We start from the raw sequence: 57418 nt of genomic DNA, 5'->3' as shown, positions 1-57418 counted from the left end.
GAAGGAGATGTTTCATGCAGTGTTGTTCGACGAGTTGCGCTACCAGATGCCTTCTATGCCATTGATGGTTTGCTCGAAACAATGCTTACAGTCCTTGATGAGTTTGGGGCTTTCCCAGCGGTAATTAGTGCTGAATTAGAGCGATATTTACCATTCTTAGCCACGACGAAGATTCTTATGGCTGCAGTTAAGTGCGGCGTTGGTCGTGAAGTTGCACATGAAGTTATAAAAGAACATGCAGTTAAGGCTGCCCTTGGAATGCGAGAAGGAAAGAAGAACACACTTCTAGAAGATCTGGCATCCGATGATCGCCTACCACTTGATCGTCAAGCACTTGATGCCTTAATTAGTGATCCCATCGAATTTACTGGCGAAGCTCGCCAACAAGTAGCTCGAGTTGTTAGTCGCATTGGTGCGATTACATCCGCGCACCCTGCCGCAGCGCAGTACAAGCCCGGCTCTATTCGGTGAGCGGCTTTGGCCTAGCTGGCCCACCGCCAGCGCCTGAAATAACTGGGTGGAAACATCTGCGCACCGGAAAAGTTCGCGACTTGTATACAAATGATAAAAAAGAAATCTTGTTAGTTGCATCAGATCGAGTTTCAGCTTATGACTGGGTCATGCCAACTGCAATTCCTGGGAAAGGCGCAGTCCTTACCCAACTATCACTGTTTTGGTTTGAACTATTAGAAGACATTATTGGCAACCACATAATCTCAACAGAAGTTCCTGATGAAGTTGAAGATCGAGCGATCATCGTGCAGCCACTAAACATGTTTGAGATTGAGTGTGTTGCTCGTGGATACTTAACCGGTAGTGGATGGAGTGAGTATCAGAACACTAAATCTGTGTGTGGAAATACTCTGCCAGATAGACTACTTGATGGAACACAACTACCAAATAGCATTTTCACTCCAGCGACTAAAGCTGAAATAGGCGATCACGACATAAACATTGATTTTGACGGTGCTGTATCAATTGTTGGGGCAAATGCTGCTGCCGAACTTCGTGATCTAACAATTAAGTTATATGAAACGGCAGCAGAGTTTGCCGCTAGTCGCGGAATCATCGTGGCGGATACTAAGTTTGAATTCGGTCGCAATGAAAAGGGCCAAATTCTTCTTGGCGATGAGGCGCTAACCCCTGATTCTTCTAGGTTTTGGGAGGCTTCAACCTGGAAGCCAGGCGGGGTTCAACCTTCCTATGACAAGCAATTTCTACGTGACTACCTAGTTTCTAGTGGATGGGATAGAAATAGCCCACCCCCTGAACTACCTAATGAGATCGTAGAGAAGACAGCGCAACGTTACGAAGAAGCATTTTTCCGTATTACCGGTAGCAAGTTCTAAAAGGGAGAAACATAAATGGCAAAAATCGTGGTTGATGTGATGTTAAAGCCTGAGATCCTTGATCCTCAGGGAAATGCGGTTGCATCTGCACTGCCACGGCTCGGATTCACATTTGCTACATCTGTTCGTCAAGGAAAGCGATTCGAAATCGAAGTCGAAGGCGAGCCATCGGTAACCCAACTGGCTGAAGTAGAAAAAGCAGCTGAAGTCTTATTGTCTAATCCTGTGATTGAAAACTTTGTCGTGAGAGTTGAAAAGTAATGCGCGTTGGAGTCATTACTTTTCCAGGAACTCTAGATGACCGTGATGCTGCCCGCGCAGTTGTAGTTGGTGGAGCAGAGGCAGTATCGCTATGGCACGGGGATGCGGATCTAAAAAACGTGGATGCCGTTGTTTTACCTGGTGGTTTTTCGTATGGAGACTATTTGCGCTGTGGCGCAATTTCTCGTTTTGCACCAGTTATGCAACTAGTCATTGAAGCCGCTAATAACGGAATGCCAGTTCTTGGTATTTGTAACGGTTTCCAGGTGCTGTGTGAATCGCATTTGTTACCAGGTGCTCTGACTCGTAACTCTGATCTGCATTTCTTGTGTCGTGATCAAGAGATTGAAATTGTTAATAATCAAACACCCTGGACTAATTCTTTTAAACAAGGTGAGAAAATTGTAATTCCACTTAAAAATGGCGAGGGTTCATTTCAGTGCGATGATCAAACTCTTGCGATGCTTGAGGGTGAAGGTCGCGTAATAGCGCGTTATGTAGGGGAAAATCCCAATGGGTCACGTAATTTAATAGCTGGAATTGCTAACGCAAAAGGCAATGTTGTGGGTCTTATGCCTCATCCAGAGCATGCAATCAACGAGCTAACAGGGCCATCCGCGCAAGGTCTTGGATTCTTTACATCTATCTTGAATGCGATGGTGAAGTAGTGGCGCTAGATACTGTTGCTATTGCAGAGGTAACTCCTGGCAATCCACAACCCTTTGCAGAGCTTGGCCTGAAGCCAGATGAATATGCTCGCATCAAGGAAATTCTCGGTCGTCGCCCAACTTCATCCGAACTGGCGATGTATTCGGTGATGTGGTCTGAGCACTGTTCCTATAAATCTTCTAAAGTTCACTTGAAGCAGTTTGGTGAAAAAGCACCAAAGTCTGATGCTTTGTTAGTTGGTATCGGTGAAAATGCAGGAGTTGTTGATGTTGGCCAGGGATATGCCGTAACTTTTAAAATTGAATCGCATAATCACCCTTCATTTATTGAGCCTTACCAAGGTGCCGCAACTGGTGTTGGCGGAATTGTTCGCGATATTTTAACTATGGGTGCTCGGCCAATTGCAGTGATGGATCCATTGCGATTTGGTCCTGCAGATGCACCAGATACTCGCCGTGTGTTGCCAGGAGTCATTGCTGGTGTTGGTGGATATGGAAACTGTTTAGGACTTCCAAATATTGGAGGCGAAGTAACTTTTGATGAAACATATGCAGGCAATCCACTTGTCAATGCCTTGTGTGTTGGCGTGATGAAGCACAGTGACATCAAGTTAGCTAAAGCTGCAGGTGCTGGCAATTTAGTTGTGTTGTATGGGGCAAAAACAGGTGGCGATGGAATTGGTGGAGTTTCAGTCCTTGCTTCAGAAACTTTTGGTGCTGGTGGATTAACAAAGCGTCCAAGTGTTCAGGTGGGGGATCCCTTTGTTGAAAAGGTTTTAATTGAATGTTCTTTAGAAATCTTTGCTGAGGATCTAGTTGTTGGTATCCAAGACCTTGGTGGAGCAGGCTTATCCTGTGCCACAAGTGAGCTGGCATCAGGTGGTTCTGGTGGCATGAAGGTGCAATTAGACAAGGTTCCGCTGCGCGATCCATCGCTATCTCCTGAGGAGATCTTGATGTCTGAATCACAAGAGCGCATGTGTGCAATCGTTGAGCCAAGCAAGATTGATCGATTCTTAGAGATCTGTAAGAAATGGGATGTGACAGTCACAGTTATTGGTGAAGTAACAGATGGAAAACATCTTGAAATCACCTGGAACGGAGAATTGATTGTTGACGTTCCACCACGCACAGTTGCCCATGATGGCCCTGTCTATAACCGTCCTTTGGCACAACCTGCCTATATTGATCAAGTAAATGGACAAAGAATTGATGTACCCATTCCTGAAACAGCAGCTGAAGTAAAAGCAGCAGTTCTAAAATTAGCAGCTGCTCCTAACCTTGCAGATAAATCATGGGTCACATCTCAATATGACAAATATGTTCAAGGCAACACAATTCAATCTCAACCTGATGATTCTGGAATGGTTCGGATTGATGAAACAACACATCTGGGTGTTGCAATCTCAACAGATGCAAATGCCAACTGGTCATACTTAAATCCATATCAAGGTGCAAAATTAGCGTTAGCTGAAGCGGCGCGGAATATTGCTACAGCTGGTGCTCGACCACTTGCTGTAACGAACTGCCTTAACTTTGGCTCGCCTGAAGATCCAGGAGTGATGTGGCAGTTTGCGGAATCAGTTCGCGGATTGGCAGATGCATGTTTAGAAATGGGACTTCCAGTAACAGGAGGAAACGTATCCTTCTATAACCAGACCGGCTCTGTTGCAATCTTGCCCACACCTGTTATCGGCGTACTGGGTGTTATTCAAGATGTTCGCACGCGAACACCTATGAGTTTCACAAAGGCCGGTTTGGATCTCTATCTAGTTGGAGAAACACATGAAGATCTGGCTGGCAGCGAATGGGCCTTCTTGCACAATCAGCGAGTTGGCCAATCCCCAGATGCTGATTTACAGCGTGAAATGCGCCTTATTGAGCTACTTCTTGAAGGTAACGCCTTCTTTGCTGCTGCCCATGATTTAAGCCAAGGTGGCCTATCTGCAGGTTTAACAGAAATGGTTTTACGTCATAAAGTTGGCGTAACAATTTCACTTGAAAACGTAGGGGTTAGCTTGATCAGCGAAACTCCTGGCCGCGTACTTGTTGCTATCGATCCATCCCAAAATGCACGACTTGAAGGATTGGCTGTTAAGCATTCAATTGCAATTACAAAGCTAGGAATTACAGGCGGAGATTCATTAACAATTAATGATGCGGCAATTTCCTTGTCTGAACTTTCAACAGCCCACACATCAACATTTCCGAAGTTGTTTGGATAGCAGATATGCGCGACCAAAAGATACTTGAAGAAGTTAAGAGCACTCTTGCGCTTTTAACTGCGAAAGCTCCTGGTCGTGCAATTGAAGTTCGCGTGCCGCCTTATGCGGCTGTTCAATGTGGTGAAGGTCCAACCCATACTCGGGGAACGCCACCTAACACAATTGAGATGAGTGCAGATACTTGGTTAGCGCTAGCTGCCGGAAGATTAAGTTGGGCTGATGCTATGGAAAGTGGTGTAGTTACAGCATCTGGCGTCCGGGCTGATTTAACCGAGTACCTACCGTTAGGATTAGATGTATGAGACGTCCTGATGGTTTGCTCAATCACAATGTGTTAGGAGAAGACAAAGGTCCTCAAGATGCGTGTGGTGTTTTTGGAGTATGGGCACCTGGTGAAGAAGTTGCAAAATTAACTTTCTATGGCCTTTATGCGCTGCAACATCGCGGAACCGAGTCTGCAGGAATAGCTACAAGTGATGGTGAAAGAATCCTTATCTTTAAGGATATGGGTCTTGTGTCACAGGTGTTTACAGAAGGTGATCTTGCAACATTAAAGGGAAACCTAGCCATTGGTCATTGTAGATATAGCACAACTGGATCAAGTACTTGGGTGAATGCTCAACCTACATTGCGCCCAACTAAGTACGGAACACTGGCTTTAGCCCATAACGGCAACCTAACTAATACCGGTGATTTAGCCGAGTTAGTGCAAAAACTTGAAAGTTCTGCAACCAGTATGAGTGGTGTTACGACTGACACTGAAATAATGACAGCGCTAATCGCATTACAGGATGAGAAAAATGTTGAAGCAAGCGCATTAGCTGTTTTGCCACAATTAGAAGGTGCATTTTCACTTGTGTTCATGGATGAACACACCCTGTATGCCGCTCGAGATCGACATGGTGTGAGGCCACTTGTGCTGGGCAAACTGGATAGAGGTTGGGTTGTAGCTTCTGAAAGCGCTGGACTAGACATTGTCGGTGCTGCCTTTGTTCGAGAAATCGAACCAGGTGAATTTCTTTCAATTGATAGCAATGGCGTTCGATCACAACGCTGGGCAGAGGCGCAACCCAAGGGATGTTTGTTTGAGTATGTCTATCTTGCCCGTCCTGATACAACTATTGCTGGAAGCGGAATCCATAAAACCCGTGTTGCAATAGGTGCGCAGCTTGCGAAAGAAGCGCCAGCAGAGGCAGACCTTATTATTCCAGTACCAGAATCTGGGACTCCAGCCGCCATCGGATATGCAAAAGAATCTGGAATTCCATTTGGTCTGGGGCTTGTAAAGAATTCTTATGTGGGGCGAACATTTATTCAACCGTCGCAAACTATTCGTCAATTGGGTATTCGCTTAAAGTTAAACCCTTTGCGCGAAATCATTGAAGGCAAGCGCATTGTTGTTGTTGATGACTCTATCGTGCGGGGAAACACCCAGCGTGCAATTGTTCGAATGTTGCGGGAGGCGGGAGCAAGGGAGATTCATGTACGAATTTCCTCACCTCCTGTAAAATGGCCTTGTTACTACGGAATCGATTTTGCAACACGTGCCGAATTGATTGCCAATGGGCTAGAGGTGGAAGAAATTCGCCGATCAATTGGGGCTGATTCCTTAGGCTATGTCTCACTTGAAGGTCTAATTTCAGCGACTCAGGTGCCTTCTGATCGACTATGTTCGGCCTGCTTTACGGGTCAATATCCAATTCGCATTCCTGAAGATATGTCCGAAGGAAAGTTACATTTAGAAATTACGGAAGTGCACGGTAACTAATGGCTACGTATAAAGATTCAGGTGTCGATATCGATGCGGGAGATCGTGCGGTCGAATTGATGAAGGCTTCTATTGCTAAAGCAACTCGGCCAGAAGTTATGGGTGGAATTGGTGGTTTTGCCGGTTTATTTGATGCCAGCAAATTAAAGGATATGAAGCAACCATTACTTGCCACTTCTACAGATGGCGTAGGGACAAAAACAGAGATTGCTCGTGCACTTGGTAAGTACGACACCATTGGTGAAGATCTAGTGGCAATGGTTGTTGATGATTTAGTTGTGTGTGGTGCAGAACCACTTTTTATGACTGATTACATTGCAGTTGGAAAAGTGATTCCAGAAAATATCGCAGATATTGTTGCTGGAATTGCTCGAGGCTGCGCAAAAGCAAATACTGCATTAATTGGTGGAGAAACTGCAGAGCATCCTGGATTGCTTGACGAAGATGAGTTTGATATTGCTGGTGCAGCCACTGGCGTTGTTGATGCAGATCGTCAGTTAGGTGCTCATCGTGTTAAAGCTGGTGATGTGATTATTGGAATGCCCTCTAGTGGTTTTCATGCAAATGGATACTCCCTTATTCGTCATATCATCAAGACTGTCGGACTAAGCCTGTCTGCAAATGTGAGCGAGTATGGAATTACATCGGGTGAAGTATTTTTGAAACCTACCGAGATTTATACACTTGATTGTTTAGCGTTGATTAAATCAATGCCAGAGCACTTGCATGCTTTTTCACACATTACAGGTGGCGGTATTGCAGAAAATACTGCTCGAGTTATCCCAGATCACTTAACTGCGACTTATGATCGATCAACATGGTCGTTGCCTGTTGAAATGGAGTTCATGGCAAAAATGGGTGGAGTTCCTCAGGGCGATATGGAGCGCACATGGAACTGCGGCATTGGGATGAGCGCGATCGTTGACGCCTCTGTTGCCGACCTGACGCTGCGATCTTTGGCAGCTCGGGGGATGAAGGCGTGGGTGGCTGGGGTTGTTTCTGAGCGTAAAGGGGCTGATCCACGCTCAACTTTGGAAGGTTCCTACCAACCGCGATAACCTACGCTCCTGACGCACAGCAATTAGTGAAGGAGGTCGCCCATGGGTCGCGGCCGCGCAAAAGCAAAGCAAACCAAAGTTGCACGTGATTTGAAATATAACGCGCAAGATATGGATCTAGATCGTCTTGCCAAAGAACTTCACGGCGAGGTCGATAACACTTCACGCAAGGATGACGATGATCCTTTTGCTGAAGGTAACTACATTCCACGTGCGTGAGAGCAACACCGTACCTAGCTTCACTTCGTATCTACGAACCACTTTCTGCCTTTGATCCTGCTGATCGTTTGCGTTGGCAAAATCTAGAAAGAGATGAAAAAAGTTTTAATCGTGAAGAAGAGTTAGCGCTACATCGCGTAGTCCAACCTGAGCCACCTGCTGGACGTCCAGATGGCGTACACATTTTAGATCGTGATGGAACTCGTTACGTATCGCCCTGGGCAACTGCTACTCGTTGTTGGGCAGCACTTGATAATTTCAAAGAATCTTTGCCAAGCACAGTTGTTCCATACTTTGTTTCATCTGCAATGGAAGAGGTAATCACTGCAGGTGTAGATTTACTTGACGATAAAGTTCCGCATATTCTTAACGAGACATGGATAATTCCACCTCGCTGGTTTATTTTGTTTTCACCTGAAGAACGCTCTCGCGGCAACAATCAATTTGGTAAATTTTGTATTGCCCAGACCACGATCGCTAATGCAAAACAACGTTGCGCCGCCGCCCATGATGCAGTGTTGGCAGCATTTGGTGATGGACCAGTTGAGGAAGAGCTTGAGAATCTCTTGGCGTGGTTAGAAATGTTCCATCCGCAATCACTAGTAGAACTTGATTACGGCGGTTTAGCTAACTACATGGATAAAGCCTTACGTGATTCAGGTGAAGATGGTTTAGATGCCGATACATCGATTGAAGATGTAACAAGTTCAGTTGCAGGGCTTGCTTCAGCTGATGGAATGGCGGCTGGGATCGGATATCAACGTTTAATGTCCCGTTGGCGTTTAGTTCAGGCCTTTGAACAGGCCTCATAAATTCACTTTCTGGGTATTGCTTCGCTCATAAATAATGGGAATACTTCACCCTAATACATACCAAATCGGACATAGCGCAATCTAAAGGGGTCACAATGAGCAACCGCATTCCTGATGCAGAAGTTCTCATGACACCCAAAGAGGTCGCTCAGAGATTTCATGTGAACCCAAAGACGGTTACCCGTTGGGCTAAGGCTGGCAAACTCACAGCAATCCGCACATTAGGTGGGCATCGTCGTTATCGTGAATCAGAAGTCCTAGAACGTTTGCGCGAATATAAAGAGTCAGGTTCTTAGTTAATTAAGCGGTAGACTCAACGCATGGCCGATAAAAATGATGACATGAAGGCAAGAATGCTTGCTGCCCTTGAAGCAAAAAAGAACAAGCCAGGTGCACCAGGTACTCAAACTCATTCTGAGTCAGGATCAAAGATCCGCGGAGGACAGCGCAGTGGCGGTGCCCCTCAAGTTCAGCGCAAGGCAGGACCATCAGGTTCAGGATCTGCTGGCTAAGTTTTTACAAACCCTTCACCCATCAACCCTCTTTTTATTTTCAGAGTTGATGAGTGAAGTTCAGTAACTTATTGTGTAATTACCAGAGTAGATCTTGGTGCGACAACTACCGAATCACCACTTAGTTTGCGCAAGACGGATGTTCCCGCGCGGTCTCCTTCAACATGGACCGACCAGCTTCCAGTTTTAGGTAATGAAATGGTTTGCGCAGTTGTGTTTGCATTGTGAATTACAACCAAGGTTCCCGCAGAGTCTTTCACCGCTGCACCATTGAGTGAATATGCAATTGTGCCTTCTGGAGAAGTTAAGAACTTTAGATTCTTTCTTACCAGTTCAGTGGTAGCCATTCGGAATGCTGGATGCGCCTTACGTAATGCGATCAGTCCCTTGAAATACTTAACCGTTGTCGCATTAGTCCCCTGAGTACTCCACTTCAATGAGTTTACGAGGTCACTTGACTTGTAACTATTTGGATCCCCACCCTTTGATCGCAAGAATTCTTGGCCGGCCTGCATAAATGGCATTCCTTGAGACAAGAAGGGGATTGAAGAGGCGAGTCGGCTCAGTTGTGCAACATCGGCAGGCGTTGCATCCTTAACGCTGGCAGTGATTTTGTCCACCAGAGTCATATTGTCATGTGATTCCACATAGTTCACTGACTGACCTGGAGCTGTAGTGGTCCACTTAGTCATGATGTCGGTGGAGTAATCAGTGTTGCCCACAATGCCAGCCATCACGTTCATTTTTGCAGTGAACTTTCCAGTCGCAAAACCATTGTCTGCCGCATCAAAAACAGATCCCTTAATGCCATCTCGAATCTGGTCGTTGAAATGTGCAACTCCTGGCAGTTGAGCAATGTTGAGTTGGTTTGCCTTCTTTTCTGGAGGCAGGGTGCCCATATTCCAACCTTCTCCAATTACGAGAATTGTTGGATCTATTTTCTTCAGCATAGTTGTAATCTCGTTAATGGTTTGAATATCCATTAACCCCATTAAGTCAAAACGGAAACCATCCATGTTGTATTCAGTAGCCCAGAACTTAACTGAATCCACAATGAACTTACGAACCATTGGTCGCTCCGAAGCAACATCGTTGCCGCAGCCACTACCACTAGTTAAGTTTCCATTGTCATCTCTACGGAAGAAATATCCTGGAACAATTAAGTTTTGACTAAATGTATTTGCGTTTGAAACGTGGTTATAAACCACGTCCATATTCACTCGAAGTCCAGCTTTGTGTAAGCTCATGATTGCACTCTTGAGTTCAGTGATACGAGCAGTTGGCTTCGTTGGATCAGAGCTGTATGAACCTTCAGGCACGTTGTAATTCTGAGGGTCATAACCCCAGTTAAATGTTGGCAAATTTTCATTAACTGTAGCGAAGTCAAAAATTGGTAGTAACTCAACGTGAGTAACCCCTAGATCCTTAATCGCCGCTACGCCGGTTTTTTGCCCATTATTGCTGGTATTCAAATCTGTAAGAGCTAAGAACTTGCCCTTATTTTTCGCTGGAATACCACTTGAGGGATCCATTGAAAGGTCTCGCACATGGAGTTCATAGATCACAGCATCAGTTGGTCGACCACTAAATTTTGGCTTTGAAGAATTCCAACCCTTCGGATCTGTTGCATCCAGATTTACGATCACTCCACGTGTTCCATTGACGGTTGTAGCTCGAACATATGGATCCACCGCTTCGTTTACTGTGTTATTTACACTGACGCGATAATTAAAGACGGTCCCATTTTGATCGCCCTTAAGTGTGGCAACCCATGTTCCCTTGGTGTCATATGTCATCTTGATTAATGTGCCAGATGATGAAGGGGAATCGGATTCTTTGTATGTCACAACACTAACTGCTTTAGCCGTTGGTGCCCAAACACGTAACTTTGTTGAAGCCTTTGTGTATGTGACACCTAAGTCATTGCCTGTGTAAGTGTATTTAGCCGCAAATTCTGGGGAGTCATATAGCTTTGTCAGTTCTATTGCAGGGTTCTTCGGAATCGGAGTTGTAGGAATTGAGTAATGAATTGTTGGGTCTCCTTGTCGTAACCAAATTTCAACATTTCCACTATCTGGAATATTGGTAATAAAGCGATCATCACCCATATCTTTTGAATCCCAAGCACCTTTTCTAACTATGATGCCAATGTTTTCAAACTTATCCATGCCTTCGATTTTTACTGTTGCAATCTTTCCAAAATCATCTGCTGAAGTAAAAGTAACTCCATTTGAGTTAACGTCAACATCTGCACCAGATGTGAGGTTCTTCCAAATCCATAAATTCCAGTCTTGATAGTCACCACCGGGCCGCTGGTAGTGAACAGTTAAATTCACTGTTGCGGGTAGGGCAGATGCGATTGCTGGTAGACCGCAGGTAAAAACAGCGATCAAAGCCACCAGCACTTGAATTCTTCTGGATATGTTGTGAGTTCTCATGGGCAAAACTTACCCAAAGAATGAGTAAAAATAAATGGTTATGTAAGTCCGCGCCGCTTGAGAAGAGGCTCGATCTTTGAATCTCTGCCACGGAAATTACGAAACATCTGCATGGAATCAATGGATCCACCGCGCCCAAGAAGGGTGTTCTTAAAGTGATCGCCATTGGCGCGCAGTAGGCCACCATTTTCCTTAAACCAATCAACGGTGTCAGCATCCAAGACTTCTGACCATATATAACCGTAATACCCCGATGAATACCCTCCAGCAAAGATATGACTGAAGTAAGTAGAGCGGTATCGTGTTGGAACGGGTGCGAAATCCAAACCATAATCTTTAATAGCCTGGGCCTCAAAAGCTTCAACATCTGTAACTTTTGCAGCCTCTTCAGTATTAAGTGAATGCCAGGCAAGATCCAAAATTGCTGCAGCTAAATAACTAGTGGTGGCATGGCCCTCATTGAATGTGCTTGCAGCTTTCAGACTATCAATCCACTCTTGCGGAAGCTTTTCGCCTGTTTCATGGTGCCGTGCATAGTTTTGAACTACCTCAGGCCACAAGATCCACATCTCATTTACTTGAGATGGGAATTCGACGAAGTCACGTTGAACTGAAGTACCTGAAACACGTGGGTATTTAACTTGCGACAACAAACCGTGAAGTGCATGTCCAAACTCGTGAAACAAAGTTGTAGTTTCATCAAATGTTAGAAGCGTAGGCTTGCCTGCCGGAGGCTTTGGAACGTTGAGATTGTTTACAACAACAGGCAGCTGCCCAAAAAGGAAATTTTGATCGACAAGGTTATTCATCCAAGCCCCACCACGCTTTGAGTCACGTGTATAGAAATCACCAATAAACAAACCAACCTTTGAACCATCTTCATTGTTGACTTCAAATGCACGGGCCTCTGAATGGTAGGTAACTAGATCAGGACGCTCCTTAAAAGTAATTCCAAACAACTTGTTAGCAGCAAAGAAAACACCATCATGTAAAACACGCTCTAGCTCGAAATATGGGCGCATCTTTGTTGTATCGATGTTGTACTTTTCAAGACGAACTTGTTCTGTGTAAAAACCCCAGTCCCAACTCTCAATATCTATGCCCGCAGATTTCTTTAGATCCTCGGCTTCTGCCTTTGCGTTGCGGACGGCGGCAGGTGCAATTTTTCGTAGCATTGCATGCACATTGTCAGGATGTTCAGCAGTTTGGACAGCAATTACATGCTCAGCATGAGTTTCCTTGCCAAAAAGTTTTGCGCGCTCTGCGCGAAGTTTTACCATCTGAAGCAGGACAGGCTTATTGTCATTTTCATTTGGACGGTTAGCTTTTTTCTTTGAGTCTTCCATGATCTTCTTGCGCAGTTCACGATTAGTTAATGAATCAAGAACCGGATTGCCCGTGAAGTTGACCATTCCGATGAGCCATTTACCATCATGCCCGCGATCCTTTGCAGCAGCTGCTGCAGATGCGATCTGATTTTCAGAAAGTCCAGCTAGCTCTTCCACTGTGTCCACAAGAACCGCTAAATCATTGGTATCAGCCAGCACATTCTTTGAGAATTGAGTTTCAAGAGAAGAGAGTTCTTCGTTTAACTCTTTTAGGCGCGTGCGTTGATCCTCTGTCAGGTGCGCACCTTCATGAATCAAATCTTTGTAATAACGCTCAAGCAACCAAGAGTCTTCGCTACTGAGTCCCAGAGACTCCCTAGAGTCATAGAGATCCTTGATTCGCTTAAAGAGCACAGGATTTAAACTGATTGCATCTTGATGGGCTGCAAATTTCGGTGCAATCTCTTCTTCAATCGCATCTAGCGCTTCATTGGTATCACTCGATGACTTGTTGTAGAAAACGCGCAACATTCGTCCTAAATACTGACCACTCTTTTCGAGAGCAACAATAGTATTTTCAAATGTTGCAGCACCTGGAGTATCAAGAATCGCCTGCACTTCAGCTAGCTGCTCCGCACATCCTTCATAGAAGGCAGGCAGATAGTGCTCCTCTTCAATCAGAGCAAATGGAGGCAGCTCATATTCAAGGGTGCTTCTTCGGGCAAATGGATTCGCGTTTGTCATAACGCGAATACTACCTATTTCGTGTTATTTAGAAAGAGTGAATTAGTGAGGACGACGACGTCGTTGGCTTGAGTTTGGACGAGGGCGCTTTCCACCACTTCGTACAGACTTTTCAACGATTGGCACAATGTAAGGAATACCTGACGGCTCCTGAGCACCCGTAATCTTCATTAATTCAGTGCTAAGTGGTGTAACTCCAACAAACTTAGGGGTTACGCCGGCACGTTGTGTAAGTCCGCCGATTGATTTCTGCTGACGCGTTGTCGCAAGAGTTACAACAGTTCCGGCCTCACCTGCACGTGCTGTACGACCAGCACGGTGTAAGTAATCCTTGTGATCTGTTGGTGCATCAACATGCACAACAAGAGAAATTCCATCTACGTGGATACCGCGTGCTGCAACATCTGTTGCAACTAGCGCAGCATTTGGAGTCTCCTTGAAGAGAGCCAAAGTGCGCGTGCGAACTGCTTGTGACTTTCCGCCGTGCAATGCACCAACTGGAACACCTGCGTGAGCAAGTTTGTCAGCCAAACGATCTGCACCACGTTGAGTCTTAACGAACAAAATAGTCTTTCCATTACGAGCTGCAACCTGATTTGTGATGTCATCTTTATCAGTTGGGTTCATAACCAACACGTAGTGCTCCATTGTTGAAACAGAGGCACGATCGTTTTGTAGTGAGTGAGTCTTTGGGTTCTTCAAGTACTGACGAACCAATGAGTCAACACCACGGTCAAGAGTTGCAGAGAATAGAAGACGCTGACCATCAAGTTTTGCCTGATCAAGAATTTCCTTAACAACAGGCAAGAATCCCATGTCTGCCATCTGATCTGCTTCATCAAGAACTGTAATCTGAAGTTGATCTAGTTGAACTTCACCCTTGTTAAGAAGATCAATTAAGCGGCCAGGCGTTGCAACCAAGATAGCTGTGCCACGACGCATTGCAGTGATCTGCTTTGAGTATGACATTCCACCAGCAACAACTACTGATTCGTGACCAATTGAACGAGCAAGAGGCATCAGAACTTCATCAATCTGTTGTGCAAGTTCACGGGTTGGAGTTAAAACGAGTGCCAATGGCTTGTGAGGCTTTGCAACCTTGCCATTTAAGTTGTTAAGGAGTGCTAAACCAAATGCAAGTGTCTTTCCTGAACCAGTTTGCCCGCGACCCAAGATGTCATGTCCTGCAAGAGCATCTGGAAGTGTTGCAATCTGAATTGGGAATGGATGCAGAATTCCTTGCTTGCTCAGTGCGTTAACAAGTGGAGCTGCAATACCAAGATCTGCAAATGTTGTTGTGATCTCAGTCAGGGGAGTTGCATCAACAAGGTTTGCATCTGCAAGATTTGCTGAAATGTAATTGTCATCTGCACCGAAATCGACCGCAGCATTTGAGTGAGACTTTGCATGCTTCTTAAAGTCATCACGAGCATAAGCTGGTGAGTCATTGCGGCGATCGCGTACTGGACGCTCTGCGCGGAAGTTAGCAGCGCGTGTATCTGGTGCAACGCTGCTCTTCTTTGGACGAGTAGGATCAAACTTTTCGCGCTTACGTGGTTCAAAGTTTGGACGACCATCATCTGTCCGAGCAATCTTTGCCTTTACCGCGTCACGACGATTTGTTGGACGCGTATCTGAATCCTTCTTAAATGCAGGTCGTGAATCTTCGCGCTTAAATGCTGGACGCTCTGGACGTTCTGCTTTTTTATAAGTCTTCTTAAACTCTGGACGAGATGTTGGACGCTCTGTTCGCTCAGTACGTTCCGGACGAGCTGCACGTGGTGCTGATTCGCGAACTTCGCGCTCCTTCACAAACTTCTTTGCACGTGAATCTGGACGCTGTGATCGTTCAATACGTGCCGAACGCTCTGCTGGTTCTTCAGTTGGACGTGGCTTTGACGCTGTTTGTTCTTGGTAACGCTTTGCGCGCAACTTTGAACGCTCTACTAAACGAGTTTCTTTCTTTGATGTTGCAGTTGTATCAACATCTGAATAGCGACGAGTTGAAGCAGGCTTGCCAGCGGTTGGCTTTGCAGCCGCGCCTTTACGTGCTGCTTTTTGCGCAGTTGTGTGACGCGCTTTAGGAGCTGATTCTTTAAATTCAGCAGCCTTCTTCGTGCGCTTAGGCTTTCCTGCTGATGCTGCGCGACGAGCTTTTCCGGGCGCGCTAATACGTGGTTGTAGAGACATAGAAATGCATACCAATCGAGACGACAAGCGCGTCTCGGGTATAGCTCGCACTTTTGGCGGCTAGGGCGAAAATAAGACTCGCATGTAGTGCTGAACTAAGTCAGCACTTGGGGGAAGTGCTTTGGTGCGGTCGCACCAACGGGTTAATTCTATCCTGAATTATTGGATTGAAAAACCAACAGGAAGTTCTAGTCGATTAGCAGCCAATAGCGCAGAATCCGTCAAGATTTCATGCGTAGAACCATCAGCAACGATGACTCCACCCTTCAAAATTACTGATCGGGCACATAGTTCATAGGCGTATGGAAGATCATGCGTAACCATCACCATTGTTATGTCTAGTGAGCGCAAAATGTCAGCTAATTCGCGGCGGCTAGCAGGATCAAGGTTTGAAGATGGTTCATCTAGAACAAGAATTTCAGGTTTCATTGCAAGGACAGTTGCTACCGCAACACGGCGGCGCTGCCCAAATGAAAGGTGGTGCGGCGGACGATCTTTGAACTCCAGCATTCCTACTAAATTCAGCGCCTCTTCAACAATTGCATCAAGTTCTGGACCTCGTTTTCCCATGTTGTAGGGGCCAAATGCAACATCCTCGCCAACGGTTGGCATAAACAACTGATCATCTGGATCTTGAAAAACAATTCCTACCTTTGCACGGATCTCTTTAATCGACTCCTTATTTTTCGAATCAACTAATTGTCCAGCGACATGAATCGAACCATGTGATGTTGGGTGAATTCCATTCATATGCATGACAAGTGTTGTTTTACCAGCACCATTGGGCCCCAGGAGTGCAACACGTTCGCCTTTTTGAACTGAAAGATTCACGCCATACAAAGCTTGATTGCCATCGGGGTAGGCAAATGCCAGCTCTTTGATTTCTAGACTTGGCGTATTCATTACATTTTTCCAATCGCTAGTTGTATCACAAAGATTATGGCCGCTACCAACGGATACATCATCGCTTTGACCCATACTGAAGATTGCAAATGTGGTTGTTCTTCATGAGGTAGCACACCAACATATCCACGAGAAAGCATGGATAGGTGAACACGTTCCCCTCTTTCGTAAGAGCGAATAAAGAGTGCGCCAGCTGCTGTTGCTAAAACTTTCCAGTGTTTAATTCCAGTTGCTTCAAAACCACGTGACTCACGTGCAACTTTCATGCGTTCCATTTCATCATTAACAACATTGACATAACGCAACATAAATGAAGCAATCTGCACCATCAACATCGGAAGTTTTAAGCGTTCAAGTCCGCGCAAGATTTCACGAGCAGTTGTAGAGGTCGACAAAATAATTGCGGTCATCACGCCGAGAGTTCCCTTGACGACAATGCCAGCTCCGGCGATCAGGCCTTCGCGGTAGAGATTAAAAGGTCCAACTTGGATCATCTCGCCTGAGCCAAAAAAAGGCATCAGAATTGCAAAAAATACGAAAGGAATTTCGATGAGTGAGCGCTTAAAGAGTAGAGAAAAGGGAATCTTTGCAATTAAAACTACAGCTAGCAGCCAAATAAAATATGCAACAAATGCGCCCCACTGGGTAACTGGTGTTGAAACTACGACCAAGATAAACGCGATCGCTGCAATTATTTTTAGGTGCGAAGGTAAGGAGTGCACCAGAGAATGTTGATGTAGATAGAGTCTTTCACCTACATCATGTCCGTGGTGATGGTTCTCTTGCTCGACCTTAATTGCTGTCCTTCCTTGGTTTACGTGCAATGAGTTTGAATCCAACTCCTGCAACCACCGCCGTACCAATGACACCAATTATTCCTGCCACGCCAACAGATGCACGTTCATTCTCAATTCCCTTAACACCGTAATCAGCCAAAGCTCCATCTGCATTTGAGTGGTCTTTTGCTGTTTCAATAAAGCCAATGTCTTCCGCAACTTTTTCTAGTCCATCAGGAGAAGAAGATGCGTAGAAGGAAACAACGCCTGCAAGAAACAAGGAGATTACAAAACCCGCAATGTAAAATTTACGATTATTAAGCATTTCGAATCTCCAACTTCTGCTTATTGTTTTTCCAGCCATAAACTAAATCGCTTCGACTTGCTAAAACTGCACTAACGGTTAAGCCAGTAATAATTGCTTCACCGATTCCGATCAACACGTGTGTGCCGACCATTGCACTCAAAACAGTCGAAGTTGAAAATGTTGCTGTTGCCCCCATTGCATATTGGAGAGTAAAGCCAGCTGCGGCAATCGGAACCGAAAGTAGAGCACCTACAAATGCAGCCGCAGAGACCGAAGCTTTATTCTTTGGCAAAATCTTTCGTACAAGAAGAAAGATTGCGTATCCAGCCCACACTGCCAGAATTGACATGTTAAAGACACTGAGCCCCAGAGCGGTTAATCCGCCATCTGCAAACAAGAAAGCTTGCATCAGTAAAACGACCGTTAGAGCCAAAGTGGCGGCCCAGGGGCCAACCAAAACCGCGGCTAGGACTGCGCCAAGTAAGTGGCCACTTGTTCCGGCAGCGACAGGAAAGTTGAGCATCTGCACGGCGAAGATAAAAACAGCTGTTAGGCCTGCAAGAGGCGCAGTCTTCTCATCAAGTTGCGAGCGTGCGCCTTTCAGGGCAGCTGCTACGCCTACCGCTGAAATGCCGGCAAAGATTGCTGATGTTTGAGGATCTATAAACCCATCTGGAATATGCATGGGAAAAGGTTAATGCAAACCATTCGCATCTGCATCTTCTAGGCAACACACGCTCATAATGTCCAAATAGCCTGTGGCGCAGGCTGAATTCCCCGCTCGTTTTTAGGCCAAGGCGTATAAGTTTCTGGCATGAGTGAAGACGATGGCATGGAAGAACTCATCACCGAAGAAATGTTGTGGGATCGCATCCCTGAGGTCGAAGGCGAAGAGCGCGCCAGTACCTATTACGAGCTAAGCGCTCGCATATATGCACGTGGTCAATATGACGAAGCTCTTGCATTAGCTGAAACCGCGCGTGATATTTATTCCCAGTTAGGTGATGCCGCACCATCTGAAGGTTTGGCACAGGCTTATTCAGCAATCGGATACAACTTAAATCAGTTGAAACGCATGGATGAAGCTGCAACTGCCATGAGCAAGGCAGTTGAATTATTGCGCGAGAACAAATCTCCTATTGCTCTAGAACTTGCCTGCACCCTTGGCGAGTGGTGGTATTCATCAAAGCAATACGACAAAGTTGTTGAAACAATGAATGAGTGCGCCCAAGAACATTTAGTTGACGGAAATGAAATTGGCGCCGCAAATGATCTGCACTTAATCGGTTGTGCTGAGCGTGAATTGAAAAATTATCAAAAAGCAATCGACGCTTTCAAGGAAGCTAGATCTCTTTTCAAGCGCAACAAAGAAGTTATTCATGTCGCCCGCTGTGATCAAAAAATGGCATCCTGCTTAATTGAGTTAGGTGAAGGCGAACTAGCACTTGAGACCGCTCGCAAAGCAGTTGATGTTTTCGAAACCGGTCACGATCATCGCCGTGAAACATTTGCATCATTTGAATTCGGTAAAGCACAAATTTTGCTGGAAAAATATGACGAAGGTTTAGGCACCCTTGAAAGCGTCTTGGCAATTGTTAGTGAAGATGAACCAAAAGATTTCGAATTTATAGTTGATATTGAATCCCGTATCGCCAAGATCTTACGTATGCAAGGTCGTGGTGAAGAAGCAGATGAAATTGAGCGTCGACTAAAGTCGGTTCAGGAAGCACTTGAAGATGAACCTGAGCTTGATCTCCTCAATTAAGAGTAGGGACCAACTCAGCATCACAATGGTGTGCCTGGGCAATATATGTCGCTCACCTATGGCTGCAGCGGTTTTAGCAGGCAAAACCGCTGATTGGAAAGCACCAAGCATCAAAGTTCATAGTTCAGGCACTGGCTCTTGGCACATCGGGCAAGGACCACATCCATCGTCTAAAAAAATTTGGGAAGCTGCGGGCTATAAGCACTCACACATCGCTCAGCAGTTCACAGCCAATGATTTCTTTATCCATGATCTGATTTTGGTGATGGACTCTAGTAATTATCACAACGTTGTATCGCTAGCGGAGAATGAAGAACACCGAAGTAAGGTTTTTTACCTACGTAACTTTGACCCATTGCTGATAGATATTGATCCAAGTTCTGCAGATTTCTTTAAACTAGAAGTTCCAGATCCCTATAACCAAAGCGATGAAGCATATGAAGCAACGTTATCTATGGTTGAACGTGCTGTGGACGGACTACTTCTTCAATTATCTAGGTAGATGCTGCAAAGCCCAGTGATACATCGCGATCGCGCCTGCAGCAGATGCATTCATAGAACGAGTAGATCCATATTGATTGATCTCATACAAAACTTCGCAGACTGCAATACCTTCATCTGACATACCTGCACCTTCTTGGCCAAACAAAAGCACACAACTTTCTGGCAATACGGCTGGCTCTAACTGCTTTGATCCTGGAACATTATCAATTCCAATAATCGGTAAGTTCTGCTCTTTGCAGTACTGAGCAAAGTCCTGGATTGTTGGATGATGCATCACTGTTAAGTATCTGTCAGTGACCATTGCACCGCGCTTATTCCAGTCGCGCTTTCCAACTATATGAACACAAGAGACATTAAAGGCGTTAGCTGTGCGAACAATGGATCCAATATTTAAATCATGTTGCCAATTCTCAATCGCAATCTGGAGTTTATGGCGCTTAGTATTTAAATCAGCGACAATCGCTTCAACAGTCCAATAGCGATATTGATCTAAGACGTTGCGACGATCACCGTTCAGCAATAATTCAGGATCGTATTGATCACCCTCTGGCCATGGTTTTTCATGGGGCCCAACTCCTACAACAGGGAAAAATTCACCTGGGCCAATGGTGGCGGGGGTGGTAGGAGAAGACATGTAGGCACTCTAAACTGAACACATGTCAGCTATCAACACGGTTGTGTACCTAATCCATATTCTCTCTGTAATTGGAATTCTCGTCCTCCTATTGCTTCAATGGAACAAGAACCCGCGCACTCTGAATCCAGGCGTTTTACATGCCGGGCTTACTGCACTACTTGCAGGAATCGTGCTGGTTGGACTTCACGATTCAGTTAAACCGGATGAAACCCTTAACCATACAAAGGTCGGCATAAAACTATTAGTTTTAATTGTTATTTTGGCTCTTGGGTATAAGAATGTTAAGAAACCAGAACTTTCCAAGAATGTTTGGTTAACGATGATCGGATTAACAGTTTTCAACATAGTCATTGCTTCTGCTAGGTAATCAACTTACCCATGCTTTTGTTCAAAAGGATAGTTGTAGTTTGTCTTGCACTAATTCTCTCAATTGCCCCAGCAAGAGCGGTTTTAGCTCCCGAATCAATTCCCGCAGTGTTTGATGAGCTGCTTAAAGTTCCAGCACTGTCTAATCCTGCGATGATAATTATCGATGGAACGACGGGTCAGATAATTTACGAAAAGAATATTCATTCACAACGTAAGCCAGCATCTGTAATGAAAATTTTGGCAGGAGCTGTAACTTTAGATTATTTAGATCCACAATCAGTTTTTAACACTACAGTGAGTATCGCGCCAGAAAGTAAGACGATATACATTCGCGGCTCACTCGATCCATGGATTAGTTCTGATCATGACGTTGCTCGAAAAATGAATAGAGCCTCTTTGCCTTACATCGGTTTTAATACTTTGTCTGCCATAAAAAAAGCTAACGGTGGATCCTTAAAGAATTACAAGGTTGTTTATAGCAATCTATATTCTCAGGATGTAGCAAATCTCAAAGCATTTTGGGCTAAACGTGGGTTTAAACCAAACTTTAAATCAGTTTCCGATGAAGTGACTCTCTTGAGTCAGGGCGAATTAATCGCCTCCGAAAACTCACCTACAGTGGCAGTTATCCTTGATTGGATGATGTTGTGGAGCGATAACGCATTGGCGGATCGTTTGGCCCGCTTATCTGCCCGAGCTGCTGGATATTCCTTTGATTTCAAAGGCGTTGACACAGTCTTTCGGGAGCTTTTAACTCGCTTCGAAATTGATCACAGCAAACTAGTAGTTGTAGATGCAAGCGGGCTATCTAAGAAAAACAAAATCACTGCAAAATTGATGGGTGAATTTTTGTACAAAATTCATAAAGATGAAAAGTACGCACTTCTGTATGACTCTTTACCCATAAGCGGTGTATCAGGAACATTACAGAATAGATTTATAAAGACTGCGCCGAGTGCTGTTGGATTAGTGCGCGCAAAAACAGGGACCCTTAACGGAACTGCAACACTTGCTGGTTATGTCGAATCAACTGATCGCGAGTATGTATTTGTTGCCCTAGCCGATGAGATTCCATTAGGAAATTCCGCACTCGATAAAGCACGAGCCGCGATAGATCGGGTACTGGGAAGAATTGCAGCCCCTAATATTCCAGCTGAAATCTCCCCAGCGCCTTAACTGTTTGAATAAACCTTGATCTGTCCCTTGTAGCAAGCGACCCACGTATTTCCGGTAGGTCCATCAAATGTAACTCCAATGGGTTCAGTGCAAGCTTTAATTGTTTCTAAGACTTTCATATCTCTTGTTCGGACCTTGGACATTGTGTTGCTCTTAAAGTTAACAACAAACATAGTTGATCCATCCGAAGAGATAGCCAAGCTGCGGGCAGCCTGACCAGTTTTCACAGATTTACCAGCCTTGTTTGCAACTAAATCCCAAGATGCAACCTTGCCTGAAAGATTCATAGTTACATACATCATTGTGTTATCTGGAGATAAAACAATGGCGCGAGGATTGCTACCTATAGGTATATAGGTAACTGTGAAATCTTCCAAGTTAATGACGTGAATTCTACTGCCACCCATTTCAGCGACATAGGCACGTTTTGAATCATTAGAGATTGCAATTCCTCGAGGATATCGTCCAATTTTGATTGTTTTAACTACTTTTTGAGAAGCAACAGAGATCACAGATACGGTGTACGAACACCAGTTAGCTGCGAGCACATACTTGTTATCAGGAGTTGCCTCTACAACTTTAGGAACAGAACCGACTGGATAGATAGCGTCAATTTCGTAATTACTTCGATTGATTCGATAAACAAAGCTGTTGTCATACCCAGATGCAGGCGAACAAGTGTCATGCCCCTCTTTGTTGTATCCAGGTCCGTACATCGCATAGTTACTCACATAGAGGTATTTACCATCTGGAGAAAATGTTCCCTCTACAGGTGAGCCCTTAAACGTTGATGTGCTTTTTGAAAATCCAAACTTTTGTAAAGAAACAGAGTCGGGAATCGTTTTTATTAATTCGAAAGTCTTAGCATCATAAACAGTAACCGAATGCCGATACATCATGTTGTGAGCGCTTACGACGCCATCTCCAGAAGATCTCACTGATTTCGGAGAAATTGATCCATTAATAGTTTTGATCAACTTCATTTTAGATTCAGGAACAACAATTTCCGCTTGAGCAGGAATTGCAAGTACGCAAAGAGAAACTACGAGAGTTATTGAGAGAAAGCGATTACGCATACTCTAACTGTACTAGTTAGTCGTCGTCCTCATCTTCATCGTCTTCATAATCATCGTCATCTTCATCGTCTTCATAATCATCGTCATCACCTTTTGTTGGCAACTGTGCGATAGAAGGATTTTTGAGACCAGAGGCAGCAGAAGCAATTGCACCAGATGTGGCCATCGCATTTGGCGTACCGGATTCAGGGGACGATGAGTTGCTCGCAGATGCTGTTTGCACCGGGTTGGATGCAACTGGATCGACAGGGGACTTTTCTTGAACCTGTGCGACAACAGCGCCAACCCCAATTATTAGTGCAGCACCAAAGACAGCAAGCATCGGCAAAGCTTTAGATGCCTTTGGCGGTGCCGCTGGCCCATCATTCTCTGCGATCTCAAACCATTCGGGTTTGTTGTTCTCAGTCATGGTAAATCCCTTCGCTGAGAGCAAGGTAACTATTATCCCTGTGAGGAGGCTGTGCTGCGCAAATTAAATCGCTGAGTAATCTTGGCAAGTGAGAAATGCCATGCGGGGATACCTAGATTTGATGAAGTTAAGGGTCGTTGAACTCTTACTTGTTTCTACTCTTCCCGCGATGGTTTTGGCCGCAAAAGGTTTGCCAGATTTCGGACTCGTTGCAGCAACAATTTTTGCTGGAACCCTAGCTGCCGGTAGTGCAAACGCCTTTAACATGGTTATTGAGAGTGATCTAGATAAATTGATGGCGCGCACTTCTAAGCGCCCAATTGTCACCGGTTTAATCTCGAAAACAAATGCAACGATTTTTGCAACCTTAATTGGAGCGCTCTCACTTATTTTGTTCTGGGCTTTCACAACTCCACTTGCGACCCTATTAACACTAATTGCAATTGTCTTTTATGTTGTTGTTTACACAATGGCGCTCAAGCAGCGCACCTCACAAAATATTGTGTGGGGTGGGGCCGCAGGTTGCATGCCAGTACTTATTGGTTGGGCTGCAGTTGAGAATTCACTCTCAATGACACCATGGGCATTTTTCTTTGTGATTTTCTTTTGGACACCACCACATTTCTGGGCACTGGCAATTAAATATAAGGATGACTACGCAGCAGCTGGAACTCCAATGCTTCCAGTTGTTGCAACTAAATCTCGCGTGCTCGGTGAAATGTGGTTACACACAACCTTGATGATTGCATCATCAATCTGGTTGATTGTTTCTGCAAATCTGCCAACATGGTCATTGGTTGTGACAGTGGCACTTGGTTTAGTTTTTGCGCAACAATTGATTGCACTTAAAGAGGGATCACCTGATTATGGGAAAGTTGCTGGAAAGATTTTTCAGTGGTCAATAACTTACTTAAGCTTGCTCTCGGTTGTGCTTGTTATTGCTCAACTACTTAGCTAAAGCTTGTTCCAGATCTTTAATCAAATCTGAGGAATGCTCTAAGCCAATAGAAAGACGCAGCACAGAGGGGGTTATTCCCATCTCTGCTTGAACTTCTGGGGCTAGTCGTCTGTGGGTTGTGGATGCAGGATGGGTAATAAGTGACTTGCTGTCACCTAAATTGTTAGAAATATCGATTACACAAAGCTTGTTCATAAAGGCAAATACTTCTTCCTGCGAACCTTTGAATTCAATACCAATCGTGCTTCCACCACTATTACTCATCTGTTTCATCGCTAATTCGTGACCAGGGTGGGATTTTAAACCAGGGTAACGAACTGACTTAATAGCTGGTTGCTTTTCTAAAAATTCCGCAACAGCTTTAGCATTAGAGACCATGCTCTCAACACGCATATGCATCGTTTCGAGAGATTTCACAAGCACCCAGGCGTTGAAAGCACTAAGTGCTGGACCCGTGTGACGCACAAATGGCAATAGCTTTTCGACTATGTAATCGGCAGAACCTAGTAGAGCGCCAGCTAAAACTCGACCCTGACCATCAATGTGTTTAGTTGCTGAATACATAACCACATCTGCGCCGAGCTGTAATGGTTTTTGCAGAACAGGTGATGCCATGACGTTATCAACAATTACAGTGGCCCCAACTTTGTGTGCAAGGTCGCTTACCATTTTGATATCTACTATTTCCAAAAGTGGATTACTTGGCGTTTCAATAAAAACAGCCTTTGTTGGCTTACTTAATGCTTTTGCCCAATCTGCTGGATCATTTCCTTTAACTAATTCGAAAGTAACGCCCCACTTTGGTAAGAATTCTGTAATCACAACATGACAGGAAGAAAACATGGCAGCAGATGCAACGACGTGGTCGCCTTGCTCTACTAAACACGCAAGAGAGGCAAACATCGCAGACATTCCTGAGCCCGTGGCAACACACATCTCAGCACCCTCAATTGCAGCTAAACGCTTTTCAAACATTGCAATTGTTGGGTTATGGAAACGACTATATAAGTAGTGATCAGTTTCTTCGGCAAAGGAATCAAAAGCTTCTTCAGCAGATGAGTATGTGAAACCGCTATTGAGATATAGAGCCTCAGAAGTTTCACCAAAACCAGAACGAGCTAAACCGGTGCGCACTGAATGTGTCTGTGGGTGTAATTCCCAGTCAGGTCCCAGCGAATTCTTACGAGGTTGATAGCCCCAAGGTCGTTTGCTCATGACCTAATTGTGGCAGAGTAAGGGGTATGCCCAATACTGCAATTTCAGTCTCAGATCTTTCAAAAAAATACGATGATCGCTTAGCGGTCTCACATATCAACTTCGAAGTCCCCTTAGGAACTGTGTGTGGCTTTGTTGGCCCTAATGGATCGGGCAAAACAACAACAATGCGCATGTTGCTGGGTCTGATTACTCCAACAACTGGGCAGGGCCACATCCTTGGTGAGCCAATTGAGCACCCAGAAAAATATTTAAGTCGAGTTGGCGCAATGATCGAAGGACCAGCTTTTTACCCAGCGCTATCGGGTTATGAGAATTTAATGGTTCTGGCAAAGCTTGGCGGATTTCCAATCGAGCGAGTACAACAGTTATTGGACAAAGTGGGGCTTGGAGATCGTGGCAAATCAAAATTTAAGACATATTCACTTGGAATGAAGCAGCGGTTAGGAATTGCTGCTGCCCTGCTACCTGATCCTAAATTGTTAATGCTCGATGAACCAACAAATGGATTAGACCCTGAAGGCATTCAAGAAGTTCGAGCACTTTTGCGGGATTTAGCAAATGAAGGCACAACGGTTTTTGTCTCTTCCCACTTGCTCTCCGAACTAGAAATTATCAGCGATTACATTGTGATGTTACGAAAAGGTGAAATTGTTTTTGCTGGCCCAATAGGTGACTTAATGGCACAGCAGCAACCAACAATCATTGCAAAATCACTGAAGAAATCTGATCTAGTGCGGATTGTGAAAATCGCACAGGCAGCAGGACACCACGCTGTTATTAGAGATGATTCAGTTCATGTGTTAGCAGAAATGGATTGGGCACCGAAACTAAATAAAGCAGCCTTTGATGCAGGAATAACTCTGGCGCAACTTGCCCCTCAGTTACCAAACCTAGAAGAGACCTTCTTTGAAATGACGGGGGACAAGTAATGTTTAATGTTGTAAAAGCAGAAATGCGTAAGTTACGTCGTCCAACTTTGTTTTTTGGCACAATAGGAGCCGCGCTTTTCTTCACAGGATTAATCACCTCCTTTATTTACTTGATGATTGATTCCCCTCAAGGAAATGGTGACCGAGGTCGTTCTATTGGCAGAGATGTTCTTGAGTTAGCAAGTGGCTCGGTTAATGGCTTCGCATCTGTCGGTGGATTCCTGGGAATCATTGCATTGTGCGTGTTTGCAGCACAGACAGCTCAGGAATACACATATGGCACTCTGCGTAACTTGCTAGTGCGCCAACCGAGCCGCATGAAAATACTTGCAGGCAAATTCGTTTCAATGGCGCTATTTGCACTAGTTATGATCACGATTGCTGCCGTGGTGAGTATTGCCATTTCTTACATCCTTGCACCCGGCGCTAAAGTCAATACAGATCTCTGGTTTACATCCGAAGGTTTGGATTCGATTCTTACAACTTATGTGAATGTAGCGATTTCGGTTATTGCATTTGGAATTGTTGGAATGATTTTGGGGCTTCTATTGCGCTCCCCAATTAGCGCCATCTCTTTAGGCGTTCTCTGGCTGTTGATCGTCGAAGTCCTACTAGTTGCCGTGAGAAACTCCTTGCAGAGTTGGTTGCCCGGGATTCAACTCTCGACGATCGCATCGGGCGGAACGCTGGAATTAACCTATAGGCATGCGCTTACCGTTGGTGGGTTGTATGTAGCTGTAGGTGCGGTAATTGCTTCTGTGCTTTTTGTTCGCCGTGATGTAGCCAATTAAGGACACTCGCACCTAAAACACCCCTTTTCTAAGGTTCGGCATTTATTCTTTAGGCCTTCCCTTTCGAAAGGCTTTAAGTGAAAAAGTTCAGGGCGATATCGCTTGCAGTAATTCTGGCGCTGACGATTTCGTCGGTCCCTGCATTTGCAGTCCCTAAACCAACTGTGGCTGAAATCGAAGCGGCAAAGAAAATCGAAGCGGCAAAGAAAAAGATTGCTGATGCGCAAGCGGCAAAGTTAGCGGCGGCAAATCAAAGTCTTCGAGCATTAACTGCCAAGGCAAATGCGGCAACAGCCTTGTATCGAAAAGCACAAGATGAATTAGCAGTGGCTACCTCCGCAGCAATTGCAGCTGCAAAGCATGCAGAGGAAACAGCGGCTGCAGTTTCAGAGGCGCACAGGACAATTGGTCGCTTAGCAGCAAATGCTTACATCTTGGGCGGCAACATGGGTGACATTGCTCCGTTACTGAGTGCAAACGGACCACAAGATTTAATTGATCAGTTAACAACTCTAAGCACGTTAGGTGCTCAAAACTCTGTTGCACTCGCGAGATTTAAGGAAGCCGAAGCGGTTGCTCGCAAAGCCAAAGCGGAGGCAGATGCGGCTAAAGCTGTTCAACAAATTGCCACAGATAAAGTAGCAGCGGCAAAGAAAGTTGCAGATGATGCAAAAGCTGCTCAAGCTAAAGAAGTAGCAAAATTACAAGCAGTTCAAGACAAGCTCATGAAAGATTTGCTGAAAGCACGTAAAGTGCGCGTTTCACTTGAACAACAACGCCAACTCGCATTACTTGAAGAAAGCCAAGCAAACACAGCTGCGCAAACAGGCGGACAGAAAAATGTTTGGCCAAACCTAGGGTTCAAGGGGCGTTCAACATCTAGAACTACTCAAGCCCAACGCGATAAGGCTGTTGCTTTTGCAAAGACACAAGTTCTTGCACGCAAGCCATACATTTGGGGATCCGAGGGACCAAACTCATTTGATTGTTCAGGGCTTGTTTATGCAGCGTATAAATCAGCGGGACTCGGTTGGCCCAACTGGGATCGCCTTAACTCTGCTTTGTATTCTGGTTATACCCAGCATGTTCCACTCACAGAGCTTGTCCCTGGCGACCTATTGTTCTACTCATACAAGGGCACAATCTCAACAATTCACCACATAAGTATTTACGCTGGTAACGGCATGATGTGGGAGGCCAACTCAAAGGGTCGTGGATTGCTTTACTCAAACATGTACAGCATTAAGGGCTTGATGCCATTTGGTGGTCGCGTCTAAACCAGCACTACTCTTGTCTCATGACAACAGCGGTTCCTGCAATTCGCAATGCGGTGCGAGTTTGGCTGGAAAAATATGAAGCCGGAGACAAGGTACTTGTTGCTGTTTCTGGTGGCGCTGATTCTTTAGCACTCGCATATGCTCTTTCAGTTGAGGCTGAAAAACTTGCTATTCGCGTTATTGGTGTAACCGTAGATCATCAATTGCAAAGCACATCTTCTGAACAAGCACAAAAAGTTGTTAAGCAACTTTCGGAATTTGGAGTTAAGTGCCACGTTAAGAAAGTTACTGTTGACATCAAAGAAGGTTTAGAAGCATCGGCACGTAAAGTCAGATACGAAGCAATCAACGAAGTTGTAGAGCAAGAAAATGCGGTTGCCGTTTTTCTGGGCCACACCAAAGGTGATCAGGCTGAAACAGTTTTATTGGGGCTTGCTCGCGGTTCTGGAACTCGTTCACTTTCTGGAATGGCCCAACACAACGGAAATTATGTGCGACCTCTTCTTGAGATCACGCGAATTCAAAATGAAGACTTCTGTAAAGAAGTTGGATTAGATTATTGGAAAGACCCACATAATCAAGATTCACAATTTGCACGTGTGCGTGTTCGCAACGAAGCACTTCCAGTTTTAGAAAAAACTATCGGTCCAGGAATCTCAGATGCGTTGGCAAGAAGTGCCCACTTACTGCGAGATGATGCGGATGCACTTGATGATTGGGCTAAACGGGAGGAAGCGCATTTAGAGCTTCATAATCTTGAATGCGCCCATTTGGAATCTTTGCCTAGAGCCATTCGCACTCGAATTCTGCGGACGGCCATCTATGCCGCCGGTGCTCCTTCAGGATCGGTTTCGGCTGACCATGTGAGCGCGGTTGAGGCCCTAATCTCCGCGTGGAATGGCCAAAGTGCGCTCAATCTTCCCGGTGGTGTGAAGGTTGAGCGAATTTCGGGCAGACTTTCGCTCTCACAGCACCGACCATAGGGAGAACCGTGGATTTAGAAGCAGTCAAGGGCGATATCGAACGCGTAATCGTGACCGAAGAACAATTGCAAGCACGTATCAAAGAGCTTGCGGCACAGGTTGATAAAGATTACGAAGGTAAGGACCTTTTACTTGTCGGTGTTCTTAAGGGCGCAGTTATGGCTGTTGCAGATCTTTCACGCGCATTACAGCGCCATATAGATATGGACTGGATGGCCGTTTCTTCATACGGTTCAGGAACTAAATCCAGCGGAGTTGTCCGCATTCTTAAAGATTTAGATCGAGACATAACAGGTCGCAACGTGTTGATTGTTGAAGACATTGTTGACTCAGGTCTAACTCTTTCTTGGTTAAAGGCAAACCTGGAATCACGCGGAGTTGGATCAGTAGAAATCCTTTCAATCCTGCGTAAGCCAGAAGCTGCAAAAGTTGAGGTAAATGTTAAGTACGTAGGTTTTGATATTCCAAAAGATTTTGTCATCGGCTATGGACTTGATTTCGATGAGAAATATCGCAACCTTCCCTTCATTGCTGTGCTTGCAAAGCACATGTACGAATAAGATTTAGAAACGAGAATCCCCAGAAATGTCACAAGTACAAAAGCCGAAGAAGCAAACCAAAAAGAGTTTTTCTAGTAAGAACCCACCGAAAAAGCCGCTCACAAAAAGTGGCCGAATCTTTCGTGGGCCTTTGTTTTGGATTGTTGCAGCAATCTTTGCTGTCACAGTTTTTGGTCAGATTACTTCCGCAGGTAATAAGTACACACAAATCGAAACTTCACAGGCAATCGACGCAATTACTCAGTCAAAGGTTCTATCTGCAGAATTAGTTGATAGAGACCAGAAGATTCGTCTAATACTTACTTCTGGCAACACAATTAAGGGCTCATCTAAAGTGGAGTCTTTCTATGTTGCGCGTCAAGAACCTACTTTGATTGATGCATTAACTGCTAATCCACCGGCTGAGGGCTGGAACGTAAAGGTTCCATCGCAATCGCTGTTGGTTTCATTTCTCTTTTCGATCGTCCCATTTCTTTTAATTGGACTCTTGTTCTTCTGGTTTATGAGCCAAGCCCAAGGTGGAAACAAGGTGTTCCAATTTGGAAAGTCTCGCGCAAAACTGCAGGACAACGATGTTCCGAAGACGACATTTAAAGATGTTGCAGGCGCAGATGAGGCACTTGCCGAATTGGACGAGATCAAGGATTTCCTTGCAAAGCCAGAAAAATATGCTCCGCTTGGAGCCAAGATTCCTAAGGGTGTGTTGTTGTTTGGCCCTCCAGGAACAGGTAAGACGCTTTTGGCACGCGCAGTTGCAGGCGAAGCCGGAGTTCCTTTCTATTCAATTTCTGGTTCTGACTTTGTGGAAATGTTTGTTGGTGTTGGTGCGGCGCGTGTGCGCGATTTGTTTAATCAAGCAAAAGCTAATGCTCCAGCAATCGTGTTCATTGACGAGATAGATGCCGTTGGTCGCCAGCGTGGAGCGGGAATGGGTGGTGGCCACGACGAACGTGAGCAAACACTTAATCAGTTGCTTGTTGAAATGGATGGCTTTGAAGAAAATTCAAAAGTTATTTTGATTGCAGCAACGAATCGACCAGATGTGTTAGATCCTGCGTTACTACGTCCAGGACGATTTGATCGTCAAATCGCGGTTGATCGACCAGACCTCAAGGGTCGTGAAGCGATTCTGCAGGTACATGCTAAAGGCAAGCCACTGAGCGATGAGGTTAAACTAGTTGATTACGCACGCCGCACACCTGGCTTTACCGGTGCCGATCTTTCGAATGTTCTGAATGAAGCAGCGCTTTTATCTGCTCGCGAAAATAAAGCGGTTATTGGAAATCTGGAGCTCGATGAGGCAATTGATCGTGTTATGGCAGGACCGCAACGTAAGTCTCGCTTGATGAGTGATGATGAAAGACGAGTAACTGCTTATCACGAAGCTGGCCATGCATTAGTTGCACATGCATTGCCACATACAGATCCTGTTCACAAGGTCACAATCATGCCTCGTGGTCGTGCGCTCGGTTACACCATGGTTTTGCCAGATGAAGATAAGTACTCAACAACTCGCAACCAATTACTAGATCAGTTGGCTTACTCATTGGGTGGGCGCGCGGCCGAAGAGTTGATCTTCCATGATCCATCAACAGGTGCATCCAATGACATTGAAAAAGCGACAGAGCTTGCGCGCGCAATGGTTACTCAATACGGCATGACTGAAGCTATTGGTGCGATCAAACTAGGTGGCGGAAGTTCCGAACCATTTATGGGCCGTGATTACGGGCATCAACGTGATTACAGCGAAAACATCGCAGGTGTTGTTGATCGCGAAATTCGCCAGTTAATTGAGAATGCACATCAAGAAGCATTTGATATTTTGGTTGCCAACCGAAAGATTCTGGATGAGATGGTTATCGAACTTCTTGAAAAGGAAACTCTCAACAAGGATGAAATCGCAGCTATCTTCAAGAAGGTTAAGTTAGTTACTAAGCGCCCTGCTTGGACTGGTTCTGCAACTCGCATTCCTTCTGAGCAACCACCTGTGGATGTGCCAGAACGAATTGTTGTGGAAACACCAAAAGAAACTAAGAAGCCAACTCGACGTAAGAAGGCTGCCAGTGACGGTCAATAAAGTAACCGTTACCGATGGGCGCGCATCTGGTCCTTATGATCAGGAACGTGCTGAAAAGGCTGTTCGTGAACTGCTTTTGGCGCTGGGCGAAGATCCAGATCGCGAGGGGCTAAAGGAAACTCCTGCCCGAGTTGCACGCGCAATGAAGGAAAATTTCGAAGGACTATGGCAATCACCGGAAGATGTATTAACAACAACCTTTGATATCGGACATGAAGAATTAGTAATTGTTCGAGACATTGAAGTCTTTTCACATTGTGAACATCATTTGACTCCATTCCATGGGGTTGCCCACATCGGCTATATCCCACGTGGAAAAATCACTGGGCTTTCAAAGCTTGCTCGTTTAGTTGATATGTATGCAAAGCGTCCACAGGTGCAAGAGCGTTTAACAACTCAGATCGCAGATGCAATGGTTAGCATTTTGGATCCACTTGGTGTGATCGTGATTATTGATTGCGAACATCTATGTATGTCGATGCGTGGAGTAAAGAAATCTCATGCTCGGACTACTACATCAGCTGTGCGTGGTGCATTAACAAACCCTGCAACACGGGCAGAAGCAATTTCACTAATCACTAAGGCGTAACTCTCATGTTGATCATGGGCATCTTGAATGTAACCCCTGATTCTTTTGCTGATGGTGGAAAACATAATGAGTTTGATGCAGCCCTTGCTCGGGGGCTAGAAATGATTCAAGAGGGTGTTGATATCATCGATATCGGTGGTGAATCAACTAGACCTGGCGCAGATCGGGTAAGTGAAGCAGAAGAGATTGCGCGCACGATTCCAGTGATTACTGAACTTGCCAAACATGGAGTTAAAATCAGTATTGACACAATGCGTGCGAGCACAGCAGAAGCTGCAATCAGCGCTGGTGCCTCAATTATCAATGATGTTAGTGGGGGATTAGCTGATCCATTGATGTTGCAAACCGCTGCGCGCTTGCAGGTGCCATACATCGCAATGCACTGGCGTGGACAGTCAAAAGATATGAATTCAAAGGCTATCTATACAGATGTCGTAATGGATGTGATTTCAGAGCTACAGGAGCGCATAACCGCCGCTTTAGATGCCGGTATCGACCCCAACAATCTAATCATCGATCCAGGTCTGGGCTTTGCAAAAGAAGCCGACCACAACTGGGCGATTATTGATGCGGTAGATGATTTTGTCGCATTGGGATATCCAGTTTTAATTGGTGCATCCCGTAAACGTTTTCTAGGGGGAGATTCTCCTGATCAACGCGAACAAGCAACTATTGATTTAACGAAGCGACTTGCATCGACAGGTGTGTGGGCGGTTAGAGTTCACAGCGTGAAGCCACATAAGGAGGTGCTGTCGAAATGAAAGATCAGATTGTTTTGACTGGAATTCATGGCTTTGGCTATCACGGACTCTTTGAACATGAGAGATCGGATGGTCAGGATTTCTATGTGGACTTAACCTTAACTGTTGATCTAACGGCCGCTGCAATCTCTGATTCAATCGATGACACTGTGAATTATGCAGAGATCACGGACTTGGTAGTCGAAGAGATTACAAGTAACCCTGTAAATTTGATTGAGAAATTAGCAGCACGAATAGCCGAGCGAGTTCTTAATCAACACATCAAGGTAGTTTCTATTGTGGTAACAGTGCATAAGCCGCAGGCACCAGTTGCGGCGCAATTAAAAGATATCGCAGTTGTAGTAACTAGAAGCAGATGAAAGCTGTAATTGCATTAGGTGCCAATATCGGCAACCCACACGAAAACCTTAACTTAGCAGTTGCGCTTTTGCGTGAGGCAACTGATGTGCAAGCGGTGTCTAGTTATTACACAACCACACCAGTAGGTGGACCAGAGCAACCTGATTACATAAATGCGGTCTGCATAATTGAGAGTGAATTACCCGCAATGGATTTGTTGTCTTTATTGCACGGCATCGAAAAAAGCCTTGGTCGGGAAAGAGTTCAACATTGGGGTCCTAGAACAATTGATTTAGATCTCATTCAATATGGGGGATTATTGAGTAAGGCAGAAGAATTGATGTTGCCTCATCCACGTGCACACGAGCGACGCTTTGTTTTGCAGCCGTGGTTTGAAATTGAGCCTGATGCAATCCTGCTCACTCATGGGTCAGTACAAGAACTTTTGGAGCAATTGCCTGCATAGAGGTAAACTATGCAATATCTCGCCCGGTACCCCGAAAGGACTGGAGCCACTGAAATGACTGTATTAGTGCCAACTATGGGTGCCTTGCATAAAGGCCACCAAGCGTTGATCAAACGTGCTCGCACATTAGATAAAGATGTAATTGTCAGCATTTTTGTTAACCCATTGCAGTTTGAGAACAAAGAAGATTTAGAAAAATATCCACGATCACCAGAGCGTGACATCGAAATTGCAACGATTGCTGGCGCAAATGAAGTGTGGTTTCCTGAGTACGAAGATTTATTTCCGGAAGGCTTCAAAACGTTAAGTGCTGGTGCATTAGGAAATTTGTACGAAGGAGCATCTCGGCCTGGGCACTTTGATGGGGTTGTAACAGTCATAGATCGCTTGTTTGCAATTGCAAAGCCTGACAAAGCGATATTTGGCGAAAAAGATTTTCAGCAGTTAGCAATTGTTAAGGCGATGAAAAGTAAAGTTGAGATCATTGGGGTACCAACAGTCCGTGAATTTGATGGTTTAGCGATGTCTTCTCGGAATGCTCGCCTGAGTGAATCAGGGCGAAACATCGCTTTAGTTATTCACCGAGCGTTGGCAGCAGCAAAGCTTGCCCCAACGGTAGAAATTGGGCAGGAGATACTAAATACAAGCCTTTCTACCGAACCTGGCTTTGATAAAGATTACGCAACAATCATTGATGAGAAAGACTTTTCATTAGCAGATGAAAATACAGTAAACCGTCGGGCGATTATTGCTGGATGGGTTGAGGGAGTTCGATTGATAGACAACATGCCAATGGTGGGGAGATAACAATGTTATTAGCAGTTGATGTTGGAAATACAAATACTGTTCTTGGCATCTTTGATGACAAGGAAATGGTTCATTCCTGGAGAGTTAAAACAGATCCTCGCAGTACTGCTGATGAGTTGTGGCTGCAATACCGCGCTTTGATTGAGGATTATAAAGTCTCAGGTTTAGCTGTTTGTTCAACTGTGCCCGCTACCTTGCGTGAACTTCGGACTATGATTGCCGATTATTTCTCAGATGTGCGAGTAACAATTATTGAGCCTGGTATAAAAACAGGCGTTCCACTGTTAGTTGATAATCCAAAAGAAATTGGCGCAGATCGGATTGTGAATACTTTGGCTGCCCACACCCTCTTTGGTGGTCCAGCAATAGTTGTGGATTTTGGAACCTCAACAAATCTAGATGTTGTTTCACCAAAGGGAGAGTTTCTAGGGGGAGCATTGGCACCTGGCATTGAAATCTCAGTTGATGCGTTAGCTGCTCGCGCTGCCCAACTTCGCAAAGTTGAATTAATCAGACCAAAAAATGTCATTGGGAAGAACACCGTCGAGGCGTTGCAATCAGGAACTATTTATGGATTTGCTGGCCAAGTTGATGGATTAGTAGATCGAATTACAGCAGAGCTAATGGATTCCTATTCTCAAAAGCCAACAGTTATCGCAACGGGCGGATTAGCCCCATTAATTATTGGGGTTTCAGAAACTATCGACCACCATGAGCCTGATTTAACCCTGATTGGCCTTCGCCTAATTCACGAGCGAAATGCCTAACTCGGTAGACTTCCCAGCCTATGAGCACAGATAACCAACCTATTGAAGAGGATCTGCCTGAGCAGCTCCGTATTCGACGCGAAAAGCGTGCCTCATTACTTGAGCGCAATATTGAGCCATATCCAGTCTCTGTACCTCGAACCAAATCTCTCATCGAAATTCGAGAGAAGTATGTTGGTCTTGAAATTGATGTCGCCACAGGAGATATCGAGTCTTTAACTGGTCGTATTATTTTTAAGCGCGATACTGGAAAACTGTGTTTTGCGACTCTGCGCGAAGGTGATGGAACAGAACTTCAAGCAATGTTGTCTTTGGATAAAGTTGGTCAAGAAGTCCTTGATGCCTGGAAGTCTGATATTGATCTAGGTGACATAGTTTCTGTTACCGGTGAAATCATTACATCAAAGCGCGGTGAGCTTTCTATTCTTGCTAATTCATGGACACTTGCTTCCAAGTCATTGCGTCCACTACCAAATGATCACAAGCCAATGTCTGAAGAAACTCGTGTTCGGATGCGTTACGTGGATTTAATTGTTCGCCCTGAAGCGCGCAGTAATGCACGTTTGCGGCCAGCAGTCATGAAGTCATTACGAGATACATTTGATAAAGCAAACTTTGTTGAAGTTGAAACTCCAATGCTTCAAGTTATGCATGGCGGGGCAGCTGCTCGTCCATTCAAATCTTTCTCAAATGCTTACGACATGGATCTATATCTTCGCATTGCTCCGGAACTTTTCTTAAAGCGTTGCGTTGTTGGTGGTATCGAGCGTGTGTTTGAGATCAATCGCAACTTCCGTAATGAAGGTGCTGACTCGTCTCACTCTCCTGAATTTGCAATGATTGAGAGCTACATGGCATACGGCGATTGGATGTCAATCGCTGACCTGACACGCACTCTTGTTCAGAACGCTGCTATGGCAGTTTCCGGCTCACATGTTGTTACACACCATGATGGTCGCCAGGCTGACTTAGGCGGCCAATGGAAGCAGATCTCCTTATATGACGCTATTTCTAAAGGGGTGGGCGAGAGCGTTACGGCCCTAACACCCTTTGCTGAGTTGAAGAAAATTGCAGAAAAGCTTGGCATGAAGATTGACCCAAAGTGGATTACTGGCAAGTTGGCTGAAGAAATTTTCGAGCATGTTGCACGACATGAGTTAGTTGAACCAACATTTGTTATGGGATTTCCAGTCGATACTTCACCACTTGTTCGTGCACATCGCGAATTACCTGGGGTTGTCGAGAAGTGGGATCTATATGTAGATGGTTTTGAACTTGCAACTGGATACTCTGAATTAATTGACCCGGTAGTTCAGCGCGATCGTTTAGTCGAACAAGCAACTCTTGGCGCAAAAGGCGACCTTGAAGCGATGCAAGTAGATGAAGATTTCTTACGTGCCATGGAATTTGCGATGCCACCAACTGGTGGAATGGGAATGGGTGTAGATCGTTTACTCATGGCACTTACTGGCCTTGGTATTCGCGAAACTATTTTGTTCCCACTTGTTAAGCCTGAAGTTGATTAGTCAATGCAGATTCGCTTAGCGCGCACCAGTGATATTAAAGGCATCCGTCAATTGATTGACTCATATGCCCCACAAGGTCGCCTACTTACAAAAGAAACCGTAACTTTGTATGAGAGCGTTCAAGAATTTACAGTTGCCGTCGAAGGTGATGAAGTTGTTGGTTGCGGTGCACTGCACATTTTGTGGGAAGACCTTGCAGAAGTGCGCACCGTTGCAGTTTCAGACAAATATCGAGGTAAAGGCGTTGGCCACCAGATACTTGAATCAATTATTGATCGGGCAAAAGATATTGGGGTAGAGCGAATATTCTGCTTGACCTTTGAAACCGAATTCTTTGGACGACATGGTTTCGAAGTAATCGAGGGAACCCCAGTGGCTCCAGAAATCTATGCAGAACTACTGCGTTCTTATGATGCTGGTGTGGCTGAGTTCCTGGACCTTGAATCGGTGAAGCCCAATACCCTGGGAAATACCCGAATGCTTAAGAAGCTATAGCCGCCCAGATTTAGTCCATTTTCGGGCATAACCCCGCCACATTTGGGGTTGTAAAGGGCAGGGCCAATCCACCTCGCGAGCGTAGCCCCTCAGGTATTAGGCTTAACCGAAGATCGATCCGAAGGAGTACCGCCCATGTTTGAGCGCTTTACCGACCGAGCCCGCCGAGTTGTTGTGCTGGCCCAAGAAGAAGCACGCATGCTCAATCACAACTACATCGGCACCGAGCACATCCTTTTGGGATTGATCCACGAAGGTGAAGGCGTAGCAGCTAAGGCCTTGGAATCCCTCGGCATCTCACTTGAAGGCGTTCGCGCACAAGTTGAAGAGATCATCGGTCAAGGCCAGCAAGCACCAAGTGGTCACATTCCATTCACTCCGCGCGCGAAAAAAGTTCTAGAACTTTCACTTCGCGAAGCGTTGCAGTTAGGTCACAACTACATCGGAACTGAACACATTCTTCTTGGTTTGATTCGTGAAGGTGAGGGTGTGGCTGCGCAAGTACTCGTAAAGCTTGGCGCAGATCTCAATCGTGTTCGCCAACAAGTTATTCAACTTCTTTCTGGTTACCAAGGAAAAGAGGCTGTTCAAACTGGTGGACCAGCAGAGGGAACACCTTCTACATCATTAGTTCTTGATCAATTTGGTCGCAACCTCACACAAGCAGCTCGTGAAGGAAAACTAGATCCAGTCATCGGTCGCGAAAATGAAATTGAACGTGTGATGCAAGTTCTTTCACGCCGCACAAAGAACAACCCAGTTCTCATCGGAGAGCCAGGTGTTGGTAAGACAGCAGTTGTTGAAGGTCTTGCACAAGCGATTTTCAAAAATGATGTTCCAGAAACTTTGAAAGATAAGCAGCTGTACTCACTTGACTTGGGTGCACTTGTTGCTGGAAGTCGTTACCGTGGTGATTTCGAAGAACGTTTGAAGAAGGTTCTTAAAGAGATCAAGACACGTGGTGACATTATTCTTTTCATCGATGAAATTCACACACTTGTTGGTGCCGGTGCTGCAGAAGGCGCAATTGATGCTGCAAGCATCTTGAAGCCTATGCTTGCCCGCGGTGAGCTTCAAACTATTGGTGCCACAACTCTTGATGAGTATCGCAAGCATGTTGAAAAGGATGCAGCTCTTGAGCGCCGCTTCCAGCCAATCCAAGTAAAAGAGCCTTCTGTTGCACACACAATTGAGATCTTGAAGGGTCTTCGCGATCGCTACGAAACACACCACCGAGTTTCAATTACTGATGGTGCGCTCGCAGCAGCGGCAAACCTTGCAGATCGCTATGTTTCAGATCGTTTCTTGCCAGATAAGGCAATTGACCTGATTGATGAAGCAGGATCACGTCTTCGCATCAAGCGCATGACAGCTCCTGCCGAACTTCGTGAATTTGATGAAAAAATCGCCAATGCTCGCAAGGAAAAAGAGTCAGCAATTGATGGTCAAGACTTTGAATTAGCTGCAACTCTTCGCGATAATGAAAAGACATTGATTACTGAAAAGCAGGAAGCTGAAAAGAACTGGAAAGCAACGGATCTAGATAAGGTCACCGAAGTTGATGAAGAACTCATCGCTCAGGTTCTATCGGCATCAACTGGAATTCCAGTCTTCAAGCTAACTGAAGAAGAAACTGCACGTCTGCTTCGCATGGAAGATGAATTACACAATCGTGTTATTGGACAAGATCAAGCGATTAAGGCGTTGTCACAAGCAATTCGTCGTACTCGTGCAGGATTGAAAGATCCACGTCGCCCTGGTGGCTCATTTATCTTCGCTGGTCCTTCAGGTGTTGGTAAGACTGAACTATCTCGCACACTTGCTTCATTCTTGTTTGGTGATGCAGATGCGTTGATTCAACTTGATATGTCTGAATACTCAGAGCGTCACACAGCTTCTCGTTTGTTCGGTTCGCCTCCAGGATATGTTGGATATGACGAGGGTGGACAACTCACTGAAAAGGTTCGCCGTCGCCCATTCTCAGTTGTTCTCTTCGATGAAATCGAAAAGGCACACCCAGATATCTTCAACTCACTTCTTCAAGTGCTCGAAGAAGGTCATCTAACAGATGCACAGGGCCGAAAGGTAGATTTCAAAAACACTGTCATCATCATGACCACAAACCTTGGAACTCGCGACATCTCTAAGTCACTTGGGCTTGGGTTTGCTAACAGCGGTGACGATATGACCAATTACGAGCGTATGAAGGGCAAGGTTAGTGATGAACTCAAATCTCACTTCCGCCCTGAATTCCTCAACCGTATTGATGACATCATCGTCTTCCACCAGTTGACTAAGCCACAGATCATTCAGATCGTTGATCTGATGCTGAAAAATCTTGATGATCGTTTGCAGAATAAGGACATGGGCATCGAGCTCACTCCTGCTGCGAAGGATCTTCTTGCAGAGCGTGGCTACGATCCACTCCTTGGTGCACGTCCATTGCGTCGTGTAATCCAACGTGAGATCGAAGATGGATTGTCAGAGCGAATCCTGTTTGGTGAGTTGAAGGCAGGCGAGATCATCGTTGTTGATGTTGAAGGAGAAGGGGCAGAAGCAAAATTCACATTTGCGGGAGCTCCAAAGGTTGCAACACCTGATACTCCTGAAGATCTTGCTGAAGCACCAACTGCTTAATTAACTACCTAGTTTTTTAAGTGCATCTCCGCTAACGCGATATACGGTCCATTCATCCATGGGCACTGCGCCTAAGGATTTGTAGAAATCGATACTTGGCTGGTTCCAATCAAGAACCCACCACTGCAATCTCTCATAGTCACGTTCAACGCAAATCTTTCCTAATTCCTTTAGGAAAGCTAAGCCATAACCTTTGCCGCGGTAAGCGGGATCAACGTAGAGATCCTCTAGATAGATACCAGGTTTGCCAACCCATGTTGAGTAATTGAGAAACCAGATAGAGATTCCAACTACAAGGCCATTGTCTTCTGCAACATGACAGTAGGCGACAGGGCTTTCTCCAAAGATTGTCTCTTCGATTTGTTCGATTGTTGCTTTGGCTTCCGAAGGTGCTTTCTCATACTCAGCAAGATCCTTTATGAGCTGCTGTATGCGGGGTGCGTCTTCCTTAGTTGCGTAACGAATCATTGAGGAAGTCTATAGCGATGGCGGGGAAGTGCCTGAATTAGTTGGTCTTCGAGCAATGTTTTCAATGCTTTTTCGACCTGTGATTCATCCGGCCATAGCTTCTTGATTGAGGTTTCAGTCAGAGATTGATTCTCGCGTAGTGCTTGAACAATTGTGCCTCGGCACTTGCGATCTGTTCCATGCCAATCTTGAGATTTGCGAACAAGTTCTGTTTTTGGATATCCGTTTTTGCGCCATTGACATTGACTAATGATTGGGCAGAGCTCGCAAGCAGGATTTTTTGATGTGCAAACTAATGCGCCTAGCTCCATAGTTGCCGCAGCCCACACATGCGCATTCTTAACAGGTAATATTTCTAAACGACGAGTCTTTTCTCTGGCAGTAGGCGCTGGCTTTGGATGCTCTTCACCATCGATTGCACGAATTAACAATCTGCGTATGTTCACATCCATCACAAGTGATCGTTGTTCAAAAGCAAAAGCTGCGATTGCCGCAGCGGTGTATTCACCGATGCCAGGTAGAAGTTGGAGAGTTTCTTGATCTTCTGGCACTTTGTTGTTGAAATCTTCAGCGATTATTTGTGCTGCAGCATGTAGTCGCAGTGCACGCCGTGGATAACCAAGTCGCCCCCATGCAGTTATAACTTCTGCAGGGGTTGCCTTTGCTAAATCCTGAGGAGTCGGCCAGCGTTTCATCCATTCACTCCACTTAGGAAGCACACGGTTAACCGGTGTTTGTTGCAACATATATTCACTGACCATGACACCCCAAGGCGAAGTATCACGCCATGGTAAATCCCGCTTGTTCTTTTTAAACCAAGAGAGTATTGGTTTTTCTAACGAACTCATTCCCCGGTGATTTTTACCCGTTTTAGAGCGGCATCTAGTCGTGAAACTTCAACGATCTCCATGCCTTCAATCTTTGTATCTGATCCAGTGGGGACTAGTGCGCGCTTAAAACCAAGACGGTATGCCTCTTGTAGTCTGCGATTGACGCCACTGACCTTACGAATTTCTCCAGCTAGGCCAACTTCACCGATCGCTACCAAATCTGAAGGCAGGGCAAGACCTTTTGCAGCAGAGGCAACGGCTAAAGCAAGAGCTAAATCAGCAGCTGGTTCAGTCATTTTCATGCCACCAACGGTTGCTGCATAAACATCCCGGCCACCAACGCGAACATTTGCGCGCAGCTCTAAGACTGCAAGTGTCATTGATGTGCGAGCAGAATCTAGACCTGAAACAACCCGACGTGCATTTCCGTAATCATTTTCTCGGCCGGCAGAGACAAGTGCTTGAATTTCAGCCAGTAAGGGACGGCGACCTTCAAGAGTGACAGTTACACATGTGCCGGGAACAGGTTCTGCATGACGAGAAGTAAATAATCCTGTTGGATCCAATACGGATTCAATTCCCGTGTCACTTAAATCAAAGCAGCCAACCTCATCTGATGCACCAAAACGATTTTTGATTGCACGAATCAAACGAAGTCGAGAATGTCGTTCGCCTTCAAACTGTAAAACAACATCAACGATGTGTTCTAGCAGTCGTGGACCTGCAATTGATCCATCCTTTGTTACATGTCCAACAAGAAGTAGCGTGATATCGCGATCTTTGCAGATTCGAATCAGTGCGCCAGCAACCTCGCGAACTTGTGTAACGCCACCAGGTGCACCATCTGCTGCAGAGCTGCCGATAGTTTGTACTGAGTCGATGATTAGAAGTTGTGGCTTAACAGAATCGATGTGTGCAATAACAGCACCAAGATCTGTTTCAGAAGCCAGGAATAGTTGAGGATCAATTGCGTTGATGCGTTCTGCGCGAAGTCGAACTTGTGAGGCTGATTCTTCACCACTTATATAGAGTGCAGATATTCCTTTAGAAGCAGATTGCGCGGCAACGGAAAGTAGAAGTGTTGACTTACCAACTCCTGGTTCACCAGCTAATAAAATTGCTGCACCTGGCACTAATCCACCACCGAGTACACGATCAAGTTCAGATACACCCGTTGGTCGCGCGTGAGCTGCGGAGAGATCTACATCGCCAATTGGTGTTGCTTTTGCCGTTACGTTGCCTGCAACCAATGACAATTTCTTAGGTGCGGCAATCTCTTCAACAACGCCCCATGCCTGGCATTCACCGCAGCGACCTACCCATTTTTGGGATGTCCAACCGCACTCGGTGCAGCGGAATGGATCTTTTTCAACCTTGGCCATGAGGTAACCCTATGACAAGGGACTGACTATTTCTTCTGGGCAGCCAAGGTTGCTGGATGCTGGATGATAAACAGCGGAAGGTTTCGGGCTGCTGACTCACGGATGTGTTCCATCCGGACATCGCATAGGCGCGCCAGTTCGTTATAGGCGTCCTTACCCATCAGAAGTTCAAGTTCATACTTATTGGAGACATATACCGGCTCTGTTCCAACGTGAGCATCACTATTACTAGTGCAGTACCAGTCAAAATCTTCTCCACCATCGCCCCATGCAAGGCGCTCATACTCACCGATTACTGTTACAGAGTATTCGCGCTCGCCGTATTCGCGAGTTTCAAAACTACGACGTAAGGGCAACTGCCAGCACACGTCAGGTTTTGTATCTGCAAAGTGTTTTCCATCGCGTTGTGCAACATGGTGCAGAACGCAACCAAATGATCCAGTGAAACCTTCTGCTTCATAACCTTTACGGTTCAAGAAGATGCAACCATCATCTACACGACGTGTTTTGCGTTCCCCATCTTCATCTTTTTCAGAAATGCGTAATTCTCCGCCAGGCTTTTTTGGTCGGGCTTCGTTATAGAACTGCCACATTTCAGGAGTGAGATAGGCAGCAGCTTTAACCGTGCGCTCTTCATCAGCCTTGTCTGTATACATCGCACCTTCTGTGCAACAACCAGAAAATGGCTGGCTTTTAAATACACCTTGGCAACCATCGCCATAGATACATGTCCAATATGAGGTCAACCAGGTTAGGTCGCACTTGAATATAGTTTCAGCATCATTCGGGTCAAAGAATTCAACCCAATCACGCGCAAATCCTGGCTTAACTTCTGACATAGTCGCAGAGCCTACAGGCATAACAGGTAGGCTTGTTACATGAATCAGGATTCAAAGGTTGCAGTAATTGGCGCTGGCATTATGGGCGAAGCCTTGATTTCTGCTTTGATTTCATCTGGTGTTAAACCAGAGTTGATTACGATTTCAGAAAAGCGAGCCGATAGAAGCGCCGAACTCGTGGCACGATATTCAATTAAGGAAGCACCGTTAGCAAACAATGTTGCAGCCGCCGATGCACTCTTATTGGTGGTTAAGCCTCAGGATATGGCTGCGGTGCTTGAAGAAATCAAAGAATCAATCAACCCAACAGCGGTTGTAATCAGCTTTGCTGCGGGCAAGACAATTTCATTTATATCTAGCAGCCTTGGCACAGATAACCCAGTAGTCCGCGTAATGCCAAATACACCGACATTGGTAGGTGCGGGTATGGCTGCAGCTTCGTTTGGTACAGGAGTAACCCAGACTCAAAAGAACTTTGTGCTGGGTTTGCTAGGTGCAACGGGCAAGGTAATTGAAGTTGCAGAGGATCTACAAAATGCGGTCACCGCAACTAGCGGATCTGGACCGGCATATTTCTTCGCATTTGTTGAAGCCATGGTTGCAGGAGCCAAAGACCTCGGCCTGAGCGAGAAGGATGCAACGGTTCTGACGATTCAGACAATTGTCGGAGCGGCAAAGTTATTAGAAGAATCAGGCAAAAGCGCAACGACTTTGCGCGAAAATGTGACAAGCCCAAACGGCACAACTGCTGCAGCGCTCGCATCTTTTGGATCAAGTGAGATGAACTCTATGGTTGCCAAAGCAATGAAGGCGGCCAGCGATCGTTCGCAGGAATTAGCGTGAAACGCTTTCTCACCTTCTTTCTTCTAGTTTCATTGTTAATAACCCCTGCTGCACACTCAGCACCCAAAAAAATCACTGTCAAACCAATGCAATTGCTGACAACCATTGGCACACCCGATGAAGTAAGTGGCGCAGTTGTGAGCGGTAGATCAATAATAGTTTTTGGGACTAAGGCATCAAAGGCTTATGCCCGTGCAATAGATGTGGCAGGTAAAGAGTTGTGGAACTTATCCCTTGATCAATCTGCAGCATCAATTGCAACCGCTGCCGCAGTTGATTCAGCTGGTGATATTTGGATTGCAGGTGCCACCCCACTTGCTCTAGGGCTGGTTACACCTACGCCAACTGCAACACCCATAAATCCAGATAGTGCTGTAATCCCACCATCTACAAATGTTGGCAACCTACAAGCAGTCACAATATGGAAAATTAGCCCAACAGGTACTGTGTTATTTACAAACACGTTACCAACTAGTTTTGTGCTTTTCCCAACTGCGGTATCACTTGATAAGAATGGAGCATCGGTTGTAGGAATCGTTGCTAATGGCAAAGGAAATGCAGGCTTTCTTGCCAATATAGATTCAGCCGGTGCATTTTCTAAATTACTTCAAATTGGTGCATCATCTACGACAGCTGATGCAGTTGTCAGACACCCTGATGGCACAATCACCGTTGCTGGATCTAGCTCTGAAACACTTGTCGGCAAGAAAGTTGCAGGAGTTACAGATGGGATTTTGGTAAAGGTTTCTAAAACACTAAAGATTACTTCTGTTGTGCGTAGTTCTGTCGCAAAAGGTAAGAGAATATGGAATAGCGCATCAACTTCATTACTGCTTGCTGGCGAAGTGGTAGCAGCAGGGAAAACAGAATCAGCGGTTACAAAATTCTCTTCATCATATGTCCCGAGTTGGACCTATCGATTTGCCTCAACAGGCCCAACGCTTTCAGCCTCTTCCACTCAAGCATTTTTCATGTCAACAGGTGCAATCACACAATTGAATTGGAATCCAAAAACGCCAACACCGCTGTTGCTCACCTTTGATTCCAAGGGCATCATCACCGCAGCCGATAGTGGCCCCGTGGGACAGAAAGAAGTGCTCGGACTGATCATTTCTAAGGAGATCGGGGTTTTAGCCCTGACTTTAGGCGCAGAATCGGTTTCGATTTTTACCCTACTTCCGCGGTAACCTAAACCCCCGCACACTCAGTGCGCACTTTAGAAATGAGAGCGTGACATATGGGTTCCGTAATTAAAAAGCGACGCAAGCGCATGGCGAAGAAGAAGCATAAGAAACTTCTCAAGAAGACTCGCATTCAGCGCCGTAACGCTAAGTAATAATTACGGCTTTAAAAGTGCAAGCTTGCCATTAACAGTGGCAAGAAGATGTTTAACTTTGTTGACGGTCACCCAAGCGCTCTGAGTTGGTTCAGAGCCTTGGGTACTGCTTACTAAACGTATTGCAGATTGTCCTAAATCTTTTTTGCTCGTATCTAGAGCGCACAGTCTTTCCTGGCAGTTAAAGATGATTGTTCTTCCATCTGTTGCTAAATACTCTCCCGGTGTCCCGAAGTTCTCCGTGGTTAATCTGGAAATTTTCGTCGGATCACTCAATAGCGCCCAACGAACCTGATTCGGTTTTGGTGCGGTTGCCGTTGATGCAGCTAACCAGGTAGCCATGACATCACCATTTACTTTTGCAAGTGCCACATCAAAACCAAATATAGATGCATCATCTGTCGAGATGTCTAAGGTTTGATATACCCAATCTCGCGGCTCAATGCCGGTACGTGTCGCAATTCGAATAGCACCCGAAGTAATTTCCTTCTTCTGATTCATTGAGACAACTGAATCGTATGCAACATATGTTTTAGAGCCGTCAAAGATTGCCTGTAAGTGGAATCCAACGTCACCTGTTGTGCGACCATCAGTTTTGCGATCACCATCTACTAACTCATACTTCCATGTGGAAGTTTTAGTTCTAACAGCGCCAAGCAAAACTCCTTGAGTTTCATCACGATAATAGACCTGCACAGAACTGGCGGTAGCAACACAAGCGTTTGCAACACTGACATCACTAGAAGTTCGCACGCGAACCACTTCGGTGTATTCGTTGACCGCAGGACCGTTGCCATCAATTACTTCAACGGCAAAACTCTTCCCGTTAAACACCGCATACCTAAGATCTTTTTCGGTCAAATCGCTATAAAAGATATGAAGAGTCTGTTTTAGTCCACTGCCATTTACGCACATCGAGATAGAGCCAGAAATGGTGTCAGTTGTACGGCCGCCACTTCCTCCTGCCCCGTCGACTGTTACTTTTTTCCATTTCTTGCCATCATAAGTTGCAAGCTTTAAGTCACCACTTTTTGTGTCGGTATATGCAATTGCTGGTTGACCATTAAAGGATGCACTTGCAACGCTTTTTCCATCAGCTGAACTATCAAGGACCGTGCTCTTCCATCCAGTTTGTGGCGTAATTGCTTTAGTTATCTCTGGATCTGATGTACCTAATGCATTCTTGGCAACAACTGAAAATGTGTAAGAAGTTCCATTCTTTAAGCCAGTCATAAGCACGGGACTAGTGAGTGATTTCTTCTCAACTCCGGTCTTGATGTTTTTAACAATATATTCACTGATCTGGGCGGTTCGCAGATTAACCGGAGGATCAAAGGAGATAAGGGCTGAAGAATCACCAGTAAATGCCTGCACATTTCGGGGTGCTTGTGGAAGCTCGGTTGCAACGCCTGCTGGAGGCTTATTGCGCATATCTTCCATCATTGCCAAAAGAAGAGGACCAGGTTGACGAAATACTTCTCCTGGATCAAGGCTTGGAGTCATAACTGAATCAAGACCGGATTTTGAAAATGTGTTTTCATCTAAGTGCGAAGTTGATGATCCAGATTCATAGCGCGAAGGTGTGTACATTTTTGGCTTTACTCCACCATTAGCTTTGATGCCAAGTGGACCATTCCAGACCAATGAACTAGTTAGTGCTACGCCCAGTTCTTTTGATGGCGTTGGAAGATCGGAAAGGCGTCGTCCATCAGAAGTCTGAAGGTATGCATCAAATGGTGTTGGTTGATCCAAACTGCCTAATGCGTAATATGGATCGTAGGCGTCATTGGAAAGAAAACCGAGACCATGTCCTAATTCATGAATGAAAACAGATTCAAGATCATATTCAGAGGACGATGGCGTTCCATCACCACGAGTATTCCAGATTGCACCAGAGTTAACCTGGATAATGATTTCAGGATTAGCTTTATCTAAATCTCGTCCAGCCAACGCATTTGCAGTAGCTGATGAATACCATAACGATGGATCGGGCGCTCCTGAAAATGCGGAAAAGAAACTTCCTGGCCGCGCACTTCCCAGAACGCCCCAGGAACTTGATCGACCCCATGAAGCATCTACTGTGATTGGAACAGCAGAACTAAAATTTGCCGACCAGACATTTACCGCAGCTTGGACTTCTTTTTTTGCCCAATCAGGAAAGTTGTTGTACTTAACTATAAATTTAGATTTAGCTTCAAGATTTTTCTGCGCTGGTCGAGGGTTCGAACTAGTTACAGGATCAGTACCTGCATAAACATGACCCCAGGTTGTCGCAGGGATTTGTTTGAATGTCAGAGCAGGGGCAGAAGGAGCACTCAGAATTGAGGCAACAAGAGCAACCGCTACGGCAATTACCCTTAATCTCTTTATGCGCACCATGAGCCGAACGCTATCAGGGCATTGAGTGTGGTTTAAGGTCAGGGGTGAGAATTATCAATTCTCTAAGTCAATTGTCAGGTCAGAAGGGGTGGTTACATGACACTCATAACAATTTATGGGCGAACTGGTTGCCATCTCTGTGAGTCAGCACTAGCCGTATTGCAATCCATGCAGGAAGAACTCGACTTTGAAATCCAAGAGATTTTGATTGATGGAAGCGAAGAGTTAGAAAAGCTCTACGGTGAGAAAATTCCAGTTACACAAATAGATGGTGTTCACCATGATTTTTGGCGGGTAGATCCGGAACGATTTAGATCTTCCCTTGAAAAACATCGTCAGCATCAATAATTTTATATGAGTAGCCTTGTTCAGCTAAGAAGCGCTGACGGTTCTGCGCAAAATCTTGATCGATAGTGTCGCGAGAAATGACAGAATAAAACTTTGCACCGCGTCCATCAGACTTTGGGCGCAAAATTCTTCCTAAACGTTGTGCTTCTTCTTGACGACTTCCAAATGCGCCAGAAACCTGAATTGCAATTGTTGCATCTGGTAAGTCAATTGAAAAGTTAGCAACCTTAGAAACTACTAAACATTTAATCTCACCAGTTCTAAATTTGTTGAAAAGAATCTCACGTTCCTTTACAGGCGTTTCACCCTTGATCAACGGGGCACCCAAGACCTCAGATAACTCATCAAGTTGATCTATGTACTGTCCGATTACAAGTACTTGTTCATCGGCATACTTTTCTACCAACGCTTCAACTACATCTCGCTTTGTTCTAGTAGTTGCACAATTTCGATATCGATTTTCTGGTTCTGCTGTTGCATACGCTAAGCGCTCTGTTTCGGTTAGATTAACCCGAACTTCAATACATTCAGCTGGCGCGATATAACCTTGAGCTTCAATCTCTTTCCAAGGCACATCAAAACGCTTTGGACCGATGAGCGAGAAAACTTCACCTTCCATACCGTCTTCGCGTACCAACGTTGCCGTTAAACCTAGACGGCGGCGTGATTGGATATCTGCGGTAAAACGAAAGATCGGGGCGGGTAGCAGATGAACCTCATCATAAATAATCAAGCCCCAGTCGTATGAATCAAAGAGATCCAGGTGTGCATACACGCCATTTTTCTTCTTTGTCATGACTTGATAGGTAGCAATAGTTACCGGGCGAATCTCTTTTTTTGCCCCTGAATACTCGCCAATTTCATCCTCATTAAGAGTGGTGCGCTTGAGTAACTCTTCGCGCCACTGACGAGCTGCGATGGTATTTGTCACCAAGATTAATGTTGTTGCTTTTGCATGCGCCATAGCCGCTGCTCCAACAATTGTCTTACCTGCGCCACAAGGAAGAACTACAACACCAGAACCACCATGCCAAAAACCTTCAGCCGCTAGTTCCTGATAGGGGCGAATCTTCCAATCCTTTTGTACTAAAGAAATTTCATGTGCTTGGCCGTCAACATAACCTGCAAAATCCTCTGCTGGCCAACCAAGACGCAACAGTGATTGCTTTATTTGACCGCGCTGACTTGGCAAAACAGTAATTGTTTCAGCATCTATTCGAGCACCAAGTAATGGAGCAATTTTCTTTGCTCTGATTACTTCTTCTAGGACAGCGGTATCTGTCGTAATAAGAATTAGTCCGTGCACAGGGTCCATCTCAAGACGCAAACGCCCATAACGTGACATCGTTTCTGCAACATCAATAAGAATTGAATGAGGGACTGCGTAGCGAGAATATTTGATTAATGTGTCAATTACTTGTTCCGCATCATGTCCTGCTGCACGAGCATTCCATAAGCCAAGTGGAGTTAAGCGATAAGTGTGAATGTGCTCTGGCGAACGCTCTAGTTCGGCAAAAGGTGCAATAGCTCTTCGACATTCAACAGACATTGGATGGTCGATGTCGAGCAGAAGCGTTTTATCGCTCTGAACAATCAGTGGACCATCAGTCATTAAGTAAATCCTTTACTAGCGCATGTAACAACTTGCGGCGATCTTCAAGAGTACTGATGTCCACCCATTCATGCGCGGCATGAGCGCCAGCTCCAACGGCGCCAAGCCCGTCTAGAACCTGAGCTCCGGCAGCAGCGGCAAAGTTGCCATCACTTGCTCCACCAACTGAGGCATGACCTAGTGGCGGCAATCCAATCTCTTTAGCAACTCTCTCTGCACGCTCATATAACGCCATTGTCGAGGTAATTTCTAGAGGGGGACGATTAAATCCACCAGTAACTTCATAACGAGTTGCAGGATTAACAGGTGCAAGATTCTTGATTGCATTATCAACTCGCTTTAGATCGTCCATTGAGAATGAACGAATATCAATATCTAGAACGGCTAAATCTGGGACGGTATTAGTTGTGTTTCCGGCATGTAACGTTGTTGGCACTACAGTCGTTCCATGCTCCTTATTTTCTAATGCGGTAATTGCCAGAACAGCATGTGCAATTTCGACAGTTGCGTTAATACCTTTTTCAGGTTCAAGTCCAGCATGTGATGCCTTGCCATGGATTTTTACTTGATACATGGCGGTGCCTTTGCGGCCTGTTTTAACTTTACCGTCGAGTGATGCCTCTAAAACTAGAACTGCTTTTGCTTTTGAAGAAATTTCCTTAATGAAATCTTTACTTGTTGCACTACCGGTTTCTTCATCAGTGGTTGCAATCAATGCCACACTTCCGGTAATTCCTTTCATGGCATACAACGCCTGAACAAACCCAGCTTTCATATCAAAAATTCCTGGGCCTCGAGCTGCTGTTCCCTCAACGCTCCACAAAGGATTAAAAGAACCCTTAGGCCACACGGTATCCAAGTGGGCAAGAAGAATCACATCGGGATTAGGTGTACCCCACCAAAAAACAGGACGTCCATTGACTTCGCGAATCTCTGCCGGTGTTCCCAAAACTCGAGTTGCTATGTCACTTGCTAAATGAACAACATCGCGGCAGGCATCTAGATCTTCAGTTGGTGATTCCAACTTAACTAAAGCTTCTAGGGCGGCCAGCATGGGGTAAGTCTATAGCGGTGCCACGCCTGTGATGCGTGGAATTCTGAAGGATTGGACCTCACCCGTTGCATGATCCCGCGCGATTAATGCCCCAGCGCTAATGCGTATCGGGTCAATAATGCGATGGGTTACTCCGCCATTGTTATCTGCATATCCAATGGAAAGGGTTTTCTCATCAATGATGAATTGATTGAGAATTTCCATCGTTTCATTTGCAGTTGTGCGAGGAAGTTGACCTAACGCTTCACTTGCTACCTGGCGTAATCTCGTTTGGCGAAATGTTGATTTTTCACCGGTGCGAAGAGTTCGAATTGCAGTCATCAGAGATTCTGTATCTGGAATTTCAACTTCACCAATTACTCGCGGAGGACGAGGCTTGGTCAATGCACGGTTTGTTTTAGGGCCTGTCAAAATCATGCCATTTGCAGATTCACCTGCAGGCAGATACCCGCATTCACGAAGCACCCGCATTGCATCGGTTGCATCCATGTCACAGATGACAACTTCAGGTGCAATGCGGCGAAGAGCCAAGATCTCAAGTTTCTTATCATTCATGATTTGAGAAATTAACGCCGTGTCCTCACACCTTATAAATGAAGATGTATTTCCAACACGCAACTTTCCGTGTTTCTTTGCAACATCTGCGATTAAGTACTCAAGTGGTTGTGGCATTGGTGTCTTAGATGTCTTGATTAAGAATGTTTTAATCTCATCACCAGTCTTACCATGATCTAGCGCACGACGAATTGTGCTTTCAGTAAATCTGTAAACGGTTGCGCCGCCACGGCTTTCAATCTCTGCCATCATTGCAAGTGCTTGCGAAATTTCATGTTCAAGTGGCCCTGGTGCGATAGCGGTGTTATCGCTTTGAATCAAGATGTGATCAACTGTCTTTGGTAGATCTTCGTTGATGGAACTTAAGTCATCACCATTTAGGAATTGAGCTCCAAATTTAGAGATTGCTCCTTGGCCTGTTATTCCTAGCCATTCAGCCTCACGTAGGGTCCATTCTGCAAGCTCTTCCTGCAGCGAGGAGTTACGGCGCACAGGTGCACGCCAAGACAAGACCTCTTTAAAGCTATTCCAATCGGGTGCGATGCCCTCATTTTCACGCAACAGTTCTAGGGTTAATGCTCGTACCCGCGCAGCATTTACTCGATCCAATTCTGGGCCAAGTGCTGCAACATTCTTGGCTTCAACTCGACCTACTAAACCGCTCACGCGAGAGGTGATGCGCCATTGCGATGCCAACATTTGCCAGCGATCAGCTGGTGTCTGCATCAACCAGATATCAAACTTATTACTTGGCAATATTCGATCATCGGCATCAAAACTGATCAATGAAGCAAGATATGCAAGTTCTGCGACAAAAGCTGTGCAGGATTCATCTACACCTAGGTGTGTTGAAACTATTTTTAAGTCACGAACACCCAAGCCGCCAGCCCTTAATGCATCTGCGGGCTCATCAGCCCAAAAATTCAGTAACTCTTCAACCCAGCGCAAAACAGTGGAAACATTTGCAATCGCCGCAAGATTTACTTGGCGTCCATCACGTTTTGCACCTTTTAATTCTGGTTGTTTAATGAATCGCTCTTTGTGGATTTTTCCACCGCGTAATGAAATTGCTACTTCTCTCGGCAAAATTACTGTGCGCTGATCTAGTGGTACTAAAAACTTCTTATCAAGTAGCCAAGTAACCCCAGGCCCAGGATTCTTTATATCTCCAACACTTCCACGTGGAGGGCCCCACACTAAACGTTCTAAAACTTTCTTAGCATCGACTGGCGCATCATCTAATTCACTGAGTTTTAACTTAGCAAGTGATGCTGGCCCTAAACCTGCTGGCTCTGTTCCAATAACATCACGCAATTGTGTTGGTAATCGCAACCCATCTTCAGATGGATAGATAAGCCCAATGGTTACAAGATGCTCTAAAGCACTTTTTGCTTCCTTTTCTGTAAGAGTTACAACGCTTTTTTCTAGAAATGGTTCATTTAAGGAAGCCGCAGCTTCTAAAACCTGGAACTGCCATTGGTTAAGGGAATCTATTGCTCTTGCCAAACTAGGCGCAGAGCAGGCGCGCACGGCAAGTGATGCGATATCAGGCGGAACAGGCGTTACTAAATCTGGACGAGCTGTAAACAAATTCAAAAGGGCAGCATCATCAACGCTACGTAGGTAGTCGGAGAAGGATCGCATTTCCATAACTTGCCTACATTACTGGCATATCTTCAGTTCTTGTTAATTACCTTCTACCTTTACGCGGGGTCAACCAAGTGCCAATAGCGGCAAGGCGAACCACAAGTGGGGAAATGGCACGACCAATAAATCGGGCCCTACGGAAGTCATGAATAGGCCAACCTTCAGCCATGGCTCTCAATCCCAATAGCGCATCTGGGTTAATTGCCGATGGATGTCCCACACATTGCAGTAACGGTAGGTCATTGTTGCTATCTGAATATCCGAAACAATCTTCTAAATCAAAACCCTTTTTCGCTGCTAACTCGCGGATTGCGACCGCCTTTTCTTTTCCGTGCAGTAGAGCACCGTTCATATTTCCGGTGTAAAGACCATCCTTGATCTCTGCTTTACTTCCGAGCGCACCCGTTAAACCTAATCTCTTGGCAATCAATGTAGCCATATCTTCAGGTGCAGCAGTAACTAAATAAACTTCAACTCCATTTGCAATATGGTTTTGAGCGATATCAATTGTTCCTTGCCACATTGCAGGAGATACAAACTCGTCATAAATTTGCTCCGCAATAGTTTGAATCTCTTTGACATTGTGCCCACCAATAAAATCTGTGGCAGCAGTCTGGAAACGAGCGATCTCTTCCTTATTCTCTTTTCCCGTTAAGCGAAATCTCAGGTTGGCTAAAACGAAACGCGAAATATCCTTCTTAGTGAAGTAACCACGCTGATACATCCCTCGCCCCAGGAAATAAATGGTTGAGCCTCGTATAAGCGTGTTATCGACATCAAAGAAGGCAGCTCGTTTGCCTGTGAGTGCCATGTCACTACCTTAGCGATAGACGGGGTTTCGGGACGCTTTATGCTTTCCCAATGAGTTCAACAGTGCATGTGGTCCGCCACGGAGAAGTCCATAATCCAGACAAGATTTTGTACGGTCGCCAACCAGGGTGGCGTTTATCTGATCGTGGGCAAGAGATGGCTCGCACTATTGGCGATTGGTCCAAGGCTCTTGATTTAGGTGCGCTCCATGTTTCGCCCTTGCAACGTGCGCAGGAAACAGCTGCACCTATTGCTGCAGCGCACAATATTGAAATTACTACGGACGAGCGTTTAATAGAGGCAGCAAATATTTTTGAAGGAAAACCTTTTGGTGTGGGAGACGGGGTTTTGCGACATCCAGCAGCATGGAAGCATCTTTGGAATCCATGGAAGCCATCATGGGGTGAACCGTACGAGGAACAAATCAATCGCATGCTTGCGGCTGTATTTGCAGCACACAAGGCTGCAAACGGTAAAGATGCAATCTGTGTGTCACATCAACTACCAATCTGGATTTTGCGAAGTGCGATAGAAAATCGACGTCTTTTGCATGATCCCCGGAAACGTGAATGCACACTTGCTTCAGTTACAAGCATTCATTTTGATGACGAAGGTGTTATTTCTGGATTGTCTTACTCTGAACCAGCTCGTCATCTATTGCCCGAAAAAAATTAATGAAGAAATTAGCACTCTTGATTGCTCTTGCAATTGCACTCACCGGGTGTAGCGGAGGCGGAGAATCCTCATCAGAGGAAAGCTTTGTCTCTGGTGATGGATCAACAACATTTATAAAAATTGCAGACAGAAAAATTGCTCCGACAATTACAGGGTTGACGTTGTCTGGGAGCAACTACACCTACACAAAAGACAAAGTTGCGGTTGTAAATGTTTGGGCATCATGGTGTGCCCCATGCAGAGCAGAAGCACCCGCTCTTGCATCCTTGGCTATTAAATATCCTGACGTTGCCTTTATTGGGATATTAACTCGTGACAATCCCGCAAATGCGGAAGCTTTTGCGCGACGATTTAAACTTCCTTATCCAACAATTATTGATGATTCAATATTGATAGGTTTCAAGGGCTCTCTGCCTGCAAATGCCATTCCCACAACAGTTATTTTGGACAAGAATGGTTTAGTGGCGGCACGTATTTCAGGAGTTATCACTGTGGCCTCTTTGACGCAGTTGATTGAAAGAGTGAGCACGGAATGAAAGATTTCTTCGTCGAGCAGATCTTTTCAGGATTTCTTCTAACGGCATTCCCGTTTGCGTTTATCGCTGGGTTAATCTCCTTTTTGTCACCGTGCGTTTTGCCTTTGGTGCCTGGTTATCTTTCATTTGCAGCAGGATTCTCAGTAAGCCGCGGAAAAGTCTTACTGGGATCTTTTCTCTTTGTATTGGGGTTCAGCGCTGTTTTTGTCTCATTCGGTGCAATTTTTGGAGGACTTGGTAATACCTTGTCTGCTAACGAGGAGATTATTTCTCGGATACTTGGTCTCGTAACAATTTTCTTAGGTTTTATTTTCTACGGTCGCTTTCCATTTTCTCCAACGATTAGACCAAAAATGCGAACAACTGGAGGTTTACTTGGCGCACCACTTCTTGGGGTGTTGTTTGGGATTGGTTGGACGCCTTGTATTGGTCCGGCACTTGCCGCAGTTCAAACATTAGCTTTTCAAGAATCAAGCGCTGTTCGCGGAGCGGTTCTCTCATTCGGGTACTGCCTCGGCTTAGGTCTCCCATTCATACTTTCTGGACTCTCAATAGATAAGTCAGCAAAGTTAAGGTCAATCATTTATCGACGCGGGGACATAATTTCCAAAGTTGGTGGAATCTTTTTGATAACAATCGGTGTCATGCAAGTCCTAGGGTTTTGGAGTCAATTAATGAATTCCATGCGCTCACTAATTTCAGATTTCATTCCGGTGATTTGATGAGTCAACAAACAGAGTTACCCGAGCTAGATAGCGTTGGCCTTTTGCGTTACTCATGGCGTCAACTAACCAGCATGCGCACGGCACTCATTTTGTTATTGATGCTTGGAGTCGCTGCAATTCCCGGGTCTTTAATACCCCAACGCACCCAAAATCCAATTCAAGTGAGCCAATACTTCAAAGATTCACCCGAATCAGCACGCTGGATGGATCTTTTTTATCTTTTTGACGTATATGGATCACCCTGGTTCAGTGCTATTTACATCCTTTTGTTCATATCACTGATTGGTTGTGTACTGCCTAGAACCTTTGAGCACTTTCGAGCAGCGCGTGCATTGCCGCCGGCTACACCAAAGAATCTATCAAGAATGGAACATCATTCATCATGGACAACGAATGGAAATGAATTAGATATTGCACGCGCTTGGTTTAAATCAAACCGTTTCAGGATTCTAGAAAGAGATGGATCAATCTCTGCAGAAAAGGGATTTACGCGCGAAACCGGCAACCTGTTGTTTCACCTAGCCCTTATTCTTGTTTTGCTAGGAATTAGTTTTAGTTCGTTGTTTGGAATGCGCGGCGAAGCGATTGTTAATGTGGGCGAAAGATTTGTAAATACACCAACAAGCTATGACACCTTAAGATATGGAAAACTTTATAAGGACGGTAATCTTCCAGCGTTTATGCTCACAGCCGATAAGTTTTTAG

The 57418-nt window shown here is 45.3% G+C and carries 60 protein-coding genes (1 of these 60 cut by a window edge); 40 read left to right on the top strand and 20 right to left on the bottom strand.

Translation table 11 applies throughout. The features are described 5' to 3' along the window. The 12 genes from purB to AC9UH7_RS02260 form a co-directional block, all read left to right on the top strand. Positions 1-471: the final stretch of an adenylosuccinate lyase gene (purB, locus tag AC9UH7_RS02315; RefSeq protein WP_509594525.1), read on the top strand. Its footprint begins 951 nt before the window's first position; the window shows 471 of its 1422 coding nt (coding positions 952-1422); its start codon lies off the left edge, out of view; the stop codon is at positions 469-471. After that, positions 468-1349, top strand: a complete 882-nt coding sequence (locus AC9UH7_RS02310; RefSeq protein ID WP_509594522.1) for a phosphoribosylaminoimidazolesuccinocarboxamide synthase — start codon at positions 468-470, stop codon at positions 1347-1349. The genes purB and AC9UH7_RS02310 overlap by 4 nt, the downstream gene beginning before the upstream one ends. A gap of 15 nt (positions 1350-1364) precedes the next feature. After that, complete coding sequence (purS, locus tag AC9UH7_RS02305) at positions 1365-1610, top strand: phosphoribosylformylglycinamidine synthase subunit PurS (RefSeq protein WP_509594520.1); 246 nt, start codon at positions 1365-1367, stop codon at positions 1608-1610. Continuing rightward, positions 1610-2278 (top strand): phosphoribosylformylglycinamidine synthase subunit PurQ, encoded by a 669-nt coding sequence (gene purQ, locus AC9UH7_RS02300; RefSeq protein ID WP_509594518.1) that lies wholly within the window; start codon positions 1610-1612, stop codon positions 2276-2278. Before purS ends, purQ begins: the two co-directional genes overlap by 1 nt. After that, complete coding sequence (gene purL / locus AC9UH7_RS02295) at positions 2278-4503, top strand: phosphoribosylformylglycinamidine synthase subunit PurL (protein WP_509594515.1); 2226 nt, start codon at positions 2278-2280, stop codon at positions 4501-4503. The genes purQ and purL overlap by 1 nt, the downstream gene beginning before the upstream one ends. 5 nt (positions 4504-4508) lie before the next feature. Continuing rightward, positions 4509-4805 carry a sterol carrier family protein gene (locus AC9UH7_RS02290; RefSeq protein WP_509594513.1) on the top strand — a complete coding sequence of 99 codons (297 nt, stop codon included), beginning with the start codon at positions 4509-4511 and terminating at the stop codon, positions 4803-4805. Beyond that, positions 4802-6271: an amidophosphoribosyltransferase gene (gene purF, locus AC9UH7_RS02285; RefSeq protein WP_509594510.1), complete on the top strand. Its 1470-nt coding sequence runs from the start codon at positions 4802-4804 to the stop codon at positions 6269-6271. Before AC9UH7_RS02290 ends, purF begins: the two co-directional genes overlap by 4 nt. Continuing rightward, positions 6271-7329, top strand: a complete 1059-nt coding sequence (purM, locus tag AC9UH7_RS02280) for a phosphoribosylformylglycinamidine cyclo-ligase (RefSeq protein WP_509594508.1) — start codon at positions 6271-6273, stop codon at positions 7327-7329. Before purF ends, purM begins: the two co-directional genes overlap by 1 nt. A gap of 42 nt (positions 7330-7371) precedes the next feature. Further along, positions 7372-7548, top strand: a complete 177-nt coding sequence (locus AC9UH7_RS02275) for a DUF3073 domain-containing protein (RefSeq protein WP_509569923.1) — start codon at positions 7372-7374, stop codon at positions 7546-7548. Further along, the gene (locus AC9UH7_RS02270; RefSeq protein WP_509594505.1) at positions 7545-8360 is read left to right on the top strand and encodes a DUF8083 family protein; all 816 of its coding nucleotides are present in this window, start codon (positions 7545-7547) and stop codon (positions 8358-8360) included. The genes AC9UH7_RS02275 and AC9UH7_RS02270 overlap by 4 nt, the downstream gene beginning before the upstream one ends. Positions 8361-8455: 95 nt before the next feature. Continuing rightward, complete coding sequence (locus AC9UH7_RS02265) at positions 8456-8656, top strand: BldC family transcriptional regulator (protein WP_509594503.1); 201 nt, start codon at positions 8456-8458, stop codon at positions 8654-8656. 24 nt (positions 8657-8680) lie between these two features. Next, entirely contained in the window at positions 8681-8872 is a 192-nt protein-coding gene (locus tag AC9UH7_RS02260; protein ID WP_509594501.1) for a DUF5302 family protein, read from the top strand. 68 nt (positions 8873-8940) lie between these two features. On the opposite strand, the gene pulA is transcribed toward AC9UH7_RS02260, so the two are convergent. The 7 genes from pulA to AC9UH7_RS02225 form a co-directional block, all read right to left on the bottom strand. Next, complete coding sequence (gene pulA / locus AC9UH7_RS02255) at positions 8941-11310, bottom strand: type I pullulanase (protein ID WP_509594499.1); 2370 nt, start codon at positions 11308-11310, stop codon at positions 8941-8943. 38 nt (positions 11311-11348) lie between these two features. Then, entirely contained in the window at positions 11349-13382 is a 2034-nt protein-coding gene (locus tag AC9UH7_RS02250; RefSeq protein WP_509594496.1) for a M3 family metallopeptidase, read from the bottom strand. A gap of 42 nt (positions 13383-13424) precedes the next feature. Further along, positions 13425-15572 carry a DEAD/DEAH box helicase gene (locus AC9UH7_RS02245; RefSeq protein ID WP_509594493.1) on the bottom strand — a complete coding sequence of 716 codons (2148 nt, stop codon included), beginning with the start codon at positions 15570-15572 and terminating at the stop codon, positions 13425-13427. A 159-nt stretch (positions 15573-15731) separates the two neighbouring features. Continuing rightward, positions 15732-16475, bottom strand: a complete 744-nt coding sequence (locus tag AC9UH7_RS02240; protein WP_509594490.1) for an energy-coupling factor ABC transporter ATP-binding protein — start codon at positions 16473-16475, stop codon at positions 15732-15734. Further along, positions 16475-17197 (bottom strand): cobalt ECF transporter T component CbiQ, encoded by a 723-nt coding sequence (cbiQ, locus tag AC9UH7_RS02235; RefSeq protein WP_509594487.1) that lies wholly within the window; start codon positions 17195-17197, stop codon positions 16475-16477. The genes AC9UH7_RS02240 and cbiQ overlap by 1 nt, the downstream gene beginning before the upstream one ends. Positions 17198-17267: 70 nt before the next feature. Continuing rightward, complete coding sequence (locus AC9UH7_RS02230; RefSeq protein WP_509594484.1) at positions 17268-17576, bottom strand: PDGLE domain-containing protein; 309 nt, start codon at positions 17574-17576, stop codon at positions 17268-17270. Next, positions 17569-18243: an energy-coupling factor ABC transporter permease gene (locus tag AC9UH7_RS02225; RefSeq protein ID WP_509594481.1), complete on the bottom strand. Its 675-nt coding sequence runs from the start codon at positions 18241-18243 to the stop codon at positions 17569-17571. The genes AC9UH7_RS02230 and AC9UH7_RS02225 overlap by 8 nt, the downstream gene beginning before the upstream one ends. A gap of 129 nt (positions 18244-18372) precedes the next feature. Between AC9UH7_RS02225 and AC9UH7_RS02220 the strand changes: the two genes are divergently transcribed. Both AC9UH7_RS02220 and AC9UH7_RS02215 read left to right on the top strand, forming a co-directional pair. Further along, entirely contained in the window at positions 18373-19323 is a 951-nt protein-coding gene (locus tag AC9UH7_RS02220; RefSeq protein WP_509594478.1) for a tetratricopeptide repeat protein, read from the top strand. 58 nt (positions 19324-19381) lie between these two features. Continuing rightward, on the top strand, positions 19382-19825 hold the full coding sequence (locus AC9UH7_RS02215; protein ID WP_509594475.1) for a low molecular weight protein-tyrosine-phosphatase: 444 nt from the start codon (positions 19382-19384) through the stop codon (positions 19823-19825). Here AC9UH7_RS02215 and AC9UH7_RS02210 read toward each other — a convergent pair. Beyond that, positions 19814-20461 (bottom strand): TrmH family RNA methyltransferase, encoded by a 648-nt coding sequence (locus AC9UH7_RS02210; protein WP_509594472.1) that lies wholly within the window; start codon positions 20459-20461, stop codon positions 19814-19816. The genes AC9UH7_RS02215 and AC9UH7_RS02210 overlap by 12 nt on opposite strands. A 22-nt stretch (positions 20462-20483) precedes the next feature. On the opposite strand from AC9UH7_RS02210, the gene AC9UH7_RS02205 reads away from it, so the two are divergent. Beyond that, entirely contained in the window at positions 20484-20831 is a 348-nt protein-coding gene (locus AC9UH7_RS02205; RefSeq protein ID WP_509594469.1) for a hypothetical protein, read from the top strand. Positions 20832-20842: 11 nt separating this feature from the next. After that, positions 20843-22009, top strand: a complete 1167-nt coding sequence (locus AC9UH7_RS02200; RefSeq protein ID WP_509594467.1) for a D-alanyl-D-alanine carboxypeptidase/D-alanyl-D-alanine-endopeptidase — start codon at positions 20843-20845, stop codon at positions 22007-22009. Here the strand turns inward: AC9UH7_RS02200 and AC9UH7_RS02195 are convergent. Next, positions 22006-23085 (bottom strand): YncE family protein, encoded by a 1080-nt coding sequence (locus AC9UH7_RS02195; protein ID WP_509594464.1) that lies wholly within the window; start codon positions 23083-23085, stop codon positions 22006-22008. The two genes, AC9UH7_RS02200 and AC9UH7_RS02195, sit on opposite strands and share 4 nt — an antisense overlap. Positions 23086-23101: 16 nt before the next feature. Continuing rightward, positions 23102-23494 (bottom strand): hypothetical protein, encoded by a 393-nt coding sequence (locus AC9UH7_RS02190; RefSeq protein WP_509594462.1) that lies wholly within the window; start codon positions 23492-23494, stop codon positions 23102-23104. Between the two features lie 121 nt (positions 23495-23615). Between AC9UH7_RS02190 and AC9UH7_RS02185 the strand changes: the two genes are divergently transcribed. Next, positions 23616-24452: a heme o synthase gene (locus AC9UH7_RS02185; RefSeq protein WP_509594534.1), complete on the top strand. Its 837-nt coding sequence runs from the start codon at positions 23616-23618 to the stop codon at positions 24450-24452. Here the strand turns inward: AC9UH7_RS02185 and metZ are convergent. Then, a complete protein-coding gene (gene metZ / locus AC9UH7_RS02180; RefSeq protein ID WP_509594460.1) occupies positions 24441-25667 on the bottom strand; it encodes an O-succinylhomoserine sulfhydrylase in 1227 nt (408 codons plus the stop codon). The two genes, AC9UH7_RS02185 and metZ, sit on opposite strands and share 12 nt — an antisense overlap. A 26-nt stretch (positions 25668-25693) precedes the next feature. On the opposite strand from metZ, the gene AC9UH7_RS02175 reads away from it, so the two are divergent. The 15 genes from AC9UH7_RS02175 to AC9UH7_RS02105 all read left to right on the top strand — a co-directional run bounded on the left by AC9UH7_RS02175 (position 25694) and on the right by AC9UH7_RS02105 (position 40674). Continuing rightward, complete coding sequence (locus AC9UH7_RS02175; RefSeq protein ID WP_509594458.1) at positions 25694-26599, top strand: ABC transporter ATP-binding protein; 906 nt, start codon at positions 25694-25696, stop codon at positions 26597-26599. After that, positions 26599-27390: a DUF2705 family protein gene (locus AC9UH7_RS02170; RefSeq protein WP_509594455.1), complete on the top strand. Its 792-nt coding sequence runs from the start codon at positions 26599-26601 to the stop codon at positions 27388-27390. The genes AC9UH7_RS02175 and AC9UH7_RS02170 overlap by 1 nt, the downstream gene beginning before the upstream one ends. 77 nt (positions 27391-27467) lie before the next feature. Continuing rightward, positions 27468-28667 carry a C40 family peptidase gene (locus AC9UH7_RS02165; protein ID WP_509594452.1) on the top strand — a complete coding sequence of 400 codons (1200 nt, stop codon included), beginning with the start codon at positions 27468-27470 and terminating at the stop codon, positions 28665-28667. A 20-nt stretch (positions 28668-28687) separates the two neighbouring features. Then, positions 28688-29650, top strand: a complete 963-nt coding sequence (gene tilS / locus AC9UH7_RS02160) for a tRNA lysidine(34) synthetase TilS (protein WP_509594450.1) — start codon at positions 28688-28690, stop codon at positions 29648-29650. 8 nt (positions 29651-29658) lie between these two features. After that, the gene (hpt, locus tag AC9UH7_RS02155; protein WP_509594447.1) at positions 29659-30210 is read left to right on the top strand and encodes a hypoxanthine phosphoribosyltransferase; all 552 of its coding nucleotides are present in this window, start codon (positions 29659-29661) and stop codon (positions 30208-30210) included. Positions 30211-30235: 25 nt separating this feature from the next. Next, the gene (gene ftsH / locus AC9UH7_RS02150; protein WP_509594444.1) at positions 30236-32287 is read left to right on the top strand and encodes an ATP-dependent zinc metalloprotease FtsH; all 2052 of its coding nucleotides are present in this window, start codon (positions 30236-30238) and stop codon (positions 32285-32287) included. Continuing rightward, positions 32274-32876, top strand: a complete 603-nt coding sequence (folE, locus tag AC9UH7_RS02145; protein WP_509594442.1) for a GTP cyclohydrolase I FolE — start codon at positions 32274-32276, stop codon at positions 32874-32876. The genes ftsH and folE overlap by 14 nt, the downstream gene beginning before the upstream one ends. Before the next feature lie 5 nt (positions 32877-32881). Continuing rightward, positions 32882-33637 (top strand): dihydropteroate synthase, encoded by a 756-nt coding sequence (gene folP, locus AC9UH7_RS02140; protein WP_509594439.1) that lies wholly within the window; start codon positions 32882-32884, stop codon positions 33635-33637. After that, entirely contained in the window at positions 33634-33996 is a 363-nt protein-coding gene (gene folB / locus AC9UH7_RS02135) for a dihydroneopterin aldolase (protein WP_509594436.1), read from the top strand. Before folP ends, folB begins: the two co-directional genes overlap by 4 nt. Then, a complete protein-coding gene (folK, locus tag AC9UH7_RS02130; protein WP_509594433.1) occupies positions 33993-34442 on the top strand; it encodes a 2-amino-4-hydroxy-6-hydroxymethyldihydropteridine diphosphokinase in 450 nt (149 codons plus the stop codon). Before folB ends, folK begins: the two co-directional genes overlap by 4 nt. A gap of 9 nt (positions 34443-34451) precedes the next feature. Continuing rightward, on the top strand, positions 34452-35249 hold the full coding sequence (gene panC / locus AC9UH7_RS02125) for a pantoate--beta-alanine ligase (RefSeq protein WP_509594431.1): 798 nt from the start codon (positions 34452-34454) through the stop codon (positions 35247-35249). Positions 35250-35251: 2 nt separating this feature from the next. Beyond that, entirely contained in the window at positions 35252-36016 is a 765-nt protein-coding gene (locus AC9UH7_RS02120; protein ID WP_509594429.1) for a type III pantothenate kinase, read from the top strand. A 20-nt stretch (positions 36017-36036) separates the two neighbouring features. After that, positions 36037-37542, top strand: a complete 1506-nt coding sequence (gene lysS / locus AC9UH7_RS02115) for a lysine--tRNA ligase (RefSeq protein ID WP_509594426.1) — start codon at positions 36037-36039, stop codon at positions 37540-37542. A gap of 3 nt (positions 37543-37545) precedes the next feature. Further along, a complete protein-coding gene (locus AC9UH7_RS02110; RefSeq protein WP_509594424.1) occupies positions 37546-38037 on the top strand; it encodes an amino-acid N-acetyltransferase in 492 nt (163 codons plus the stop codon). Positions 38038-38172: 135 nt separating this feature from the next. Continuing rightward, a complete protein-coding gene (locus tag AC9UH7_RS02105; RefSeq protein WP_509594421.1) occupies positions 38173-40674 on the top strand; it encodes an ATP-dependent Clp protease ATP-binding subunit in 2502 nt (833 codons plus the stop codon). On the opposite strand, the gene AC9UH7_RS02100 is transcribed toward AC9UH7_RS02105, so the two are convergent. From AC9UH7_RS02100 to AC9UH7_RS02085, 4 genes are read right to left on the bottom strand one after another with little or no spacing between them, the layout of a single operon-like run. After that, complete coding sequence (locus AC9UH7_RS02100; protein WP_509594419.1) at positions 40675-41142, bottom strand: GNAT family N-acetyltransferase; 468 nt, start codon at positions 41140-41142, stop codon at positions 40675-40677. Further along, on the bottom strand, positions 41139-41990 hold the full coding sequence (locus AC9UH7_RS02095) for an HhH-GPD family protein (RefSeq protein WP_509594416.1): 852 nt from the start codon (positions 41988-41990) through the stop codon (positions 41139-41141). Before AC9UH7_RS02095 ends, AC9UH7_RS02100 begins: the two co-directional genes overlap by 4 nt. Beyond that, a complete protein-coding gene (gene radA, locus AC9UH7_RS02090; protein ID WP_509594414.1) occupies positions 41987-43354 on the bottom strand; it encodes a DNA repair protein RadA in 1368 nt (455 codons plus the stop codon). Before radA ends, AC9UH7_RS02095 begins: the two co-directional genes overlap by 4 nt. Before the next feature lie 26 nt (positions 43355-43380). Continuing rightward, positions 43381-44193 carry a DUF3109 family protein gene (locus tag AC9UH7_RS02085; protein WP_509594411.1) on the bottom strand — a complete coding sequence of 271 codons (813 nt, stop codon included), beginning with the start codon at positions 44191-44193 and terminating at the stop codon, positions 43381-43383. Positions 44194-44232: 39 nt separating this feature from the next. Here AC9UH7_RS02085 and proC point away from each other — a divergent pair, with 39 nt between their 5' ends. Genes proC through AC9UH7_RS02070 form a run of 3 tightly spaced genes read left to right on the top strand, consistent with a single transcriptional unit; the run spans position 44233 to position 46372 of the window. Next, positions 44233-45036 carry a pyrroline-5-carboxylate reductase gene (gene proC, locus AC9UH7_RS02080; RefSeq protein WP_509594408.1) on the top strand — a complete coding sequence of 268 codons (804 nt, stop codon included), beginning with the start codon at positions 44233-44235 and terminating at the stop codon, positions 45034-45036. Next, a complete protein-coding gene (locus AC9UH7_RS02075; RefSeq protein WP_509594406.1) occupies positions 45033-46223 on the top strand; it encodes a hypothetical protein in 1191 nt (396 codons plus the stop codon). Before proC ends, AC9UH7_RS02075 begins: the two co-directional genes overlap by 4 nt. A 50-nt stretch (positions 46224-46273) precedes the next feature. Continuing rightward, positions 46274-46372, top strand: a complete 99-nt coding sequence (locus AC9UH7_RS02070) for a 30S ribosomal protein bS22 (protein WP_009612566.1) — start codon at positions 46274-46276, stop codon at positions 46370-46372. 3 nt (positions 46373-46375) lie between these two features. Here AC9UH7_RS02070 and AC9UH7_RS02065 read toward each other — a convergent pair whose 3' ends face one another. After that, on the bottom strand, positions 46376-48751 hold the full coding sequence (locus AC9UH7_RS02065) for a fibronectin type III domain-containing protein (RefSeq protein WP_509594403.1): 2376 nt from the start codon (positions 48749-48751) through the stop codon (positions 46376-46378). Positions 48752-48847: 96 nt separating this feature from the next. On the opposite strand from AC9UH7_RS02065, the gene AC9UH7_RS02060 reads away from it, so the two are divergent. Then, a complete protein-coding gene (locus AC9UH7_RS02060) occupies positions 48848-49099 on the top strand; it encodes a glutaredoxin family protein (protein ID WP_509594401.1) in 252 nt (83 codons plus the stop codon). Here AC9UH7_RS02060 and AC9UH7_RS02055 read toward each other — a convergent pair. From AC9UH7_RS02055 to AC9UH7_RS02040, 4 genes are read right to left on the bottom strand one after another with little or no spacing between them, the layout of a single operon-like run. Further along, on the bottom strand, positions 49062-50711 hold the full coding sequence (locus AC9UH7_RS02055; protein WP_509594398.1) for a DNA repair helicase XPB: 1650 nt from the start codon (positions 50709-50711) through the stop codon (positions 49062-49064). The genes AC9UH7_RS02060 and AC9UH7_RS02055 overlap by 38 nt on opposite strands. Beyond that, positions 50704-51765, bottom strand: a complete 1062-nt coding sequence (locus tag AC9UH7_RS02050; RefSeq protein ID WP_509594395.1) for a M20/M25/M40 family metallo-hydrolase — start codon at positions 51763-51765, stop codon at positions 50704-50706. Before AC9UH7_RS02050 ends, AC9UH7_RS02055 begins: the two co-directional genes overlap by 8 nt. Positions 51766-51774: 9 nt before the next feature. Further along, positions 51775-53964 (bottom strand): helicase-associated domain-containing protein, encoded by a 2190-nt coding sequence (locus AC9UH7_RS02045; RefSeq protein ID WP_509594393.1) that lies wholly within the window; start codon positions 53962-53964, stop codon positions 51775-51777. Positions 53965-54010: 46 nt separating this feature from the next. Beyond that, positions 54011-54778 carry an HAD family hydrolase gene (locus tag AC9UH7_RS02040; RefSeq protein WP_509594390.1) on the bottom strand — a complete coding sequence of 256 codons (768 nt, stop codon included), beginning with the start codon at positions 54776-54778 and terminating at the stop codon, positions 54011-54013. A gap of 50 nt (positions 54779-54828) precedes the next feature. Here AC9UH7_RS02040 and AC9UH7_RS02035 point away from each other — a divergent pair, with 50 nt between their 5' ends. From AC9UH7_RS02035 to resB, 4 genes are all read left to right on the top strand, one after another. Beyond that, on the top strand, positions 54829-55452 hold the full coding sequence (locus tag AC9UH7_RS02035) for a histidine phosphatase family protein (protein ID WP_509594388.1): 624 nt from the start codon (positions 54829-54831) through the stop codon (positions 55450-55452). Continuing rightward, entirely contained in the window at positions 55452-55988 is a 537-nt protein-coding gene (locus AC9UH7_RS02030; protein ID WP_509594385.1) for a TlpA family protein disulfide reductase, read from the top strand. The genes AC9UH7_RS02035 and AC9UH7_RS02030 overlap by 1 nt, the downstream gene beginning before the upstream one ends. Continuing rightward, positions 55985-56710 (top strand): cytochrome c biogenesis CcdA family protein, encoded by a 726-nt coding sequence (locus AC9UH7_RS02025; protein ID WP_509594383.1) that lies wholly within the window; start codon positions 55985-55987, stop codon positions 56708-56710. The genes AC9UH7_RS02030 and AC9UH7_RS02025 overlap by 4 nt, the downstream gene beginning before the upstream one ends. Further along, positions 56710-57418 (top strand): cytochrome c biogenesis protein ResB (gene resB / locus AC9UH7_RS02020; protein WP_509594381.1); only part of this gene is annotated, 709 nt, incomplete at its 3' end. The genes AC9UH7_RS02025 and resB, both read left to right, overlap by 1 nt.

The organism is Candidatus Planktophila sp. (genome assembly GCF_044348745.1).
Classification (GTDB): domain Bacteria; phylum Actinomycetota; class Actinomycetes; order Nanopelagicales; family Nanopelagicaceae; genus Planktophila.
This window is presented reverse-complemented; position numbering and strand designations above follow the sequence as displayed.

Coding starts and splice junctions, on each gene's coding strand:
- purS (WP_509594520.1), top strand. CDS start 1,365: ATGGCAAAAATCGTGGTTGATGTGATGTTAAAGCCTGAGATCCTTGAT.
- purQ (WP_509594518.1), top strand. CDS start 1,610: ATGCGCGTTGGAGTCATTACTTTTCCAGGAACTCTAGATGACCGTGAT.
- AC9UH7_RS02290 (WP_509594513.1), top strand. CDS start 4,509: ATGCGCGACCAAAAGATACTTGAAGAAGTTAAGAGCACTCTTGCGCTT.
- purF (WP_509594510.1), top strand. CDS start 4,802: ATGAGACGTCCTGATGGTTTGCTCAATCACAATGTGTTAGGAGAAGAC.
- purM (WP_509594508.1), top strand. CDS start 6,271: ATGGCTACGTATAAAGATTCAGGTGTCGATATCGATGCGGGAGATCGT.
- AC9UH7_RS02275 (WP_509569923.1), top strand. CDS start 7,372: ATGGGTCGCGGCCGCGCAAAAGCAAAGCAAACCAAAGTTGCACGTGAT.
- AC9UH7_RS02265 (WP_509594503.1), top strand. CDS start 8,456: ATGAGCAACCGCATTCCTGATGCAGAAGTTCTCATGACACCCAAAGAG.
- AC9UH7_RS02260 (WP_509594501.1), top strand. CDS start 8,681: ATGGCCGATAAAAATGATGACATGAAGGCAAGAATGCTTGCTGCCCTT.
- pulA (WP_509594499.1), bottom strand. CDS start 11,310: ATGAGAACTCACAACATATCCAGAAGAATTCAAGTGCTGGTGGCTTTG.
- AC9UH7_RS02250 (WP_509594496.1), bottom strand. CDS start 13,382: ATGACAAACGCGAATCCATTTGCCCGAAGAAGCACCCTTGAATATGAG.
- AC9UH7_RS02245 (WP_509594493.1), bottom strand. CDS start 15,572: ATGTCTCTACAACCACGTATTAGCGCGCCCGGAAAAGCTCGTCGCGCA.
- AC9UH7_RS02240 (WP_509594490.1), bottom strand. CDS start 16,475: ATGAATACGCCAAGTCTAGAAATCAAAGAGCTGGCATTTGCCTACCCC.
- AC9UH7_RS02230 (WP_509594484.1), bottom strand. CDS start 17,576: ATGCTTAATAATCGTAAATTTTACATTGCGGGTTTTGTAATCTCCTTG.
- AC9UH7_RS02225 (WP_509594481.1), bottom strand. CDS start 18,243: ATGCATATTCCAGATGGGTTTATAGATCCTCAAACATCAGCAATCTTT.
- AC9UH7_RS02220 (WP_509594478.1), top strand. CDS start 18,373: ATGAGTGAAGACGATGGCATGGAAGAACTCATCACCGAAGAAATGTTG.
- AC9UH7_RS02215 (WP_509594475.1), top strand. CDS start 19,382: ATGGCTGCAGCGGTTTTAGCAGGCAAAACCGCTGATTGGAAAGCACCA.
- AC9UH7_RS02210 (WP_509594472.1), bottom strand. CDS start 20,461: ATGTCTTCTCCTACCACCCCCGCCACCATTGGCCCAGGTGAATTTTTC.
- AC9UH7_RS02205 (WP_509594469.1), top strand. CDS start 20,484: ATGTCAGCTATCAACACGGTTGTGTACCTAATCCATATTCTCTCTGTA.
- AC9UH7_RS02200 (WP_509594467.1), top strand. CDS start 20,843: ATGCTTTTGTTCAAAAGGATAGTTGTAGTTTGTCTTGCACTAATTCTC.
- AC9UH7_RS02195 (WP_509594464.1), bottom strand. CDS start 23,085: ATGCGTAATCGCTTTCTCTCAATAACTCTCGTAGTTTCTCTTTGCGTA.
- AC9UH7_RS02190 (WP_509594462.1), bottom strand. CDS start 23,494: ATGACTGAGAACAACAAACCCGAATGGTTTGAGATCGCAGAGAATGAT.
- AC9UH7_RS02185 (WP_509594534.1), top strand. CDS start 23,616: ATGAAGTTAAGGGTCGTTGAACTCTTACTTGTTTCTACTCTTCCCGCG.
- metZ (WP_509594460.1), bottom strand. CDS start 25,667: ATGAGCAAACGACCTTGGGGCTATCAACCTCGTAAGAATTCGCTGGGA.
- AC9UH7_RS02175 (WP_509594458.1), top strand. CDS start 25,694: ATGCCCAATACTGCAATTTCAGTCTCAGATCTTTCAAAAAAATACGAT.
- AC9UH7_RS02170 (WP_509594455.1), top strand. CDS start 26,599: ATGTTTAATGTTGTAAAAGCAGAAATGCGTAAGTTACGTCGTCCAACT.
- tilS (WP_509594450.1), top strand. CDS start 28,688: ATGACAACAGCGGTTCCTGCAATTCGCAATGCGGTGCGAGTTTGGCTG.
- ftsH (WP_509594444.1), top strand. CDS start 30,236: ATGTCACAAGTACAAAAGCCGAAGAAGCAAACCAAAAAGAGTTTTTCT.
- folP (WP_509594439.1), top strand. CDS start 32,882: ATGTTGATCATGGGCATCTTGAATGTAACCCCTGATTCTTTTGCTGAT.
- folB (WP_509594436.1), top strand. CDS start 33,634: ATGAAAGATCAGATTGTTTTGACTGGAATTCATGGCTTTGGCTATCAC.
- folK (WP_509594433.1), top strand. CDS start 33,993: ATGAAAGCTGTAATTGCATTAGGTGCCAATATCGGCAACCCACACGAA.
- panC (WP_509594431.1), top strand. CDS start 34,452: ATGCAATATCTCGCCCGGTACCCCGAAAGGACTGGAGCCACTGAAATG.
- AC9UH7_RS02120 (WP_509594429.1), top strand. CDS start 35,252: ATGTTATTAGCAGTTGATGTTGGAAATACAAATACTGTTCTTGGCATC.
- lysS (WP_509594426.1), top strand. CDS start 36,037: ATGAGCACAGATAACCAACCTATTGAAGAGGATCTGCCTGAGCAGCTC.
- AC9UH7_RS02110 (WP_509594424.1), top strand. CDS start 37,546: ATGCAGATTCGCTTAGCGCGCACCAGTGATATTAAAGGCATCCGTCAA.
- AC9UH7_RS02105 (WP_509594421.1), top strand. CDS start 38,173: ATGTTTGAGCGCTTTACCGACCGAGCCCGCCGAGTTGTTGTGCTGGCC.
- AC9UH7_RS02100 (WP_509594419.1), bottom strand. CDS start 41,142: ATGATTCGTTACGCAACTAAGGAAGACGCACCCCGCATACAGCAGCTC.
- AC9UH7_RS02095 (WP_509594416.1), bottom strand. CDS start 41,990: ATGAGTTCGTTAGAAAAACCAATACTCTCTTGGTTTAAAAAGAACAAG.
- radA (WP_509594414.1), bottom strand. CDS start 43,354: ATGGCCAAGGTTGAAAAAGATCCATTCCGCTGCACCGAGTGCGGTTGG.
- AC9UH7_RS02085 (WP_509594411.1), bottom strand. CDS start 44,193: ATGTCAGAAGTTAAGCCAGGATTTGCGCGTGATTGGGTTGAATTCTTT.
- proC (WP_509594408.1), top strand. CDS start 44,233: ATGAATCAGGATTCAAAGGTTGCAGTAATTGGCGCTGGCATTATGGGC.
- AC9UH7_RS02070 (WP_009612566.1), top strand. CDS start 46,274: ATGGGTTCCGTAATTAAAAAGCGACGCAAGCGCATGGCGAAGAAGAAG.
- AC9UH7_RS02065 (WP_509594403.1), bottom strand. CDS start 48,751: ATGGTGCGCATAAAGAGATTAAGGGTAATTGCCGTAGCGGTTGCTCTT.
- AC9UH7_RS02060 (WP_509594401.1), top strand. CDS start 48,848: ATGACACTCATAACAATTTATGGGCGAACTGGTTGCCATCTCTGTGAG.
- AC9UH7_RS02055 (WP_509594398.1), bottom strand. CDS start 50,711: ATGACTGATGGTCCACTGATTGTTCAGAGCGATAAAACGCTTCTGCTC.
- AC9UH7_RS02050 (WP_509594395.1), bottom strand. CDS start 51,765: ATGCTGGCCGCCCTAGAAGCTTTAGTTAAGTTGGAATCACCAACTGAA.
- AC9UH7_RS02045 (WP_509594393.1), bottom strand. CDS start 53,964: ATGCGATCCTTCTCCGACTACCTACGTAGCGTTGATGATGCTGCCCTT.
- AC9UH7_RS02040 (WP_509594390.1), bottom strand. CDS start 54,778: ATGGCACTCACAGGCAAACGAGCTGCCTTCTTTGATGTCGATAACACG.
- AC9UH7_RS02035 (WP_509594388.1), top strand. CDS start 54,829: ATGAGTTCAACAGTGCATGTGGTCCGCCACGGAGAAGTCCATAATCCA.
- AC9UH7_RS02030 (WP_509594385.1), top strand. CDS start 55,452: ATGAAGAAATTAGCACTCTTGATTGCTCTTGCAATTGCACTCACCGGG.
- AC9UH7_RS02025 (WP_509594383.1), top strand. CDS start 55,985: ATGAAAGATTTCTTCGTCGAGCAGATCTTTTCAGGATTTCTTCTAACG.